General features: G+C 73.8%; 54 protein-coding genes (2 of these 54 running past the window's edge). 26 read left to right on the plus strand and 28 right to left on the minus strand.

Annotated features, from left to right (window positions below; all coding sequences use genetic code 11):
• Both ACIGAN_RS15160 and ACIGAN_RS15165 read right to left on the minus strand, forming a co-directional pair.
• Nucleotides 1-396 carry the 5' end (the start) of a VOC family protein gene (locus tag ACIGAN_RS15160; protein WP_399857692.1) on the minus strand. The gene continues 402 nt to the left of window position 1, outside the view, so only the first 396 of its 798 coding nucleotides appear in the window; it begins with the start codon at nt 394-396; its stop codon lies off the left edge, out of view.
• A gap of 186 nt (nt 397-582) precedes the next feature.
• Nucleotides 583-1467 carry an SDR family NAD(P)-dependent oxidoreductase gene (locus ACIGAN_RS15165; RefSeq protein ID WP_399857695.1) on the minus strand — a complete coding sequence of 295 codons (885 nt, stop codon included), beginning with the start codon at nt 1465-1467 and terminating at the stop codon, nt 583-585.
• 173 nt (nt 1468-1640) lie between these two features.
• Here ACIGAN_RS15165 and ACIGAN_RS15170 point away from each other — a divergent pair, with 173 nt between their 5' ends.
• Together ACIGAN_RS15170 and ACIGAN_RS15175 are read left to right on the plus strand one after the other, a co-directional pair.
• On the plus strand, nt 1641-2288 hold the full coding sequence (locus ACIGAN_RS15170; RefSeq protein WP_399857697.1) for a hypothetical protein: 648 nt from the start codon (nt 1641-1643) through the stop codon (nt 2286-2288).
• A 232-nt stretch (nt 2289-2520) separates the two neighbouring features.
• The gene (locus tag ACIGAN_RS15175) at nt 2521-3144 is read left to right on the plus strand and encodes a sigma-70 family RNA polymerase sigma factor (protein ID WP_399857700.1); all 624 of its coding nucleotides are present in this window, start codon (nt 2521-2523) and stop codon (nt 3142-3144) included.
• 716 nt (nt 3145-3860) lie between these two features.
• Here ACIGAN_RS15175 and ACIGAN_RS15180 read toward each other — a convergent pair.
• The 3 genes from ACIGAN_RS15180 to ACIGAN_RS15190 are packed head-to-tail and all read right to left on the minus strand — an operon-like array spanning nt 3861 to nt 6510.
• Nucleotides 3861-4742, minus strand: coding sequence for a metal ABC transporter permease (locus ACIGAN_RS15180; protein ID WP_399857702.1), 882 nt, complete (start codon nt 4740-4742; stop codon nt 3861-3863).
• A complete protein-coding gene (locus ACIGAN_RS15185) occupies nt 4739-5590 on the minus strand; it encodes a metal ABC transporter ATP-binding protein (protein WP_399857705.1) in 852 nt (283 codons plus the stop codon). Before ACIGAN_RS15185 ends, ACIGAN_RS15180 begins: the two co-directional genes overlap by 4 nt.
• Entirely contained in the window at nt 5587-6510 is a 924-nt protein-coding gene (locus tag ACIGAN_RS15190; protein WP_399857708.1) for a metal ABC transporter solute-binding protein, Zn/Mn family, read from the minus strand. The genes ACIGAN_RS15185 and ACIGAN_RS15190 overlap by 4 nt, the downstream gene beginning before the upstream one ends.
• Before the next feature lie 193 nt (nt 6511-6703).
• On the opposite strand from ACIGAN_RS15190, the gene ACIGAN_RS15195 reads away from it, so the two are divergent.
• The 3 genes from ACIGAN_RS15195 (at nt 6704) to ACIGAN_RS15205 (ending at nt 8815) form a co-directional block, all read left to right on the plus strand.
• Nucleotides 6704-7417, plus strand: a complete 714-nt coding sequence (locus tag ACIGAN_RS15195; RefSeq protein WP_399857711.1) for a transcriptional regulator — start codon at nt 6704-6706, stop codon at nt 7415-7417.
• The gene (locus ACIGAN_RS15200) at nt 7414-8394 is read left to right on the plus strand and encodes a pyridoxal-phosphate dependent enzyme (protein ID WP_399857714.1); all 981 of its coding nucleotides are present in this window, start codon (nt 7414-7416) and stop codon (nt 8392-8394) included. The genes ACIGAN_RS15195 and ACIGAN_RS15200 overlap by 4 nt, the downstream gene beginning before the upstream one ends.
• 61 nt (nt 8395-8455) lie before the next feature.
• Complete coding sequence (locus ACIGAN_RS15205; RefSeq protein WP_399857715.1) at nt 8456-8815, plus strand: cupin domain-containing protein; 360 nt, start codon at nt 8456-8458, stop codon at nt 8813-8815.
• 59 nt (nt 8816-8874) lie between these two features.
• Here ACIGAN_RS15205 and ACIGAN_RS15210 read toward each other — a convergent pair whose 3' ends face one another.
• From ACIGAN_RS15210 to ACIGAN_RS15225, 4 genes are all read right to left on the minus strand, one after another.
• The gene (locus tag ACIGAN_RS15210) at nt 8875-10242 is read right to left on the minus strand and encodes a vWA domain-containing protein (RefSeq protein WP_365743452.1); all 1368 of its coding nucleotides are present in this window, start codon (nt 10240-10242) and stop codon (nt 8875-8877) included.
• On the minus strand, nt 10239-11096 hold the full coding sequence (locus ACIGAN_RS15215) for an AAA family ATPase (protein ID WP_365098601.1): 858 nt from the start codon (nt 11094-11096) through the stop codon (nt 10239-10241). The genes ACIGAN_RS15210 and ACIGAN_RS15215 overlap by 4 nt, the downstream gene beginning before the upstream one ends.
• A gap of 148 nt (nt 11097-11244) precedes the next feature.
• A complete protein-coding gene (locus tag ACIGAN_RS15220; protein WP_399857718.1) occupies nt 11245-12558 on the minus strand; it encodes an FtsX-like permease family protein in 1314 nt (437 codons plus the stop codon).
• Nucleotides 12559-12561: 3 nt separating this feature from the next.
• Nucleotides 12562-13347: an ABC transporter ATP-binding protein gene (locus tag ACIGAN_RS15225; protein ID WP_399857721.1), complete on the minus strand. Its 786-nt coding sequence runs from the start codon at nt 13345-13347 to the stop codon at nt 12562-12564.
• A gap of 159 nt (nt 13348-13506) precedes the next feature.
• Here ACIGAN_RS15225 and ACIGAN_RS15230 point away from each other — a divergent pair, with 159 nt between their 5' ends.
• Nucleotides 13507-14301 (plus strand): SDR family NAD(P)-dependent oxidoreductase, encoded by a 795-nt coding sequence (locus ACIGAN_RS15230; RefSeq protein ID WP_365098570.1) that lies wholly within the window; start codon nt 13507-13509, stop codon nt 14299-14301.
• A gap of 7 nt (nt 14302-14308) precedes the next feature.
• On the opposite strand, the gene ACIGAN_RS15235 is transcribed toward ACIGAN_RS15230, so the two are convergent.
• The 6 genes from ACIGAN_RS15235 to rhaI form a co-directional block, all read right to left on the minus strand.
• On the minus strand, nt 14309-14944 hold the full coding sequence (locus ACIGAN_RS15235) for a lactate utilization protein C (RefSeq protein ID WP_399857724.1): 636 nt from the start codon (nt 14942-14944) through the stop codon (nt 14309-14311).
• On the minus strand, nt 14941-16419 hold the full coding sequence (locus tag ACIGAN_RS15240) for a lactate utilization protein B (RefSeq protein WP_399857727.1): 1479 nt from the start codon (nt 16417-16419) through the stop codon (nt 14941-14943). The genes ACIGAN_RS15235 and ACIGAN_RS15240 overlap by 4 nt, the downstream gene beginning before the upstream one ends.
• Nucleotides 16416-17171 (minus strand): (Fe-S)-binding protein, encoded by a 756-nt coding sequence (locus ACIGAN_RS15245; RefSeq protein WP_399857730.1) that lies wholly within the window; start codon nt 17169-17171, stop codon nt 16416-16418. Before ACIGAN_RS15245 ends, ACIGAN_RS15240 begins: the two co-directional genes overlap by 4 nt.
• A 69-nt stretch (nt 17172-17240) precedes the next feature.
• Nucleotides 17241-18689, minus strand: a complete 1449-nt coding sequence (locus ACIGAN_RS15250) for a rhamnulokinase family protein (RefSeq protein WP_399857732.1) — start codon at nt 18687-18689, stop codon at nt 17241-17243.
• On the minus strand, nt 18686-20725 hold the full coding sequence (locus ACIGAN_RS15255; RefSeq protein WP_399857734.1) for a bifunctional aldolase/short-chain dehydrogenase: 2040 nt from the start codon (nt 20723-20725) through the stop codon (nt 18686-18688). The genes ACIGAN_RS15250 and ACIGAN_RS15255 overlap by 4 nt, the downstream gene beginning before the upstream one ends.
• Before the next feature lie 111 nt (nt 20726-20836).
• Nucleotides 20837-21997 (minus strand): L-rhamnose isomerase, encoded by a 1161-nt coding sequence (gene rhaI, locus ACIGAN_RS15260; RefSeq protein ID WP_365098558.1) that lies wholly within the window; start codon nt 21995-21997, stop codon nt 20837-20839.
• Between the two features lie 284 nt (nt 21998-22281).
• On the opposite strand from rhaI, the gene ACIGAN_RS15265 reads away from it, so the two are divergent.
• The 10 genes from ACIGAN_RS15265 to ACIGAN_RS15310 all read left to right on the plus strand — a co-directional run bounded on the left by ACIGAN_RS15265 (nt 22282) and on the right by ACIGAN_RS15310 (nt 33000).
• Nucleotides 22282-23799: a sugar ABC transporter ATP-binding protein gene (locus ACIGAN_RS15265; RefSeq protein WP_365743467.1), complete on the plus strand. Its 1518-nt coding sequence runs from the start codon at nt 22282-22284 to the stop codon at nt 23797-23799.
• The gene (locus ACIGAN_RS15270; protein ID WP_399857736.1) at nt 23796-24836 is read left to right on the plus strand and encodes an ABC transporter permease; all 1041 of its coding nucleotides are present in this window, start codon (nt 23796-23798) and stop codon (nt 24834-24836) included. Before ACIGAN_RS15265 ends, ACIGAN_RS15270 begins: the two co-directional genes overlap by 4 nt.
• Nucleotides 24829-25842, plus strand: a complete 1014-nt coding sequence (locus ACIGAN_RS15275; protein WP_365098552.1) for an ABC transporter permease — start codon at nt 24829-24831, stop codon at nt 25840-25842. The genes ACIGAN_RS15270 and ACIGAN_RS15275 overlap by 8 nt, the downstream gene beginning before the upstream one ends.
• 29 nt (nt 25843-25871) lie before the next feature.
• A complete protein-coding gene (rhaS, locus tag ACIGAN_RS15280; protein ID WP_365743473.1) occupies nt 25872-26957 on the plus strand; it encodes a rhamnose ABC transporter substrate-binding protein in 1086 nt (361 codons plus the stop codon).
• Nucleotides 26958-26974: 17 nt separating this feature from the next.
• On the plus strand, nt 26975-27295 hold the full coding sequence (locus ACIGAN_RS15285) for an L-rhamnose mutarotase (protein WP_365098548.1): 321 nt from the start codon (nt 26975-26977) through the stop codon (nt 27293-27295).
• A gap of 16 nt (nt 27296-27311) precedes the next feature.
• Nucleotides 27312-28736 (plus strand): BNR repeat-containing protein, encoded by a 1425-nt coding sequence (locus tag ACIGAN_RS15290; RefSeq protein ID WP_399857741.1) that lies wholly within the window; start codon nt 27312-27314, stop codon nt 28734-28736.
• An 89-nt stretch (nt 28737-28825) separates the two neighbouring features.
• Nucleotides 28826-29851 (plus strand): LacI family DNA-binding transcriptional regulator, encoded by a 1026-nt coding sequence (locus ACIGAN_RS15295; RefSeq protein ID WP_365098544.1) that lies wholly within the window; start codon nt 28826-28828, stop codon nt 29849-29851.
• A 107-nt stretch (nt 29852-29958) separates the two neighbouring features.
• Nucleotides 29959-31260 (plus strand): alpha/beta fold hydrolase, encoded by a 1302-nt coding sequence (locus ACIGAN_RS15300; protein WP_399857914.1) that lies wholly within the window; start codon nt 29959-29961, stop codon nt 31258-31260.
• A gap of 28 nt (nt 31261-31288) precedes the next feature.
• Entirely contained in the window at nt 31289-32032 is a 744-nt protein-coding gene (locus ACIGAN_RS15305; RefSeq protein ID WP_365743477.1) for a PIG-L deacetylase family protein, read from the plus strand.
• A gap of 125 nt (nt 32033-32157) precedes the next feature.
• Nucleotides 32158-33000, plus strand: a complete 843-nt coding sequence (locus ACIGAN_RS15310; RefSeq protein ID WP_399857745.1) for a pentapeptide repeat-containing protein — start codon at nt 32158-32160, stop codon at nt 32998-33000.
• On the opposite strand, the gene ACIGAN_RS15315 is transcribed toward ACIGAN_RS15310, so the two are convergent.
• Nucleotides 32962-34458, minus strand: a complete 1497-nt coding sequence (locus tag ACIGAN_RS15315) for a cytochrome P450 (RefSeq protein ID WP_399857747.1) — start codon at nt 34456-34458, stop codon at nt 32962-32964. The genes ACIGAN_RS15310 and ACIGAN_RS15315 overlap by 39 nt on opposite strands.
• 109 nt (nt 34459-34567) lie before the next feature.
• Between ACIGAN_RS15315 and ACIGAN_RS15320 the strand changes: the two genes are divergently transcribed.
• The gene (locus tag ACIGAN_RS15320; protein WP_399857749.1) at nt 34568-35176 is read left to right on the plus strand and encodes a TetR/AcrR family transcriptional regulator; all 609 of its coding nucleotides are present in this window, start codon (nt 34568-34570) and stop codon (nt 35174-35176) included.
• Nucleotides 35177-35261: 85 nt separating this feature from the next.
• Nucleotides 35262-35990, plus strand: coding sequence for a DUF2470 domain-containing protein (locus ACIGAN_RS15325; protein ID WP_399857751.1), 729 nt, complete (start codon nt 35262-35264; stop codon nt 35988-35990).
• Here ACIGAN_RS15325 and ACIGAN_RS15330 read toward each other — a convergent pair.
• From ACIGAN_RS15330 to ACIGAN_RS15345, 4 genes are all read right to left on the minus strand, one after another.
• Nucleotides 35958-37148 carry a lactonase family protein gene (locus tag ACIGAN_RS15330; RefSeq protein WP_399857917.1) on the minus strand — a complete coding sequence of 397 codons (1191 nt, stop codon included), beginning with the start codon at nt 37146-37148 and terminating at the stop codon, nt 35958-35960. The two genes, ACIGAN_RS15325 and ACIGAN_RS15330, sit on opposite strands and share 33 nt — an antisense overlap.
• 111 nt (nt 37149-37259) lie before the next feature.
• Entirely contained in the window at nt 37260-38402 is a 1143-nt protein-coding gene (locus tag ACIGAN_RS15335; RefSeq protein WP_399857754.1) for a hypothetical protein, read from the minus strand.
• 43 nt (nt 38403-38445) lie between these two features.
• The gene (locus tag ACIGAN_RS15340; RefSeq protein WP_399857757.1) at nt 38446-39699 is read right to left on the minus strand and encodes an aromatic acid exporter family protein; all 1254 of its coding nucleotides are present in this window, start codon (nt 39697-39699) and stop codon (nt 38446-38448) included.
• A gap of 108 nt (nt 39700-39807) precedes the next feature.
• Nucleotides 39808-40302, minus strand: coding sequence for an FBP domain-containing protein (locus ACIGAN_RS15345; protein WP_399857760.1), 495 nt, complete (start codon nt 40300-40302; stop codon nt 39808-39810).
• Nucleotides 40303-40596: 294 nt separating this feature from the next.
• Between ACIGAN_RS15345 and ACIGAN_RS15350 the strand changes: the two genes are divergently transcribed.
• The 3 genes from ACIGAN_RS15350 (at nt 40597) to ACIGAN_RS15360 (ending at nt 43286) form a co-directional block, all read left to right on the plus strand.
• Nucleotides 40597-41559, plus strand: a complete 963-nt coding sequence (locus ACIGAN_RS15350; RefSeq protein WP_399857763.1) for a phosphotransferase family protein — start codon at nt 40597-40599, stop codon at nt 41557-41559.
• A gap of 110 nt (nt 41560-41669) precedes the next feature.
• Nucleotides 41670-42959 (plus strand): ROK family transcriptional regulator, encoded by a 1290-nt coding sequence (locus ACIGAN_RS15355; RefSeq protein ID WP_399857765.1) that lies wholly within the window; start codon nt 41670-41672, stop codon nt 42957-42959.
• Between the two features lie 60 nt (nt 42960-43019).
• A complete protein-coding gene (locus ACIGAN_RS15360) occupies nt 43020-43286 on the plus strand; it encodes a hypothetical protein (protein WP_365098523.1) in 267 nt (88 codons plus the stop codon).
• A gap of 175 nt (nt 43287-43461) precedes the next feature.
• On the opposite strand, the gene ACIGAN_RS15365 is transcribed toward ACIGAN_RS15360, so the two are convergent.
• The 4 genes from ACIGAN_RS15365 to ACIGAN_RS15380 all read right to left on the minus strand — a co-directional run bounded on the left by ACIGAN_RS15365 (nt 43462) and on the right by ACIGAN_RS15380 (nt 47849).
• On the minus strand, nt 43462-44490 hold the full coding sequence (locus ACIGAN_RS15365; RefSeq protein WP_399857768.1) for an SDR family oxidoreductase: 1029 nt from the start codon (nt 44488-44490) through the stop codon (nt 43462-43464).
• Nucleotides 44491-44792: 302 nt separating this feature from the next.
• Complete coding sequence (locus ACIGAN_RS15370) at nt 44793-46082, minus strand: FUSC family protein (RefSeq protein ID WP_365098519.1); 1290 nt, start codon at nt 46080-46082, stop codon at nt 44793-44795.
• A gap of 31 nt (nt 46083-46113) precedes the next feature.
• Nucleotides 46114-46782 carry an HAD family hydrolase gene (locus tag ACIGAN_RS15375; protein WP_365098517.1) on the minus strand — a complete coding sequence of 223 codons (669 nt, stop codon included), beginning with the start codon at nt 46780-46782 and terminating at the stop codon, nt 46114-46116.
• A 38-nt stretch (nt 46783-46820) separates the two neighbouring features.
• Nucleotides 46821-47849 (minus strand): PHP domain-containing protein, encoded by a 1029-nt coding sequence (locus ACIGAN_RS15380; protein WP_365098515.1) that lies wholly within the window; start codon nt 47847-47849, stop codon nt 46821-46823.
• 124 nt (nt 47850-47973) lie between these two features.
• Between ACIGAN_RS15380 and ACIGAN_RS15385 the strand changes: the two genes are divergently transcribed.
• Genes ACIGAN_RS15385 through ACIGAN_RS15395 form a run of 3 tightly spaced genes read left to right on the plus strand, consistent with a single transcriptional unit; the run spans nt 47974 to nt 50090 of the window.
• Nucleotides 47974-48783 carry an SDR family oxidoreductase gene (locus ACIGAN_RS15385; RefSeq protein WP_365098513.1) on the plus strand — a complete coding sequence of 270 codons (810 nt, stop codon included), beginning with the start codon at nt 47974-47976 and terminating at the stop codon, nt 48781-48783.
• Between the two features lie 10 nt (nt 48784-48793).
• Entirely contained in the window at nt 48794-49810 is a 1017-nt protein-coding gene (locus ACIGAN_RS15390; protein ID WP_399857773.1) for a DNA topoisomerase IB, read from the plus strand.
• Nucleotides 49811-49853: 43 nt separating this feature from the next.
• Entirely contained in the window at nt 49854-50090 is a 237-nt protein-coding gene (locus ACIGAN_RS15395) for a hypothetical protein (RefSeq protein WP_365743508.1), read from the plus strand.
• Between the two features lie 63 nt (nt 50091-50153).
• On the opposite strand, the gene ACIGAN_RS15400 is transcribed toward ACIGAN_RS15395, so the two are convergent.
• The 4 genes from ACIGAN_RS15400 to ACIGAN_RS15415 all read right to left on the minus strand — a co-directional run bounded on the left by ACIGAN_RS15400 (nt 50154) and on the right by ACIGAN_RS15415 (nt 53439).
• Nucleotides 50154-50699 (minus strand): VanZ family protein, encoded by a 546-nt coding sequence (locus tag ACIGAN_RS15400; protein ID WP_365743510.1) that lies wholly within the window; start codon nt 50697-50699, stop codon nt 50154-50156.
• Between the two features lie 145 nt (nt 50700-50844).
• Nucleotides 50845-51507 (minus strand): DUF4230 domain-containing protein, encoded by a 663-nt coding sequence (locus tag ACIGAN_RS15405; protein WP_365099921.1) that lies wholly within the window; start codon nt 51505-51507, stop codon nt 50845-50847.
• 105 nt (nt 51508-51612) lie between these two features.
• On the minus strand, nt 51613-51990 hold the full coding sequence (locus ACIGAN_RS15410; protein ID WP_365099924.1) for an anti-sigma factor antagonist: 378 nt from the start codon (nt 51988-51990) through the stop codon (nt 51613-51615).
• A 498-nt stretch (nt 51991-52488) separates the two neighbouring features.
• The gene (locus tag ACIGAN_RS15415; protein ID WP_365743514.1) at nt 52489-53439 is read right to left on the minus strand and encodes an NADP-dependent oxidoreductase; all 951 of its coding nucleotides are present in this window, start codon (nt 53437-53439) and stop codon (nt 52489-52491) included.
• A gap of 71 nt (nt 53440-53510) precedes the next feature.
• Between ACIGAN_RS15415 and ACIGAN_RS15420 the strand changes: the two genes are divergently transcribed.
• Nucleotides 53511-54455, plus strand: a complete 945-nt coding sequence (locus tag ACIGAN_RS15420; RefSeq protein WP_399857779.1) for a GlxA family transcriptional regulator — start codon at nt 53511-53513, stop codon at nt 54453-54455.
• Between the two features lie 246 nt (nt 54456-54701).
• Nucleotides 54702-54871 carry the beginning of an ATP-binding protein gene (locus ACIGAN_RS15425; RefSeq protein ID WP_399857781.1) on the plus strand. The gene runs 1567 nt beyond the window's last position, so 170 of the gene's 1737 nt are visible here — the first part of the coding sequence; its start codon is at nt 54702-54704; its stop codon lies off the right edge, out of view.

Below are 54871 nucleotides of genomic sequence, written 5' to 3' on the forward strand. Positions count from 1 at the left end.
CAGTTCCAGGCCCGTGCTCGTCCCCGGCTGCCAGACGGCGAACTGGCCGCCCAGCGGGTCGCTGAACTGCGCCATCCGGCCCCACTCGTCGAGGTCCCTCGGCGCCACCCGCACCGTGCCGCCCGCCTGTTGCACGGCCTGGGCCGCCGCGTCCGCGTCGGTGACCTGGTAGTAGAGCATCCAGGCCGAGCGGGCGCCCTCCTCGGTGAGTCTGCCGAGGCCGGCGACGATCTTGCCGTCCTTGCGGAACATGCCGCCTTCGAAGTCCTCGCTCTCGCCCATGGACTCGTACTCCCATCCGAGCACGGCGCCGTAGAAGGCCGCGGCGGCCCGGACGTCCGGAGCGCCGAGGTCGAGCCAGCAGGGGGAACCGGGGGCGTACTCCGTGGTGATCATGGCGATGCTTCCCTTTCGCAGGTCCTGTGCCCAGCCTGACACCGGGCACCGGCCCGCGCCCGTCGGCGCATCCGCCGCGCGGGCGGCCGTGACGGCGGGCGGCCGTGACGGCCGGGCAGCCGTGTCGGCCGGGCAGCCGTGACGGCCGGGTAGCCGGTGACGGCCCGGCGGCCGCGGGAGCCTCGCCTAGTGGACGGACAGGCCGCCGTCCACGAAGAGGGAGTGCCCGGTGATGTAGGCCGACGCCGGGCTCGCCAGGAACACGGCCGCGCCCGCGAAGTCCTCGGCCAGGCCGTTGCGTCCGATGAGCGTGCGCGCGGCGAGGCCGGCCACCGTCTCCGGGTCCGACGACAGCCGTGCGTTGAGCGGCGTCATGACGAAACCGGGCACCAGGACGTTGCAGGTGACACCCCGCGGCGACCACGCCTCGGCCTGGGAGCGGGTCAGCGCCTCCAGCCCGCCCTTGGACGCGCCGTAGGCACCGCTGTGCACGAACGCCCGGTGCGCCTGCTGCGAGCTGATGTTCAGGATCCGCCCGTACCCGCGCTCCGCCATGCCGGGGCCGAAGCGCTGTCCGAGCAGGAAGGGAGCCTCCAGGTTGACGGCCATCGTGGCGTCCCAGACGTCCTCGGTGAGCTCGTCCAGATGCGGACGGAGGTTGATCCCGGCGCAGTTGACGAGGATGTCGGGCTCACCGAACGCCTCGACCGCCCGCTCGGCGGCCGTCCGCACGCCTTCGCGCGTGCCGAGGTCCGCACTGACCGGGGCCGCGCGGCAGCCCTCGGCGGTCAGTTCCCCGACCGTCGCCTTCAGGGCCGACTCCGTGCGGGCCACGACCACGACGCTCGCCCCGGCGTGCGCGAGGGCGCCGGCGATGGCCCGGCCGATGCCGGAGCTGCCGCCGGTCACCACCGCGACCCGGCCCTCCAGGGAGAACAGTGAAGAGAGGTAGTCCCGCGCGGGCCGGCCGATCCGCCGTGCCTGATCCGCCTGATCTGCCTGATCCGCCTGGTCCACCTGATCTGCCTGGTCCGCTTGCCGTGCCTGCTCCGCCGCCGGGTTCGTCGTCATGCCGAGCACCCTAAGCGGCCCGGCCGGGGGGCCGGGAACGTCGAGAAGCCGGGACGTCCGCGGCCGGGACCGTGCTGTGACATGGTTCACACGGGGTCGGTTGAGTGCCCGGCCCCGTCGATGTCCGTACTCAGGGGTGTTCACGCGGGGCCGGAGTGCGAGGATGAGGCGCCATGACGGCTGGGTGGGGAGTGCGCGCGATGCGGGCCGCGGTGTTCGCGGCCGTCTGCGTCGTGCTCGCCGCCCTGGGCCACGTCATGATGTCCGGCGATCACGTACCCGTACCGGTCCTGCTGGCCGGCTGGGCCGTGACCGGGGCCGCGGGCTGGTGCCTGGCCGGACGTGAGCGCGGGCTCGGGCTCGTCGTCGCGATCGCCGTGGTGGTGCAGACGGCACTGCACTCGGCCTTCTCGCTGGCGCCCGGGACAGCGGCCCCGACTCCGGCGGCGCCCGGCACGAGTTCCCTGCACTCCCTGCCGGCGACCATGCCGATGCCCCTGCACACGGGCATGGGGCACGCGGGGCACATGGAGCACGCCGCCGGCGGTGACTCCTCCCTCGGCATGCTCGCCGCCCATCTGCTGGCCGCCCTGCTCTGCGGGCTGTGGCTGGGCCACGGGGAGCGCGCCGTCTTCCGGCTCCTGCGCGCCGTGGGCAGCCGGTTGGCCGCGCCGCTGCGGCTGCTGCTGCTCGCCCGGCCCGCGCCGCCGCCCCCGCCCGCGCGCGTACGGCGGCCGTCGTCCGACCGTGCCCCGCGCCTGCTTCTCCTCGTCCACGCGATCACCTCTCGCGGTCCGCCCGTGGGGACCGCTGCCGCCTGACGGCAGCCGGCACCACCGGGGCGGCTCCGCGCGCTCCGGTCACTCACGGCCGTACCGCGGGTACGCCGGTGCCCCGGGCGTCCTGCCTGCCCGGAGCGGGCGCGCCGCACGGGCACGGCCGTGTCCCCCCTCAGCTCACCGGACCGCGCGGCCCCGCGCGCACGCCCCGGCACCCGTGTGCCGCCGTGCCTGCCGTGCCCGTCCGCGGCCCGGAAGACCCGAAGGACCTCAGGTGATCACTCCTGCCCTGCCCCACGCGCACGCGAGAACGGCTTCCGCCGACGCGTCGATAACCGCCTGGGCGCTGGCCGCCCGCGGCGGCGACCCCGCGGCCGTCGACCGGTTCGTGCGCGCCCTGCACCGAGACGTCATCCGGTACGTCGCCCACCTGTGCGCCGACCCGCAGGCCGTGGACGACCTGGCGCAGGACACGTTCCTGCGGGCGCTCGGCAGCCTGCACCGGTTCGAGGGCCGCTCCTCGGCCCGCGTCTGGCTGCTGGCCATCGCCCGGCGCGCGGTCGCCGACAGCATCCGGTACACCGCCGCACGCCCCCGCCGGGCCGACCTGCCGGACTGGGAACCGGCGGCCGAACTCGCCCAGCCGCGCGGTCTGCCCGGCTTCGACGACGGTGTCGCGCTGCAGGAGCTGCTGGCCGCGCTGCCGGAGGAGCGGCGCGAGGCGTTCGTCCTCACGCAGCTGCTCGGGCTGCCGTACGCGGAAGCCGCCGCGGTGAGCGACTGCCCGGTCGGCACCGTCCGCTCCCGGGTGGCCCGCGCCCGGGCGACGCTCCTGGCCCAGCTCGCCGAGGCGGAGAAACCGGCGTCGCCCCCGGAGCCGACCCTGGCCGCGGCCTGACGGCCCGCCGTCCGCCGTCTGCGGTCCGCTGGGGCGAATCGATGGGTGGTGGCGTCGACGGCCGGGCCGCGCCGCCCGACCGGGCCGTCGGTCGGCGGGCCGTGCCCGGCTCGGTCGCGGACTGCCGTCTGCGGTCCGCTAAGCGAACTGACGGGTGGTGGCGTCGGCGGCCGGGCCGCGCGTCTGACCGACCGCCGGCCGGCAGGCGGGGCCCGACCTGGCCGCCGCCTGACAGCCCGCTCGTCGCGCACCGTTCGCTGTCCGCCCTCCGCCGTCTATCGCCCGCGGGGCGAACCGGTGGGCGAGGACAGCGACAACCAGGCCGCGCCGTCCGACCCGGCCGCCGCCCGGCAGGCCGCGCCCGGCCCGGCGGCGGCCTGACGGCCCGCCCGCCCGCCGTCCACCGCCCGCTGTCCGCCGTCCACCGCCCGCTCTCCGCCGCCTGCCGTCCGCCGCGACGAACCGATGGGCGGCGGCGCCGGTGTGCCGGGCCGCGCCGTCCGGCACCGGGCCGCCGCTCGGCACACCGCGTCCGGCCCGGCCGCCCGGCACACCGCGCCCAACCCGGCCACCACCGTGCCCCCCCGGCCGCCCTCCCCGGGGGGCACGCCCCGGGCCGGCCGCCCCCGGGGGGGGCCACGCCCCCGGCACGCCGCCCCCCGCACGCCGTCCCCAGCCGCCGCGCCGTGCCCAGTCGCCCCGCCCGCGGGGTCTCCTCACGCCGCGCCCGGTACCGCGTGCCGCGTCCCCCGGCGGCGCCCGCGGAAGCGGGCTGCGGCCCTGCACGTCGCGTAGAGCGTGAACGAGATCGTCGTGACATAGGGGCTGATCGGAAGGCTGCCGCCCAGGGCGAGGAGGATGCCGCCCTCGATCGACGCCACGGCGAACAGCACGCTCAGCACGGGCAGCAGGACGGGTGAGGCGGTGACCCGGGCCGCTGCCGCCGCCGGGGTGACGACCAGGGACAGCACCAGCAGCGCCCCCACGACTTGCACCGACAGCGCGACGGCGAGTCCGAGGACGAGCATGAACGCGAAGGACAGCCCCCGTACCGGCACCCCGCGCGCCTCGGCCACGTCCGGGTCCGTGCTCGCGAAGGCCAGCGGACGCCACAGGAACGCCAGCGCGACCAGCACCACCCCGGACGTGCCGAGCAGCCACGCCGTCCGCGGGGTGTCCACGGCGACGATCTGCCCGGTCAGCAACCCGAACTTGTCGGCCGCGCGGCCCCGGTACAGGGCCAGGCAGAGCACCCCGAGCCCCAGCCCGAACGGCATGATGATGCCGATCACCGAGTTCCGGTCCCGGGCCCGTGTCCCCAGCGCACCGATCGCCCCGGCCGCGAGCAGCGAACCCGCGATCGAGCCGGCCACGACGTTCACCCCCGCGAGCAGCGCGGCCGAGGCGCCCGCGAAGGACAGTTCACTGATGCCGTGCACCGCGAACGGCAGGTCCCGCATCAGCACGAACACCCCGGCCAGCCCGCCCACGAGCCCGAGCGCCGCACCCGCGACGAGGGAGTTGCGGACCAGGGCCAGCAGCGCGCCGTAGTCGGTGAAGTCGAAGATCCGGTGCCAGATCCCGCCCGCGAGCATCATGCGCGCACCCCGTCCGTCTCGTGCGGCCGTCCGGGATGGTGCGGCGGCGCGGCGGTCTCGTCGGGTGCTCCCGCGACCAGCACCCGGCCGCGCACCCGGACGACGTCGACCCGCGTGCCGTAGAGGCGGGACAGCGACGCGGACGTGAGCACCTCGTCGGGGGTGCCGACGCGATGGCGGCCGCGGGCCAGGTACAGCACCCGGTCGGCCAGACCCAGCACCGGGTTGATCTCGTGCGTCACGAACACCACCGCCGTGCCGTGGGAGCGGCGCCGGGCGTCGATCAGCGCGGTGACGGCCCGCTGGTGGTGCAGGTCGAGCGAGAGCAGCGGCTCGTCGCACAGCAGGATCCGCGGGTCGCTCGCCAGCGCCTGCCCGATGCGCACGCGCTGCCGTTCACCGCCGGAGAGCGTGCCGAGCGGCACGTCGGCGCAGTGCAGGGCGCCGACCGACGCCAGGATGTCCTCCACCTGCCGGCGGACCCCGGCGCGGCGCGGCCAGGGGCCGAAGCGGTGCCCGTCGATGCCGAACCGCACCAGGTCCCGGGCCCGCAGCGGAGCCTGCGCGGACAGCGCCGCCTGCTGCGGGACGTAGCCGAGGTGCCGGGCGGCCGCGCGCGCCGGACGGTCCAGGACGGTCAGCGTCCCGGCGGACAGCGGCTGACGGCCCAGCAGGGCTCGCACCAAGCTCGTCTTGCCCGCGCCGTTCGGGCCGAGCACGGCCAGGAACTCCCCGGGCCGCACGTCGAGATCGAGACCGCTCCACACCCGGCGGCCGCCGTAGGACACGGCCGCGCCGCGCAGCCGGACGACGGGCGCGGCGGCGTCCCGCCCCGGGGCCGCGGTCACCGGGCCAGCGCGCCGGCGAGCGCGCGGACGTTGGCCGTCATCCAGCCGAGGTAGTCCTCGCCCTTCGGCAAGGTTTCGGTCACCGGCACGACCGGGATGCCGGCCGCCCGGGCCGCCACCTCGGCCTCGGCGGTCTGCGGCCCGGAGGTCTGCTCGTTGCAGACGAGCGCCCTCACCTTCCGCTCGGTGAACAGGGCCAGGCTCTCGCGCAGGACGCGCGGGGCGACGTCGTCCCCCTCCTCGACGGCCTCGCTGAACGCCGGGGGAGTGCGGTCGACCAGACCGCTCGCGCCGGTCAGGTACAGCGGCACCGGCTCGGTGATCGCGATGCCCTCGCCGCCGTGCTCCTTCCTGATCCGTGCCTCGCCGGCCTCCAAGGGGGCGAGACCGGCCCTGAAGTCGGTGGCGTTGCGCGCGAAGGCGCGCGCGTGGCCGGGGTCGGCCGCGGCGAGGGCGGCGGCGATCCGGTCGGCGACCCTGGCGACGGTGGGGAAGTCGTACCAGACGTGCTCGTTGAGCCGGCCGCCCCGGGGAGCGGTCCGGCCGGACACCGCGACCGCGTCGACCAGGTGGGCGGAGTCGTTGTGGCCGGCCCGGAGCATGCGCCCGACGAAGTCGTCGTAGCCGCCGCCGTTCTCGATGACGACCTTCGCCCGGGACAGCGCCAACTGGTTCTGCGGGTCCGCCTCGTAGGAGTGCGGGTCCTGGCCGGGGTCGTTGATGATCGAGGTGACGTCGACCCGGTCGCCGCCGATGTGCCGGGCGATGTCGCCGTAGACGTTCGTCGAGGCCACCACCGCCACACGACCCGGCGCTGACGCGTCCGGCTGCCCTGCCCGCGGGCTGCCGCAGCCCGTGAGCAGGGCGGCCAGACACGCGCCGGTCAGCAGCGTCAGGCGACGGGACGGGGGCAGGGGCATGACTCCTCCAGGACAGATGTGCTCGGGGGTGATCGGCAGCCGATCGGCAGGCGTCACGCTAGACGGAAATGAATATCAAAGGCACTTAGCGGCCGAAGTCATGTGCAAGCCATTGCCGATCGTTGGGAAATGCTGGACGGTCTATCCAGAAGCTGGATTCCTGGTCTAGGGTGGGGGAGTGGAGAGGAGAGACATGGCCCCCGCACCGGACGCCGAACGGGACGCGATCCTCGCGGCGCTGACACCGGTGGTCCACGGCATCGCCGCGACCTTCGGCCCCGTCTGCGAGGTCGTGCTGCACGACTACCGCAACCCGGAGAACTCGGTCGTCGCCGTGGCCGGATCGGTGACCGGCCGGACGGTGGGCGGTGCGATGAGCGAGATCGGCATGGAGGTCCTGGCCCACGGCGACGAGGCGGCCGACCAGCTGAACTACCTCACCCGCGCCCGGAACGGGACGGTGGTCAAGTCCTCCACGATGGTGCTGCGCGACTCCGCGGGAGCCGTCTTCGGCGCCCTCTGCGTCAACGTGGACGTCAGTGCCGTCACCAAGGTGCGCGATCTGCTCGGCGCGCTCGCCGGAGCCGGCCCCGCCCTCGCCGGGACCGGCCCCGCCCCGGCCGAGCTGCCCGTCACGACCTTCGGCAACGACATCGACTCCGTGGTCGACGCCCTCGTCGACGCCCACCGGACCCGGCAGCGGGGCAGCTGGCCCGAACTGGACCGCGAGGAGCGCCTGGAGCTGTTCGGCGGGCTGGACGCGCGCGGTGTCTTCGCCGTGCGCGGCGCGGTCGAGCAGGTCGCCGCACGGCTCGGCATCTCCCGCGCCTCCGCCTACCACTACCTCGCCCGGGCCCGGGCGGCCCGCGCCCCGTCCCCTGACACGTCCCCCGGAGGACACTCGTGACGACCACCACCCCGCCGGTCACCGCCGACGACGTCCGGGACGCCGCGGCCCGGCTCGCGGGCGTCGCCCACCGCACCCCCGTGCTGCGCTCGCGCACCCTCGACGCCCTCGTCGGCGCCGAGGTCCACCTCAAGTGCGAGAACTTCCAGCGTGCCGGCGCCTTCAAGTTCCGCGGCGCCTACAACGCCGCCTGTCGCCTCGGCCCCGAGCAGCTGTCCCGGGGCATCGCCGCCTACTCCTCCGGCAACCACGCCCAGGCCGTCGCCCTGGCCGCCCGCGAGCTGGGCAGCACGGCCGTGATCGTCATGCCCGAGGACGCCCCGCCGTCCAAGCGCGCGGCCACCGCCGGCTACGGCGCCGAGATCGTCACCTACGACCGCTACACCGGCGACCGCGTCGCCCTCGCCGAGGCCCTGGCGGCCGAGCGGGGCCTCGCCCTCGTCCCGCCCTACGAGCACCCGCACGTCATGGCCGGGCAGGGCACCGCCGCGCTGGAACTCCTGGAGGAGGTGGGCGAGTTGGACGCGCTGCTGACGCCGGTCGGCGGTGGCGGGCTGATGGCCGGCAGCGCCACGATCGCCAAGGCCCTGCACCCGGGCATCCGGATGATCGGCGTCGAACCGGAGGCGGGGGACGACACCAAGCGCTCGCTGGAGGCGGGCCGGCGCGTCAGCATCCCGGTCCCGCGCACCATCGCCGACGGCCAGGCCCTGCACACGCCCGGCGAGCTGACCTTCTCCGTCAACCGGCGCCTCGTCGACGGGATCACGCTGGTCGGCGACGACGGGATCAGGGACGCGATGCGGTTCGCCTTCGAGCGTCTGAAGATCGTCGTCGAGCCGAGCGGCGCCACACCCCTGGCCGCCCTGCTCGCCGGCCGCGTGGACCCGCTGCCCCGGCGGATCGGCGTGATCGTCTCCGGCGGGAACGTCGACGCGGAACGCTTCGCGGCGCTGTGCGGGCCGGGCCCTGCCTGAATGGCGTCGCCCGTTCGCCGGACGGACGATAGAGGTAAACCCCTCACCGAGGAGGAGCGTCATGCTTGAGGTGAAGACGCTCGACAAGCCGGACGAACGGCGCGACTACCCCCGGGGTCACCTCGAAGCCGTCCACATGACCGGACTGGACTTCGCCGTGGCCACGTTCGAACCGGGCTGGCGCTGGTCCGAGTCGGTGGCCCCGATCGCCGGGACCGACAGCTGCCGGATCCACCACAACGGCTATGTCGTCTCGGGCCGTCTGCACATCCGCATGGACGACGGCGCGGAGACCGAGGTGGGACCCGGGGACGTGTTCGTCTGCGCGCCTGGACACGATGCCTGGGTCGTGGGCGACGAGCAGTGCGTGGTCCACGACTTCGCGGGCAGCATGGCCAAGGAGTACGCCAAGAAGGACTAGCGCCCCCGCCGGTACCCGCGGCTCGCCCCGCCCGGTACCCGCGGCTCGCCCCCGCCCGGTCACACCGGCAGCAGCCGCGCCACCAGCGCGCTCAGCTGCCGGGCGGTGCGGCACTCGTGCATCTCGACCAGCTCGGCGTAGGCGGGGGCGACCGAGTCGCCGGTACCCCAGCGGGAGCGCTGCTCCGGGTTCAGCCAGTAGACGCGGCGGGCGCGTTCGGCGATGTGCCGGACGGCCGGCAGGTTGGGGTCGCCGCCGTTCGTGCGGGCGTCGCCGAGCACGAACACGGTGGTGCGCGGACCGGCCGCGTCCGCGTGGCGCTCGGCGAACTCGCCCAGGGCCATGCCGTAGTCGCTGCTGCCGTGCCAGCCCGTGATCGCCGCCTCCGCCCGGATGCGGGCGCCCAGTCCTTCCGGATCGGCCCTGCCGTGCTCCAGCAGACCGGTCACCTCGTCGATCCGGTTGACGAAGGCGAACACGCGCACCTTGCCGAACTGGTCGTGCAGCGCCTGCACCAGCAGCATCGTGAAGTCCGAGAACCCGGACACCGAGCCCGACACGTCGCACAGCAGCACCAGCTCCGGCCGGGCCGGACGCCGCCGGCGCAGGACCGGCCGCATCGGCACCCCGCCCGTCGACAGCGAACCGCGCAGGGTGCGCCGCAAGTCGATGCTGCCCCGGGCGGCGCGGCGGCGCCGGGCCGCCAGCCGGGTCGCGAGCTTACGGGCGAGCGGCTGCACGGTCCTGCGCAGCTCGGCCAGCCGGTCCTTGCCCGCGAACAGGAAGTCGACCCGGTCGGCGGTCGGGGCGACCGCCCGCCGGGCGATCTCGTCCCGGCCGCGCCGCTCGGCGACCCGGCGGCGCGCCTCCGCCGCCACCAGCGCCCGGAAGACCTCGATGCGCCGCCGGACCTCGTCCTCCAGCAGCCGGTCCGTGAAGCCGGAACTCCCGCCCGCCGCGCGCACCTCGTCCCGGACCCGGGCCATCAGCGTCTGCGGACGCAGCCGTTCCAGCGTCTGGTACGAGGACCAGCCGTCCGACTCCGGCGAGGAGCCGTAGCCGCCGAAGCCGTCCACCGCCTCGATCGCCAGCCGGCCCAGCATCGCCCGGTCGTCGGCGGCCAGGGCGGCCGTCAGCCGGTCGCGCAGCTCCTGCCGTCCGGCCGGTTCCCGCCCGGGCGCGCCGACCCCGCGCGGGAAGTAGAGGTCGAAGACCGCGTCGAACACCTGGCGCTGCCCGGTGCCGTGCAGCAGGGTCGCCGCGAGTCCCTCGCGCAGCAACTCCCGGTCCGCCAGGCCGAGTTCCCCGACCGCCCGCGCGGCGTCCACCGTCTCGCCGGTGCCGATCCGCACCCCGTGCGCCCGCAGCGCCCCGACCAGGGACGTCAGCCGCTCGGCGACGCCCGCCGCCGTGGCCGCCGAGGTCACAGGGCGTCCAGGTCGAGCTTGGCCGATGCCTTCAGGACGTCGTCCTGGTGCTTGAGGAGCACCCCGAGGGTGGCCCGCACGACCGTCTCGTCCAGCGTGCCGGCACCGAGCGCGAGCAGGGTGCGCGCCCAGTCGATCGTCTCGGCGACCGACGGCACCTTGCGCAGGTCCATCGCCCGCAGCGCGCCCACGACCCGCACCACGGAACCCGCGAGCACCTCGTCGAGCCCCGGCACCTTCAGCCGTACGATCCGGCGCTCCAGCTCCTGGTCGGGGAAGCCGATGTGCAGGAAGAGACAGCGGCGGCGCAGCGCCTCGGACAGCTCCCGGCTGGCGTTGGAGGTGAGCACGACGAAGGGGCGGCGCGTGGCGGTGATCGTGCCGAGTTCGGGGACCGTGACCTGGAAGTCGCCGAGCACCTCCAGCAGCAGGCCCTCCACCTCGACGTCCGCCTTGTCGGTCTCGTCGATCAGCAGCACCTTCGGGTCGTCGCCCCGGATGGCCGTCAGCAGCGGCCGGGTGAGCAGGAACTCCTCGCTGAAGATGTCGGTGCGGGTCTCGTCCCACGTCTCGTCGCGCCCGGCGCTGATGCGCAGCAGTTGCTTGGCGTGGTTCCACTCGTACAGCGCGCGGGACTCGTCGACCCCCTCGTAGCACTGCAGCCGGACGAGACGCGCTCCGGTGACCTCGGCGACGGCCTTGGCGAGTTCCGTCTTGCCGACGCCGGCCGGGCCCTCCACGAGGAGCGGCTTGCCCAGCCGGTCGGCGAGGAACACGGTCGTGGCGACCGCCGGCGAGGCGAGGTAACCGGTCTCGGCCAGACGGGCGGAGACGTCGTCGACGGACGTGAACACCGGGGCCTCCAGGTCGGGTGGCGGGCGGGGTGGGGCGGTCGGGACAACCCACGGGACACCTATCTAAGCGCTTGTTCAGTGCTCCTGTCACGGGGTCGCGCCCGCCGGGGGCCGACCGCCCGGGCCCCCGGCAGCACCGCCCGCCGCGTCACGCCGCCGTCGCCACGGCCCGGACCGCCGGAGTGCGCAGCACCCGGCGCGCCGTCGCCAGGCCGGTGCCCACCGTCACCGCCGCCGCGACCGCCACCACCGCGAGCCACACGCCCAGCAGCGGACCGGGCAGCACCCCGTCGGTGCGCACGATCGTGAACGGCACGATCCCCGCCAGCGCCGCCAGCGTGCCGAAGCAGACCCCGGTCACCGTCAGGACCAGCCCCTCGGCCCTCACCATGCCCAGCACCTGCCCGGGAGTCGCCCCGGCGAGGCGCTGCTGCCCGAACTCCCGCTCGCGGTACGAGGTCGCCGCGTACAGGGAGTTGACGAGCATGACGCAGACGAAGACCACGATGATGCCGACGACCGTGAAGTTGAGCGTCTCCAGGGTCTTCGCGTCGACCGACTTCACCGCCCCCGAGGCCCTGACGGCGTCGCTCTCCACCGCCTGCATGGTCAGCGTCGCCGTCGCGACGGCCGTGAACAGGATCAGCGACATCAGGATCCCGGCGAGCTGCCCGGCCCGCTCGCGCAGGTTCCGCACCGCCAGCCACCCGCTCGCCCCACCGGGCGGCAGCCGGTCCAGCACCGCCGACAGCAGCCGCGGCGCCCGCAGCGCGCACCCGACGGAGAGCAGGATCGCCCCGTAGGCGGGCGCCGCCATCAGCGCGGCGTCCGTCGCCGAGAACGCGAACGTCGACGTGGCCGCCGCGGCCCCGGCCACCAGCGCCGCCCAGGCCAGGACCGTCCGTGCCCGGCCCCGCCGTTGGCGGCCGCCCGCCATGGCGCGCCGCACCGCCAGGAGCGCGGCGCCCGCCGCGGCCGCCAGTGTGATGCCGACGCCGGTCGCACCGGCCACCGTCCCGAAGGCGAAGCCGACGGACTCCGCGACCTGACCGCTGTCCTGGAACATCTCCAGCAGCGCCCGGCCGCCGAGCATCGCCGGGCCGATCGCCAGCGCGGCGCCCACCAGCGCCACCACCGCCGCCTCGCCCACGACCATCCGCTTCAGCTGCGCCGGAGTCGCCCCCGAGCAGCGCAGCAGCTCCAGCTCGGCGGCCCGCTGGCGCACGTTCACCGTCAGTGTCGAGGCGACCGCGAAGAACACCAGCAGCGTCCCGTAGCCGCCGACGACGCCCGCCGCCGTCGAGAGGGTCTCCGAGCTGACCGGGTCCACGCCCGGCTGCCCGGCCGTGTCGTGCATCGAGTGGAACGTCATGATGATCGCCGCGCCCAGGAAGGCGGACAGCAGCGTCGCGAGGAACCGCCCGGGCCGCTGCCGGACCGAGCGCATCGCCAGCACGAACATCGCTCACACCCCCGTCGGCACGTCGTCGCCCAGGTGCGCCAGCCGCTCGGCGACCGCGTCCACCGTCGGGGCGTCCAGCCGGCCCGCCAGCCGGCCGTCGGCGAGGAACAGCACCGTGTCGGCGTAGGAGGCGGCGACCGGGTCGTGCGTCACCATCACCACCGTGCGGCCGTGCACCCGGACCGACTGCCGCAGCAGCTCCAGCACGTCCCGCGCGCTGCGCGAGTCGAGGGCTCCCGTCGGTTCGTCCGCGAAGATCACCCGGGGCTCGGCGACCAGGGCCCGGGCGATCGCCACCCGCTGGCGCTGCCCGCCGGAGAGCTGGTCCGGCCGGTGCCCCAGCCGGTCGCCGAGCCCCAGGGACGTCAGCACCTCCCGCACCCGCCGCCGGTCCACACGCCGGCCGGCCAGCTTCAGCGGCAGCACCGTGTTCTGCGCGACGGTCAGCGTGTCCAGCAGGTTGTACTGCTGGAACACGAAGCCGATCCGGCCCCGCCGGAAGCGCGTCAGCTCGGCCTCGCCGCCGCCCGTCAGTTCGGTGCCGTCCACCCGGACGATCCCGCTGTCGGGCCGGTCCAGGCCCGCGGCGCACTGCAGCAGCGTCGACTTGCCGGAACCGGACGGCCCCATCACCGCCGTGAACGTGCCGTGCCCCAGCCCGAGCGTCACCCCGTCCAGGGCGGTCACGGCGCTGTCGGCGCTCCCGTACGTCTTGGTGACCTTGACCAGCCGCAGTGCCTCCGCGGCGGATTCCGGGTCCCGGTGCTGTCGTGGTCCGGTGCGGAACATTCCCTCGTCCCCCTTCGTGCGACACGCCCTGTGTCTCGCCGTCGACGCTACGGAGAGGCGGCCGTGACCACACTGGCCGCAGAACCCGTATCGCGGGGTGTACTCAGCGACACCCCCCGGGTACTCGATCAACTCCCGTACGGAAAGGGCTGACTCGGCATGCACATCGATCTCAAGGGCCGCACCGCTCTCGTCACCGGCTCCACGCAGGGCATCGGCGCCGCCATCGCCACGGGCCTGGCCCGGGCGGGTGCCCGGGTGGGCGTCAACGGCCGCTCGCCCGGACGGGTGGAGGAGGCCGTGGAGCGCCTGCGGGGCGAGGTCCCCGGCGCCGAGCTGGTGCCCGTCGCCGCCGACGTGACCGGCGACGAGGGCGCCCGGCAGGCGGTGGACGCGCTGGGGCAGGTGGACATCCTCGTCAACAACCTCGGCATCTTCGAGTCCGCCGACCCCCTGGAGATCAGCGACGCGGAGTGGCTGCGCTTCTTCGAGGTGAACGTGCTGTCCGCCGTGCGCCTCACCCGGCTCGTCCTGCCCGGCATGACGGAACGCGGCTGGGGCCGCGTGCAGAACATCGCCAGCGACTCGGCGGTCGTCATCCCCGCCGAGATGATCCACTACGGCATGTCCAAGACGGCCCTGCTCGCGGTGAGCCGGGGCTTCGCCAAGCAGGCGGCGGGCACCGGCGTCACGGTGAACTCCGTCATCGCCGGCCCGACCCACACGGGCGGCGTGGAGGACTTCGTCTACCAGCTCGTCGACCGCGACCTGCCCTGGGACGAGGCACAGCGCGTCTTCATGCGCCGGCACCGGCCGCAGTCGCTGCTGCAGCGGCTGATCGAGCCGGAGGAGATCGCCCACATGGTCGTCTACCTCGCCTCGGACCAGGCGTCGGCGACCACGGGCGGCGCCCTGCGCGTCGACGGCGGGTACGTCGACTCGATCCTGCCCTGACCGCCGGTCAGGCCCCGCTCAGCAGCACCACCTCCAGGGTGCGCGGGCCGTGCACCCCCTCGACCCGGTCCAGCTCGATGTCACTGGTCGCCGACGGCCCGGAGATCCAGGTCAACGGGCGCGCCGGGTCGAGGCGGGCGAGCCCCTGCGGCACGGACGACACGACCTGCTCCGGCACCCGGACCACACAGACGTGATGGTCCGGCACGAGCGTGATCCGGCGCCGCCCCTGGTCGGGCGAGCCGTCCAGCACGATCGTCCCGGTCTCCGCGATCGCCACCGCGCAGGCCGTCACGACACTGTCCACCCGGTCGAGTTCACCCGGCGTGCTCTCCGCCCGGTCCGCCACCCGCGGCACGCCGGTCGCCGCCAGCCATCGCTCGTCGAGCCCGGGCGGCACCAGCACGGAGGCCGATCCGCGCTTCTCCAGCAATGCCGCGATCAGGCCGGCCAGTCCGTCCTCGTCGGTGCGGTGCACGAGCGCCCGGTAGTCGGCCAGGTTCTCGGCGAGCAGTTCCACCGTCTCCGCGACGGTCCGCTCGCCGTGCTCGCGCAGGTAGTCCCGGGCGATCGGCGTCTTGTCGGCGGGCACGTCCGCCAGGGCGCGCCGCACCCGACCCAGGATCCGCTCCCTGCTGTTCACTTCGCCTCGTCCTTCCCGCCGCGTGTGCGCTGCCACCAGTCCCGGAACGGCTCGGCCGGCACCGGCGGCAGTTCCCGCGTCCGGCTCCACGCCCGGCCCGGGCCGGGCAGTGCACGGGGATGGAAGCGGCGGGTCCGGCTCGCGGCGCGCTGACCGGTGCGCAGCGCCCCCGGACGCGCCAGCGCCCAGCGGGCCGCCCGCATCGCGGCCCGCTCCGCGGCGTGCCCCTTCGCGGGCCGCAGCACCACCCGGTTGCCCTCCCGGGTGACCTCACCGCCCTGCACGACCCGCTCCCGCAGGTGCACCAGCACCTCGGGGATGTCGATGGCGACCGGGCAGACGTCGTAGCACGCCCCGCACAGCGACGACGCGTACGGCAGGGAGGCGTCGATCTCGCTCTGCGTGCCGCGCAGTTGGGGGCTGAGGATCGCGCCGATCGGGCCGGGGTAGACCGAGCCGTAGGCGTGGCCGCCGGCCCGCTCGTACACCGGGCACACGTTCAGGCACGCCGAGCAGCGGATGCAGCGCAGGGCCTGGCGGCCGACCTCGTCGGCGAGGGTGTCGGTGCGGCCGTTGTCCAGCAGCACCAGATGGAAGGTGCCCGGCCCGTCCCCGTCGGTCGTGCCGGTCCACGTCGACGTGTAGGGGTTCATGCGCTCGGCCGTCGAGGAGCGGGGGAGGGTCTGCAGGAACACCTCCAGGTCCCGCCAGGTCGGCACGATCTTCTCGATCCCGACGACGGAGATCAGCGTCTCGGGCAGGGTCAGGCACATCCGCCCGTTGCCCTCGGACTCCACGACCACCAGCGTGCCCGTCTCGGCGACCATGAAGTTGGCGCCGGAGATGCCGACCTTGGCCCGCAGGAACTTTTCCCGCAGGTGCAGCCGGGCCGCCTCGGCGAGTGCGGCGGGCGTGTCGGTCAGGCCCTCGGGGGCGGGGCGGCCCCACTCGCTCATCTCCCGGGCGAAGATGTCCCGGATCTCGCCCCGGTTGCGGTGGATGGCCGGCACCAGGATGTGCGAGGGCCGGTCCTGGCCCAACTGCACGATCAGCTCGGCGAGATCGGTCTCGTAGGCGCGGATGCCGGCGGCCTCCAGCGCCTCGTTCAGCCCGATCTCCTGCGTGGCCATCGACTTGACCTTGACGACCTCCGACTCGCCGGTCATCTTGACCAGTCGGGTGACGATCTCGTTGGCCTCGGCCGCGTCGGCGGCCCAGTGCACGACGCCGCCCGCGGCCGTGACCGACTCCTCCAACTGCACGAGGTAGCGGTCGAGATGGCGCAGGGTGTGGTCCTTGATGCGCTTGCCGGCCTCGCGCAGCTCGGCCCAGTCGGACACCTCCGCCACGGCCGTGGCCCGCTTGGCGCGGATGGTGTGCGTGGCGTGCCGCAGATTGCCGCGCAGGGTCGTGTCCGCCACGGCCTCCCGCGCGGCCTCCGGGAACGCCGGCATGCCGAGATACGTTCCGCTCATACGGCCGGTTCCTCCTCCGTGCTCGCCAGGATCTCCGCGATGTGCACCGGCCGCATGCCGGTGCGCAGCCGGGCCATCGTGCCGCCGATGTGCATCAGGCAGGAGTTGTCGGCCGCGCACAGCACCTCGGCGCCCGTCGACTCGGCGTTGCGCACCTTGTCCGCGCCCATCGCCGCCGAGACGTCGGAGTTCTTCAGCGCGAACGTGCCGCCGAAGCCGCAGCACTCCTCCGCGCCCGGCAGTTCCACCAGCTCCAGCCCCTTGACCGCCCGCAGCAGCCGCAGGGGCCGGTCGCCGAGCCCGAGCCCGCGCAGCCCGTGACACGTCGGGTGGTAGGTCACCGTGCGCGGGTAGTACGCCCCGACGTCCGTCACGCCCAGCACGTCCACCAGGAACTCCGTCAGCTCGTACGTCTTCGGCACCACCGGCGCCAGGGTGGCCGCGAGCGTGTCGCCGCGCCCTTCGGCCCGGGCCCGCTCGCCCATCCGCGGATACAGCTCCCGCACCATCGCCCCGCACGACCCGGAGGGCGTCACGATCGCCTCGTACCCGCCGAAGACAGCGGAGAAGTGCCGGGCGAGCGGCTCGGCCTCGTGGCGGTAGCCGGTGTTGTAGTGCGCCTGCCCGCAGCAGGTCTGCGCCATCGGGAAGTCGACCTCGACGCCCAGCCTGGTCAGCAGTTTCATCACGGCCCGCCCGGTGTCCGGATAGAGCGTGTCGTTGACGCAGGTCAGGAACAGGGCGACACGCATCGCGGCTCCTCGGGGTCGATCATCGGATGAAGCAGGGTAGTCCGGGCATACGGCCGGGGGGAGACTCCGTCAGGCCCCGGCGAGCCGGTCCTGCGCGGCGCGCCACCGCTCGGTGCCGCCACGTGGTTCGTACCGGCTGAGCGGCTGGGTCCGCGCCAGCAGGTCCCGCATGCCGGCGAGGTCCCCGACCAGCCCGTGCGCCCGCGCCTGCACGAGCACGTTGCCCAGGGCGGCCGCCTCGGTGGGGCCGGCCACCACCGGCAGCCCGCAGGCGTCGGCGGTCAGCTGGCACAGCAGCGCGTTGCGCGTGCCGCCGCCCACGATGTGCACCACGTCGACGGGGTGCCCGGCCAGCCGCTGCGCGTCCCGCACCGCCTTGCGGTGGGCGAGGGCGAGGGAGTCCAGGATGCAGCGCGTCACCTCGCCCGGAGTCGTGGGCACGGGCTGCCCGGAGGCCCGGCACGCCTCGGCGATCCGCTCCGGCATGCGGCCCGGGGCCAGGAACGCCGCGTCGCCCGCGTCCACGACCGACCGCAGCGCCTCGGCCTCGGCCGCCTCCCGCAGCAGCCCGCCCAGGTCCGGGTCGCCCCAGGCCCGCACGCACTCCTGCAGCAGCCACAGTCCCATGATGTTGCGCAGGTAGCGGACCGTGCCGTCCAGCCCCAGTTCGTTGGTGAAGTTGGCCGCCCGGCTCTCCTCGGTGAGCACCGGCGCGTCCAGCTCCAGACCGGCCAGCGACCAGGTCCCGGTGCAGATGTAGGCGAACCGCTCGCCCGTCGCGGGGACGGCGGCGACGGCCGACGCGGTGTCGTGCGACCCGACGGCCGTGACCGGCACGGGACCGGCCAGCCCGGTCTCCTCCAGCACCTCGGGCCGCAGCACCCCCGCCGGATCACCGGGCCGGCGCAGCGGCGCGAACAGCCCGAGGTCGATCCCGAGCCGTTGCGCGATCCCGTGCGCCCAGTCGCGGGTGCGCGGGTCGATCAGCTGGGTGGTCGAGGCGTTGGTCAGCTCCGTGCCCTGCTCGCCGGTGAGCCAGTACGTCAGCAGGTCCGGCATCAGCAGCAGCCGCTCCGCCCGGGCGAACTGGGCCGTGGCACGGGCCGCGGTCAGCTGGTAGAGGGTGTTGAAGGGCGCGTACTGCAGTCCGGTCGCGGCGTACAGCTCCCCGGCGGGCACGCTCGCCCACACCTTCTCGGCGACGCCGTCGGTCCGCGCGTCCCGGTAGTGCACGGGGTTGCCGAGCAGCGCCCCGTCCGCGTCCAGCAGTCCGTAGTCCACGGCCCAGCTGTCGATGCCGACGGAGTCGACCTGCCCGGCCGACCTGAGCCCCTCCAGGACTCCGGCGTACAGCGCGAGGACGTCCCACCGCAGCCCTTCGGGGACCCGCACGGGCCGGTTGGGGAAGCGGTGCGCCTCGGTGAGCCGCAGGCTGTCGGGGCCGACGCGGCCGACCATGACGCGCCCGCTGGACGCGCCGAGGTCGACCGCGGCGTACGCCTTCACGTCGGCGCTCACCGCAGGAAGGCGGCCGCGACGCCGGCGTCGACGGGGATGTGCAGACCGGTCGTGTGGGTGAGGTCCCCGCCGGTCAGCGCGAACACGGCGTTGGCCACGTGCTCGGGCAGCACCTCGCGCTTGAGGAGGGTCCGCTGGGCGTAGAACTCGCCCAGCTTCTCCTCCTCGACCCCGTACACGGCCGCGCGCTTCGCGCCCCAGCCGCCGGCGAAGATCCCCGAGCCGCGCACGACGCCGTCGGGGTTGATCCCGTTGACGCGGATCCCGTGCTCGCCCAGCTCGGCGGCGAGCAGCCGCACCTGGTGGGCCTGGTCGGCCTTGGTGGCCGAGTAGGCGATGTTGTTGGGCCCGGCGAACACGGCGTTCTTCGAGGCGATGTAGACGATGTCACCGCCCAGGCCCTGGGCGATCATCACCCGGGCCGCCTCCCGCGACACCAGGAACGAGCCGCGCGCCATGATGTCGTGCTGCAGGTCCCAGTCCTTCGCGGAGGTCTCCAGCAGCGGCTTGGAGATGGAGATGCCCGCGTTGTTGACCACGAGGTCCACCCCGCCGAAGGCCAGCACCGCCGCCCGAAAGGCCTCGGCGATCTGCTCCTCCGAGGTGACGTCGACCGTCACGGCGACGGCCTTGTCGGGCCCGCCCAGCTCCTCGGCGACGGCCTCGGCGTTCTGCGTGTTCAGGTCGGCGACGACCACGCACGCGCCCTCGGCGACGAGCCGGTGGGCGATGGCCTTGCCGATCCCGCTGCCGGCCCCGGTCACCAGCGCGACGCGCGTGGCGAGCGCCTTGGGCTTCGGCATCCGCTGGAGCTTGGCCTCTTCCAGCGCCCAGTACTCGATGCGGAACTTCTCGGACTCCTCGATGGGGGCGTAGGTGGAGACGGCCTCCGCGCCGCGCATCACGTTGACGGCGTTGACGTAGAACTTGCCCGCGACCCGGGCGGTCTGCTTGTCCTTGCCGAAGGAGAACATGCCGACGCCCGGGATCAGCACGATCGCCGGGTCGGCGCCGCGCATCGCGGGGGAGCCGGGCTCGGCGTGCCGCTCGTAGTAGGCGGCGTACTCCTCGCGGTACCGCGCGTGCAGCTCCTTCAGCCGGGCGATCGCCTCGTCGAGCGGGGCGGCCGGCGGCAGGTCCAGCACCAGCGGCCGGACCTTGGTGCGCAGGAAGTGGTCGGGGCAGGAGGTGCCGAGCGCGGCCAGCCGCGGGTGCTCGGCGCGGGCCAGGAAGTCGAGGACGACCTCGGAGTCGTCGAAGTGCCCCACCTGGGGACGGTCCTGGGAGGCGAGGGCCCGCACGTGCGGCGCGAGGGCGGCGGCCCGCTCCCGCCGCTCGGCGGCGGCCAGGGGGGTGTACCCGTCGAGCACCGGCCCGAAGGGCTCGGGCCTGCCGCGCTCGGCGAGGAACCGCTCGGCGGTGCGGATGATGTGCAGCGAGTTCCGCTCGCACTCCTCGGAGGTGTCGCCCCAGGCGGTGATGCCGTGCCCGCCGAGGACGCAGCCGACGGCCTGCGGGTTGGCCTTCTTCACGGCGGCGATGTCCAGCCCCAGCTGGAATCCGGGCCGCCGCCACGGCACCCACACGACCGTGTCCCCGAAGCACTCGGCGGTCAGCTTCTCCCCGTCGGCGGCGCAGGCCAGCGCGATCCCGGAGTCGGGGTGCAGATGATCGACGTGCGCGGCCTCGACCAGCCCGTGCATCGCGGTGTCGATGGAGGGGGCGGCCCCGCCCTTGCCGTGCAGGCAGTAGTCGAACGCGGCGACCATCTCGTCCTCGCGCTCGACCCCGGGGTACACGTCGACGAGCGCCCGCATCCGGTCCAGCCGCAGCACGGCCAGGCCCGCCTCGGTCAGCGTCCCGAGGTCCCCGCCGGACCCCTTGACCCACATCAGCTCGACGTCCCCGCCGGTGACGGGGTCGGTCGCGGTGCCCTTGGCGGAGGCGTTGCCGCCCGCGTAGTTGGTGTTCCGGGGGTCGGCCCCGAGCCGGTGCGACCGGGCGAGCAGAGCGTCAGCTTCGGGATGAACAGCCATGCCAGTTCCTTTTCGAATTAGGGGTGAAGTGTCGTCCTCGGGGGGCGCGGGGAACTGCGCGGTCAACCACACACGACCCGCACTCCGCAGATCACAGAACTCGGCAGACGCCTACGCGCCCCACCCGGCCTGCTGCCCACCCACCCGCTCGGCGACGATCTTCTCGGCCCACCCGGACCGCCGGTACGCGGCAAGCGGCTCGGGGTCCAGCCCCATCTCCTCGCGCACCTCCCGCAGCAGCGGCCGCACATCGGTGTTGTACGCGTCCATCAGCACGGCGTTCGCCTCCAGCACGTCCCCCGCCCGCTGCGCCGCGGCGAGCGCGTCCGCGTCGACCAGCAGGGCCTTCGCCGTGGCCTCCTGCACGTTCATCACCGACCGGATGATCGCCGGGATCTTCGCCTCGATGTTGTGGCACTGGTCGAGCATGAAGGCCACGTCGGGCGAGAACCCGCCGCCGCGCACCACCTCGTACATGATCCGGAACAGCTGGAAGGGGTCCGCGGCGCCCACCATGAGGTCGTCGTCCGCGTAGAACCGCGAGTTGAAGTCGAACCCGCCGAGCTTGCCCTCCCGCAGCAGGGTCGCCACGATGAACTCGATGTTGGTCCCGGGCGCGTGGTGCCCCGTGTCGACCACGACCTGGGCCTTCGGCCCCAGCTTGAGGCAGTGGGCGTAGGCGGTGCCCCAGTCCGGGACGTCCGTCGCGTAGAAGGCCGGCTCGAAGAACTTGTACTCCAGCAGCATCCGCTGCCCGTCCCCGAGCCGCTCGTAGACCTCGGCCAGCCCTTCGGCCAGCCGGTCCTGCCGGCTGCGGATGTCGTCCTGCCCGGGGTAGTTCGTGCCGTCGGCGAACCACAGCTTCAGATCCGTGGAGCCGGTCGCGTCCATGATGTCGACGCACTCCAGCAGATGGTCCACGGCCTTGCGCCGCACCGCCGCGTCCGGGTGGCAGATGCTGCCGAGTTTGTAGTCGTCGTCCTGGAAGGTGTTGGAGTTGATCGCCCCGAGCCGCACCCCGCGGTCCTCGGCGTGCTTCGCCAGCGCCGCGTAGTCGTCGACCCGGTCCCAGGGGATGTGCAGCGCCACCGTCGGCGCGACGCCCGTGAACGCGTGCACCTTCGCCGCGTCGTCCAGCTTCTCCTGCGGCGTGCGCGGCACACCCGCCTGCGCGAACACCTTGAACCGCGTGCCGGAGTTCCCGTACGCCCACGACGGCGTCTCGACGGCCTGTGTCTTGAGTGCGGCCTTCACCGCGGCGAGCTCGGTCACGTCAGAACTCCTGAGACCTCGGGTCGCGACGGCCACGCGTGACGACCACTGAATGAAACGATTCAGGACGCGAAGCTATGGGCCCCCCGAAGGGGTGTCAACCCCTCCGGCCAAGACGCTTTCCCGTGACCAGGGTGTGACCTTCTGGCGTCGAAACTTTTTCGACCGGAACCCATTGACGTGACATGCGCGGCCCGCCTAACGTCCCGGCAACCCAGTTGAAACCTTTCACGACGCCCACGACGCCGAGAGGCTCTCCCGCCGGCGTCGTCGAGGAGCCCCCAATGACCCACCCGTCCACCACGGGTCCGGCCCCGGTTCTGGCGCTGAGGGACGTCTCCAAGTCCTTCGGCGCGGTCCGCGCCCTGCGGGACGTCTCCCTGGAGCTGTTCCCCGGGGAGGTGCACGCTCTGGCCGGAGAGAACGGTGCCGGCAAGTCGACCCTCATCAAGACGCTCGCCGGAGTGCACCGGCCGGACACCGGCCAGGTGCTGCTCGACGGTGCGCCCGTCGCCTTCCACGGCCCCGGCGACGCCCGCGACGCCGGCATCGCCGTGATCTACCAGGAGCCCACGCTCTTTCCCGACCTGTCGATCGCCGAGAACATCTACATGGGCCGACGGCCGCGCCGCTCGCTCGGCCGCATCGACCACAAGGCCACCCGCAACGCGACCGCGGCGCTGATGGAGCGCCTCGGCGTCGACCTGGACCCCGACCGCCCGGCGCGCGGTCTGTCCATCGCCGACCAGCAGATCGTCGAGATCGCCAAGGCCCTCTCCTTCGACGCCCGCGTCCTGATCATGGACGAGCCGACCGCCGCCCTCACCGGCAGCGAGGTCGCCCGCCTCTTCGGGGTCGTGCGCACCCTGCGCGACCAGGGCGCCGCCGTGCTGTTCATCTCCCACCGGCTGGAGGAGATCTTCGAGATCTGCCGGCGGGTCACCACCCTGCGCGACGGCGCCTGGGTCGCCAGTGAGCCCCTGGAGGGCATGACCGAGGACGACCTGGTGCGCCGCATGGTCGGCCGCGACCTCGACGAGCTGTACCCCAAGCAGGAGGTCGAGCCGGGCGAGGTCGCCCTGAGCGTGCGCCGGCTCACCCGCGAGGGCGTCTTCACCGACGTCTCCTTCGAGGTGCGGCACGGCGAGATCGTCGGCCTCGCGGGCCTGGTCGGCGCGGGCCGCACCGAGGTCGCCCGGGCGATCTTCGGCATCGACCGCTGGGACGCCGGCGAGGTCGCCGTCCAGGGCAGGGCCCTGGTCAACGGCGCCCCGTCCACGGCCATGGCCGCCGGCCTCGCCCTGGTGCCCGAGGACCGCCGCGCCCAGGGCCTGGTGATGGACATGTCCATCGAGCGCAACATCGGTCTCACCGGGCTGCGCACCACCGTCAAGGCCGGGCTCATGGACCGCGGCGCCGAACGCAGCCGCTCCCTGGACTGGGCCGTCAGACTCCAGGTCAAGTACGCCCGGATCGCCGACACCGTCAACACGCTCTCCGGCGGCAACCAGCAGAAGGTCGTGCTCGCCAAGTGGCTCGCCACCGGCCCGAAGGTGCTGATCGTCGACGAGCCGACCCGCGGCATCGACGTCGGCACCAAGGCCGAGGTGCACCGGCTGCTGTCCCAGCTGGCCGCCGACGGCGTGGCCGTCCTGATGATCTCCTCCGACCTGCCCGAGATCCTCGGCATGGCCGACCGCGTGCTCGTGATGCACGAGGGCCGCCTCACCGCCGAGATCCCCCGCTCCGACGCCACCGAGGAGACCGTGATGGCCGCAGCCACCGGGAGGGCCGCCGCATGACGGTCGTGACCCCGCAGGAGGCCCCCGCGGCCGACGTGCCCCGGTCGAGCGGCACGCGCCTGGTCGACCGCGTCTTCAAGATGCGCGAACTGGCCATCCTGGCCGTCCTCCTGGTGATGATCGCCGTCACCCAGGCCGGCAACAGCGAGTTCCTGTCCGAGCAGGGCATCAAGGACCTGCTGCTGAACGCGACGATCCTGGTCCTGGTCGCCACCGGCCAGTCCCTCGTCGTCATCACCCGCAACGTCGACCTGTCCGTCGGTTCCACGCTCGGCATCAGCGCCTTCGCCGCCGGCACGTATCTCCAGGGCGGCGGCAACCCGGTGGTGGCGATCGCGCTGGCGGTCCTGCTCGGCATCGGCTTCGGACTGCTCAACGGACTGCTCGTCAGCCTCGGCCAGGTGCCCGCCCTGGTGGTCACCCTCGGCACGCTGTACATCATCCGCGGCATCGACTCCATCTGGGTCGGCTCCCGGCAGATCACCGCGGCCGACCTGCCGGGCGGCTTCGTCGACTTCGGCTCCGGCGGCATCTCTGCGGTGCCCTACCTGGCGCTGATCGCCCTGGCGGTCCTCGTCGCCACCGCCTACTACCTCAAGCACTTCGGCAGCGGCCGCGAGCTCTACGCCCTCGGCTCCAACCCGGAGGCCGCACGCCTCGCCGGCATCCCCGTGCACAAGCGGATCCTCGCCGCGTACACCTTCTGCGGCGCCCTCGCCGGACTCGCCGGCGCGATGTACCTCGCCCGGTTCGGCAACGTCGACTCCGGCACCGGCAACGGCTACGAACTGACCGTCGTCAGCGCGGTCGTGGTCGGCGGCGTCGTCTTCACCGGCGGCTCCGGCAGCGTCTACGGCGCGGCCCTCGGCGCGCTGCTGCTGACCTCCATCAACAGCGTGCTGCCCGCCCTCGGCGTCAGCTCCGTCTGGGTGCTCGCCATCAACGGCATCCTGCTCATCCTCGCCATCGCGGTCGACCGGATCGTCGCGCTGCGCGTGGCCTCGGCCCTGAAGAAGAGGAACGCCCGCCATGGCTGACATCTCCGCGAGCCGAGCGGTCCAGTGGTCCGCCCTGAAGAGGTGGGACTCCGCCGTCGGCGCACTCCTCGTCGTCGTCCTGCTGTTCTCCTTCGGCTTCGTCGACGGGTTCGGCAACGCGCTCAACCTGTCGTTCCTGATCGGCAACACGCTGCCCATCGCGCTGATCGCGCTGCCGATGACCCTGCTGGTCGTCTCCGGCGAGATCGACCTGTCGGTGGCGTCCACGGCCGGGCTGTCCGGCGCCGTGATGGGCGCCCTGTGGAACCAGGGCATGGCCATCGAGACGATCATCCCGATCTGCCTGCTGCTGGGCGTGGTGTGCGGGCTGGTCAACGGACTGCTGGTGACCCGGCTGGGCCTGCCGTCGCTGGCCGTCACGATCGGCACGCTGGCTGCCTACCGGGGCATCGCGCAGATCGTGCTCGGCTCCGACGCGGTGACCGACTTCCCCACGCAGTACCTGGACTTCGCGGCCGGCCGCATCGGGGACACCTTCGTCCCGTACGCCTTCCTGCCCTTCCTCGTCCTGCTCGCCATCGCCGTGGTCGCCCTGCACGCCACGCCGTTCGGGCGCTCGCTGTTCGCGATCGGGGCGAGCGAGGAGGCGGCCCGCTTCGCCGGGATCCGGGTCAGGCGGCAGAAGCTGATCCTGTTCACCCTGACCGGTCTCCTCGCCTCCCTGACCGGCGTCTTCTGGGCCCTGCACTACGCCAGCGCCCGCTACGACAACGCCACCGGCCTGGAACTGTCCGTCGTGGCGGCCGTGTTGCTCGGCGGGATCGACTTCGACGGCGGCAAGGGCACGCTGGGCGGCGCGATCGCCGGGGTGTTCCTGCTGGGGGCGCTGCAGAACGTGATGAGCCTCCAGGACGTCTCCGCCCAGTCGCAGATCGTCGTCACCGGCGTCCTGCTCGTTCTCTCCGTGCTCGGCCCCCGGGTCGTACGGCAGATCTCCACAGCGAGGGCGGGCCGCAGAGCCGCCGCCTCGACTCCCACCTCATGACCAGCCCCTCCTCGTAAAGGACGACAGCCATGCGCAAGACGACCCTCCGCCGCAGCTGCGCGGCGCTCGCCACCGCCACCTCCCTCGCCCTGGCGCTCACCGCCTGCGGCGGCGGCACCACCAAGAAGGACGTCGCGAACGAGGGCGGTTCCGCCGCCACCGCCGGCAAGGCCGACCCCGGCGCCGAACTGAAGAAGGGCCTGACGGTCGGCTTCCTGCCCAAGCAGGTCAACAACCCCTACTTCACCACCGCCGACAAGGGCGGCGAGAAGGCGCTGAAGGAGCTGGGCTCCAGCTACAAGGAGGTCGGGCCGTCCAGCGCGACCGACACCGCCGGGCAGGTCTCCTACGTCAACACGCTCACCCAGCAGCAGGTCGACGCGATGGCCGTGTCCGCGCAGGACCCCGGTGCCCTGTGCACCGCGCTCAAGCAGGCCATGAAGAACGGCATCAAGGTCGTCACCTACGACTCCGACACCACCCCCGACTGCCGCAACGCCTTCGTCTCGCAGGCCTCCGCCGAGGACCTGGGCCGTACCGAGGTGCAGTTGCTCGCCGAGCAGATCGACTACAAGGGCGAGATCGCGATCCTGTCCGCCGCGCAGACGGCGACGAACCAGAACATCTGGATCGACTTCATGAAGGACGAGCTGAAGAAGCCCGAGTACAAGAACATGAAGCTGGTGAAGGTCGCGTACGGCAACGACGACGCCCAGCAGTCCTTCCAGCAGACCCAGGGCCTGCTCCAGGAGTACCCGAACCTGAAGGGGATCATCTCCCCGACCACCGTCGGCATCAAGGCGGCCGCCCAGTACCTGTCGGGCTCCAAGTACAAGGGCAAGGTCAAGCTGACCGGCCTCGGCACCCCCAACGACATGCGCAAGTACGTCAAGAACGGCACCGTCGAGGCGTTCGAGCTGTGGAACCCGGCCAAGCTCGGCGAACTGGCCGCCCGGACCGCCGTCGCGCTGTCCTCGGGCCAGATCACCGGCAAGGAGGGCGAGACGTTCAAGGCCGGCGCCATGGGCGAGTACACCATCGGCAAGGACGGCGTGATCAGCCTCGGCAAGCCGACCGTGTTCGACGCGAAGAACATCGACCAGTTCAACTTCTAGATCCGGGAGGGTCGTTGATGCAGCGCGTGTGCTTCCTGCTGAAGGTCCGGGCGGACCGCCTCGACGAGTACCGCGAGCGGCACGCCGCCGTGTGGCCGGAGATGCTCCAGGCTCTGTCGCAGACCGGCTGGCACAACTACTCGCTCTTCCTGCGCGAGGACGGACTGCTCGTCGGCTACCTGGAGACCGAGGACTTCGCGGCCGCCCGGGCCGGCATGGAAGCCACCGCCGTCAACGCCCGCTGGCAGGCGGAGATGGCGCCGTTCTTCGAGACCCTGGACGGCGCCCGGCCCGACGAGGCCATGAAACCGCTCACGGAAGTCTTCCACCTCGCATGACGACGGAGTCCACGAGATGCACAGACGTACCCTGCTGGCCGCCGCCCTCGCGGGAACGGTGGTGACACCCGCCCTGGCCTCCGGCACCGCGCGGGCCGCGACCCCCGGCCCCTCGGTCACCCGGACCGGGACCACCACCCTCGACAGCCAGGCCCTCTTCTTCGTCTCCTACGACGGCCTGGTCAACAACAACGCGTTCCAGAAGAACGGCCTGCTGACCTACAAGGGCCACCAGTACGCCGCCTGGTACACCGCCGACCGCAACGCCGTCGTCGGCCGCCGCGCCCTCGGATCGACCACCTGGTCGACCGTGAAGGCCGGGCACACCCTGCGCTACGACGACTCCCACAACGTCATCTCCCTGGGCGTCTCCAAGACCGACGGCCGCCTGCACCTCAACATGGACTCCCACAGCGACGGCTTCACCTACGTCAAGTCCGTCGCCGGGCTGATGGACGACCCCGCCGGGCTGAGCTGGACCGCGAGCCGCTTCGGCGCACCGCAGTCCACCCTCGACGGCCTCGCCCCGACCTCGCAGTTCACCTACCCGCAGTTCGTCGCCACGCCGGAGGGCAGGCTCCAGCTCAGCTACCGCGCCGGTGTCTCCGGCAACGGCCGCAACGCGCTCGCCGAGTACGACGGCACCCGGTGGACCGCCCTGGGGGAGTGGTCGAGTTCCACCGGCACCTACACCAGCGAGCACGGCTCCTCCACCGCCCGCAACATGTACCTGCACGGCATCGACTACGACCGCTTCGGCCGGCTGCACTCCTTCTTCACCTGGCGCGAGCAGAACGGCGCCGTGATGTGCAGCGGCGGCGGCATCACCAACCACGACACCGGCTACGTCCACTCCGACGACCGCGGCCGCACCTGGCGCAACGCCGCCGGGACCGTCGTCGGCGTCACCGGCGGCGCCGACAAGGTCTCCGTGAACGACGCCGGGCTGGTCGTGGACCCGCTGAACCCGGACCACTCCCTGATGAACCAGGAGAGCCAGTTCACCGACTCGGCGGGCCGGCCGCACGCGATCATCTCCTACGTCCCGGGCCGCTTCGGCCAGTGCACGACGGACTACGTCGCGGACCGGACACGCAACGGCCGGGCCTTCCACCTCCGCCGCGACGCCTCCGGCACCTGGCGGAAGACCGAGATCCCGGTCCCGCTCAACTCGAGCCAGCGCACGAAGCTGATCCTCGACCGGTACGACAACGCCTACGCGATCCTCCCCTTCGGCCGGATCGCCGGCGCCTCCGCGGCCTCGGGGTACACCGACTGGAAGGTCCTCTTCGACGGCAGCGGCCTGAACGCCTTCGGCGAGGTCGTCGTCGACGAGACCCGGGTGGCCCAGGACGGGGTGCTGTCCTTCATGTACCAGGAGAAGTCCACCGGTACGACCCCCTCGCCGCTGCGCGTCGCCGACTTCCGGCTGCCCGCCTGACCACGACCGGTTCCCGGGGCGGCGTGCCGGTAATGTGAGGCCGCCCCGGGCCGCCGCCCCCCTCGTCTCCCTCTGGAGGTCCCTGCCCGATGGCCCAGTCGGTGGGTATCAAGGACGTCGCCCGCGCCGCCGGAGTCTCCGTCGGCACGGTGTCGAACGTGATCAACCGCCCGGACACGGTCGCCACCGAGACCCGGGCCCGCGTGCTGTCCGCGATAGACCGGCTCGGCTACGTCCGCAGCGAGTCCGCGCGCCAGCTGCGCGCCGGCCGCAGCCGCATCATGGGGCTGCTCGTCCTCGACATGGGCAACCCCTTCTTCGTCGACGTCGCGCGCGGCGCCGAGCGCGCCGCCCGCCAGGCCGGGCTCGGCGTGATGGTCTGCAACAGCGCCCAGAACCCGGGGGAGGAGGCCGAGTACCTGTCGCTCTTCGCCGAGCAGCGCGTGCGCGGCGTGCTGCTCACCCCGGCCGACGCCACCGGCCGCAACATCGAGGCGTTCCGCCGGCACGGCATCCCCTTCGTCCTGGTCGACCGGGTCGCCGAGGGCACCACCGAGTGCTCGGTCTCCGTCGACGACGTCGCGGGCGGCGCCCTCGCGGTACGCCACCTCGTCGACGCCGGGCACCGCTTTCTCGCCTACGTCAGCGGCCCGCCCGGCCTCAACCAGGTCCGCGACCGCCGCACCGGCGCCCTGGAGGCGCTCGCCGAGGCCGGGCTCGGCCCCGACGCGCTGCGCGAGCTGCCCACCGAACGGCTGGACGTCGCCGCGGGCCGGGACGCCGGTGCCCGCCTGCTCGGCCTCGCCGACCGGCCCACCGCCGTGTTCTGCGCCAACGACCTGCTCGCCCTGGGCGTGCTGCAGGCCATGTACGCGGCCGGGGTGCGCGTCCCCGAGGACCTGGCCATCGTCGGCTACGACGACATCGAGTTCGCGGCCGCCGCCGCCGTCCCGCTCACCTCCGTACGGCAGCCCGCCGTCACCATGGGCGCCCTGGCGGCCGAGCTGCTCCTGGAGGAGACCGAGGAGGAGGGCGCGGCCCGGCCGCACGAACACCGCCGGGTGGTGCTCCAGCCCGAACTCGTCGTCCGCCGCTCCAGCCTGGCCTCCCGCTGAGCCTGAACGGCCGTTCAGCAAGGTTTCATGATCGAAGGGCTGACCCCAGGACGATCCCTGTGATGAACTGGGACGCGGCCGCACAATCCTCCGTCCCGGGAGCCTCGTTGATCCTCAGCTACCGCCAGCCCGGAGTCGTCCTCACCGACCGGCGTTTCACGGTGCCCCTCGACCACGACCGGCCCGGGGGCGAGACGATCGAGTTGTACGCGCGTGAGGTCGTCGCCGGGGAGAAGGCCCACCAGGACCTGCCCTGGCTGCTGTACCTCCAGGGCGGGCCGGGCTTCGGCGCGGACCGGACCGTCGGCCGGCCCGGCTGGCTGGGCCGGGCGCTGAAGGAGTACCGCGTGCTCCTGCTCGACCAGCGCGGCACCGGCCACTCCACGCCCGCCAACCGGCAGACGCTCCCGCTGCGCGGCGGCCCCGCCGAGCAGGCCGAGTACCTCACCCGCTTCCGCGCCGACTCGATCGTCCGCGACTGCGAGGCCGTCCGCCCCCAGGTCACCGGCGGCGCGCCCTGGACCGTCCTCGGACAGAGCTTCGGCGGCTTCTGCACGACCACCTACCTCTCCCTGGCTCCCGAGGGCCTGGCCACGGCCCTGATCACCGGTGGGCTGCCCTCCCTGGACGCCCACGCCGACGACGTCTACCGGGCCGCCTACCCGCGGATCGAGCGCAAGGTCGCCGCCCACTACGCCCGTTACCCGCAGGACATCGAGCGGGCCCGCCGCATCGCCGACCACCTGCTCACCCACGACGTGGTCCTGCCGACCGGCTACCGGCTCACCGTCGAGGCCTTCCAGTCCCTCGGCATCCTCCTCGGCACCGGCGACGGCACCCACCGCCTCCACCACCTCCTGGAGGACGCCTTCGTCCGCACCCCGCAGGGCCTCACGCTCTCCGACGCCTTCCAGGAACAGGTCCAGGGCCTGCTCTCCTACGCCCGCCACCCGCTGTACGCCCTGATCCACGAGTCGGTCTACGGCCAGGACGCCCGGCCCACCGCCTGGTCGGCCGAGCGGGTCCGCGCCGAGTTCCCGCAGTTCGACGCGGCCAAGGCCCTCGCGGGCGACGAACCGCTGCTGTTCACCGGCGAATCGATTCACCCCTGGATGTTCGCGTGCGACCCGGCGCTGCGCCCGCTGCGCGAGACCGCGGACCTGCTCGCCGCCCGCACCGACTGGACACCCCTGTACGACCCCGCCCGCCTCGCGGCCAACGACGTACCGGTCGCCGCCGCCGTCTACCACGACGACATGTACGTCGACACCGCCCACTCCCTGCGCACCGCCCGCGCGATCCGCGGGCTGCGCACCTGGGTCACGGACGAGTTCGAGCACGACGGCGTGCGCACCGGCGGCCCCCGCGTCCTGGACCGGCTGCTGGCCCTCGCGCGTGACGAGGCGTGATGCCGGTGGCGCGGACTAGTCTGCCGACATGACCGAGCCGACGAGCACTCAACTCCAGCCCATGCCGGGCGACTGGCGGCGCGCCCTCGCGGTCGTGGCCCACCCCGACGACCTCGAGTACGGCTGCTCCGCCGCGATCGCGGCCTGGACCGACGAGGGCCGCGAGATCGCCTACGTCCTCGTCACACGCGGCGAGGCGGGCATCGACACGATTCCACCCGAGCAGTGCGGTCCGCTGCGCGAGCGGGAGCAGCGGGCGAGCGCGGCGGTGGTCGGCGTGAACGAGGTGGAGTTCCTCGACCACCGGGACGGCGTCATCGAGTACGGCACCGCCCTGCGCCGCGACATCGCCGCCGCCATCCGCCGGCACCGGCCCGAGCTGGTCATCACGCTCAACCACCGGGACACCTGGGGCGGCGTGGCCTGGAACACCCCGGACCACGTGGCCGTCGGCCGGGCCACGCTCGACGCGGCCGGTGACGCCGGCAACCGCTGGATCTTCCCGGAACTCACCGAGCAGGGCCTCGAACCCTGGGACGGCGTGCGCTGGGTGGCCGTCGCCGGTTCCAGCAGCCCCACCCACGCGGTGGACGCGACGCCGGGCATGGAGCGCGCGGTGCGCTCCCTGCTGGAACACCGCACGTACATCGAGGTGCTGACCGAGGAAGACCCCGAGACGTACGTCCGCGGCTTCCTGACCGAGCACGCCGAGGCCATGGGGGAGCGGTTCGGCGGCCGGCCGGCGGTCGCGTTCGAACTGTTCGGCAGATGACCTGAGCCGGCCGTGACGGGGAATACGGGGAAGACGGTGGACAGCGCGGCGGGCAGCGCGGAACGGGGCTCGCTCAGCGAGGCGGAGGACGCCGTGCGGCCGCGGGGCACGGCCGGTCGTTTCGTATGCTGAACGGCATGCGAGATCATCAAGCCGCGCGAGCGGACCTGCGCGGCGACTGCGCGCGCTGCTTCGGGCTGTGCTGCGTCGCCCTGCCCTTCGCCGCCTCGGCCGATTTCGCAGTCTCCAAGGACGCCGGCACACCCTGCCGCAACCTCCGGGACGACCACCGCTGCGGCATCCACACCGAGCTGCGGAAGAAAGGATTCACCGGCTGCACGGTCTACGACTGCTTCGGCGCGGGGCAGCGGGTCTCGCAGGTCACCTTCGGCGGGCAGGACTGGCGGACCGGGCCGCCGGAGCACGCCCGCCGCATGTTCGACGTGTTCCCGGTCGTCCGCCAGCTGCACGAGCTGCTGTGGTACCTGACCGAGGCGCTCGCCCTGCCCGCCGCCCGCTCCCTCCACGCCGAGCTGCGCACGGCGCTGGAGCGGACCGAGGAGCTGGCCGCCGGGACCCCCGGGGAACTCGCCGCGCTGGACGTGGCGGCCCACCGCCAGGACGTCAACGTCCTGCTGCTGAAGACCAGTGAGCTGGCCCGGGCCGGCACCCGGGGCCGCGGGAAGGACCGTCGCGGGGCGGACCTCGTCGGCGCCCGCCTCAGGGGCGCCGACCTGCGCGGCGCCACCCTGCGCGGAGCCTGTCTCATCGCCGCCGACCTCACCGGCGCGGACCTGCGCGGCGCCGACCTGATCGGCGCGGACCTGCGCGACACCGACCTCACCGACGCCGACCTGACCGGGGCGTTCTTCCTGACCCAGCCGCAGCTCGACGCCGCCCGGGGCAGCGCCGGAACCCGGCTGCCGGGCTCAGTCACCCGCCCCGGGCACTGGACGGCGCAGGTCTGACGCCGGCTCGCGCACCGGCGTCCGGCGCTCCGGGCGCAGCCGCAGGCCCTCCGGCATCAGCGTCAGCCGTTCCGTGACGCGCAGCCGGTAGGCCGGGTCGGGCCGCAGCTCGTAGCGGCGCAGCAGCAGGCCGAGCACCAGCGTCGCCTCGTGCAGGGCGAACTGGCGGCCGATGCAGGCCCGCGCTCCCGTTCCGAAGGGCTTGAAGGTGTGCGGGGCCCGGGACCGTACCGCGGGGGCCTCGAAGCGGTCGGGGTCGAACCGCTCGGCGTCCGCGCCCCACACCTCCGGGTCCCGGTGCAGCATCGGCGTCAGCACCAGCGCCCACGCGCCGCGCCGCATGGGGTGCTCCCCGGCCAGCACGGTGTCCTCCCTGGCCTCCCGGGCGAAGGCGGGCGCGGTGGGCCACAGCCGCAGCGACTCGTCCAGCACCCGGCGCACGTAGCGCAGCCGGGCCACCTGCTCGTAGGCCGGTTCCGCCGCGTCCGCCCAGACGCGGTCCACCTCGGCGCGGGCCCGGGCGGCGACCTCGGGATGACGCGAGAGGTAGTGCAGGGCGAAGGAGAGCGCCCCGGACGTCGTCTCGTGGCCGGCGACCAGGAAGGTGATCACCTGGCGGCGCACGTTCCGGTCCGCCAGCCGCTCCCCGGTCTCGGGGTGGGCCGTCCACAGCATCCGGTCGAGCAGGACCCCGTCCCCGCCGCCCGCGGCGCGCCGTGAGCGGACCAGCTTGTCGACCGTGCGGTTGAGGTAGGCGATGTCCGCCGCGTTGCGCCGGCTCGCCCCGCGCAGCAGCAGCGGGGCCAGCGGGAACGGCACGGCGTTGAGCCGCTGGGCGTACGTCAGGGTGCCGACCATCGCGGTCACGAAGGGGTGCGGCCGGGAGCGTTCGAACGAGCCGAAGTCATGGCCGAACCCGGTGCGCGCGATCGTCTCCAGCGTCAGCTTGGTCATGTCGCCCGGCACGTCCACCGTCCGCCCCGCCGACGCCGCCCGGTCCCAGTGCTCGGTCAGCCGCCGCGCCACGGACAGCATCATCGGGTGGTAGCCGGCCATGGCCTCGCGGCTGAACCCCGGCGCGAGGACGTCGTGCGCCAGCTGCCAGTTCGGCTCGTGGTTGTACGCCGTGAACAGCCCGTCCCCGGCGACCGGCCGCAGATTGGCGATGCCGAGCCCCACGTGCTTGGCGAACCGCGACTCGTCGGCGAGGTCGGCCGTGTGCCGGGCGCCCCAGACGAACACGAACTCCTTGCCGAACGCCTTGCGCCGGAACACCGGCCCCAGCCGCCGGGCGTGGCGGAGCGAGTCCTGCAGGGGAGTGCGCCGGTTCACGCCCACCACGTCACCGAGCAGCGGGATCCGGTGCGGCGGGTGCGGAATGCGCTCCAGCTCGGGCCAGCCCAGCTCGGCGCTGCGGAACCCCTTGGGCAGCCCGTCCCGTATCGGCGCCTCCGTCATGACGCGAACTCCCTTGTTCCAGCGGCGGCTTCACACGTGTTGTACGTGGGTTCAATAACGCGTTTCAGTCTGGTCCCGTTGTTGAACCGGCGTCAAGTAAAGTGCGGGCATGGCCGCGAACCAGGGCGGGCGCACACGCCGCCGGCTCAGCACCCAGGAGCGCCGGGAGCAGCTCCTGTCGGTCGGGGCGCGGCTGTTCTCGGACAACCCCTACGACGACGTGTGGATCGAGCAGGTCGCCGAGATCGCCGGGGTGTCCCGCGGGCTGCTCTACCACTACTTCCCGACCAAGCGGGACTTCTTCGCGGCGGTCGTCGAGCGCGAGAGCGAGCGGATGCTGCGCATGACGGCGGCGGTGCCCGGCGTCCCGGTGCGCGCGCAGCTCGCCGCCGGACTCGACACCTTCCTGGAGTACGTGCGGGCCCACGCCCACGGCTACCGGGCCTTCCACCGCGCCGACGCGGCCGGGGACCAGGCGGTGCGCCGCGTCTACCAGCGGGCCCTGGCCGCCCAGGAGCGGCAGATCCTCGCCGCCCTCGCCGCCGACCCGGAGTTCGGCCCGGCCTTCGAGACGCGGCCCGAGGTGCGGCTGGCGGTGCGCGGCTGGCTGGCGTTCACCACGTCCGTGTGCCTGGAGTGGCTGCGCGACGCGGAGTTGAGCCGCGATCAGGTGCGCGAGCTGTGCGCGCGCGCCCTGCTGGGCGTCCTCACGCCCTGAAAAGCCTCGCAAAGATCACGTGGCCTGGTTGGCTCACACCCCGATCTTCGGTAGGTTAGGCAAGGCTTACCTAAGGAGGTCTGGGATGGGTGACGACAGCCACAGCTGGACGGCGGCCCCCGCGGCCGCGGAGCGGGCGCGCTCGGTGCTCGCCGCCGCGTGGTCCTGCTCGGTGACCGCGGAGGGGACGCGCGAGGAGCTCGTCGGCGCGCACACGGTGACCGAGGACGGCCGGGTGACGGTGGCCGTGCCCGAGGACAGTGCCCTGCTCGGGGCCGCGATCTGCGCGCCCCGCGGCGAGCCGTCCGCCGTGCTGGAGTTCGCCGACGTCGCCCCCGTCCCGCTGCGCAGCCGGGTCCGCGCCCGGCTGTGGCTCGCCGGCTGGTTCGCCGTCGAGGAGGACCGCCTCGCCTTCACGCCCACGCGGGTGGTGCTGCGCCGGCCCTCGGGGGCCGTGGTCGTGGACCTCGAGGAGTTCGCCGCGGCCGAGCCCGACCCGCTCACCACGGCCGAGGCCCGGCTGCTGACCCACCTCGCCGACTGCCACCCCGAGGCGGTCGAGCGGCTGACCCGGCTCGTCGATCCCGACAGCCTGCACGGCGCGGTCCGCGTCCAGCCGCTCGCCGTCGACCGGCACGGGCTGACGCTGCGCATCGAACGCGCCCGCAGCCACGGCGACGTACGCCTGGCCTTCCACCGGCCCGCCGACGACGTCGCGCAGCTCACCGAGCGGATGCACGTGCTGCTCAGCCAGGCGGCCGCCGCCTCCTGCCCGCGGGCGCTACAGCGGCAGCGCACAGACGGCGACCGGTGAGGGGAACGGTTCTCCCGCGGGCCGCAGGGCGCCGCTGTCCCCGTCCACGTGGAAGACGGTGACGGTCGAGGACTTCTGGTTCGCCGCGAACAGCAGGGTGCCCTCCGGGGAGAAGGCGATCTGGCGCGGGAAGTCCCCCTCCACCGGCACGGTGTCCAGCAGCCTGAGCCGGGCCCCGTCCTGCTCGATCGCATAGCGCGCGAGGCTGTTGTGGCCGCGGTTGGCCAGATACGCGTGGCGGCCGTCCCCGGTCACCAGCAGCTGGGCGGGGTAGTTGGTGCCCGGGCCCGCGCCCGTGGGCTGCGCCTCGCCGACGCGCAGCGCGCCGGAGGCCGGGTCGTAGGAGCAGACGGAGACCGTGTCGCCCACCTCGTCGACGAGGTAGGCGTGCCGGCCGCCCGGGTGGAACGCGAGGTGCCGGGGACCGGCGCCCGGCCGGGTCCGCGCGCGGGCGACCTCGGTGAGCGTGCCGGCCTTCTCGTCCAGGCGGTACGTGTAGACGGTGTCCGTGCCCAGGTCGACGGCGAGCACATGGCGCCCGTCCGGACTCGTGACGAACTGGTGGGCGTGCGGCCCGTCCTGGCCCGGTCCGGGCGGCGGACTGGAGTGCCGGACCAGGTCGGTGCGCTCGCCCAGGGCCCCCGAGGCGTCGATGGGATGCACGGCCACACTGCCCGACCCGTAGTTCGCGCTGAGCAGCCAGCGGCCGCCCGGGTGCACCGACAGATGGCAGGGCGCCGCCCCGCCGGTGCCGCGGCTGCCCAGCACCTTGCGGTCGGACAGCCGCACGGCGGTCACGGCCCCGTCCGCGCGCTCGTCCACCGCGTAGAGCGTGCGCCGGTCCGGGTGCAGCGCCAGGTACGACGGGTCGCCGACGCCGGTGACGGTGCCCGCGCCGGTGATCCGGCCCGTCGCCGGGTTGTACGTCGCCAGGCCGATGCCCTTGCCGCCGCCCTCGGCGGACGTGTAGGTGCCGAGGTAGAGGGGCCGGGGTCCGGCGGGGCGGCGGGCCGCGCCGGACGGGCTCGTGCCCGTGGCGGGCGAGCCCGGGGGAGTCGTCGCGGGCGCGGGTGCGTCGTCGCAGGCCGGCAGTGCCACCGCGGCGGCCCCGCCGGCCAGTGCGCCGACGAACCGGCGCCTGCTCCAGCCACTGTCCATGTCGTCCCTCAAGGTCGTCAGCTCGTCCCCCTCGCGGACAGCCACCTTGACGTGGATCACCCGCCCGGTGCAACAACGGCACCTCGCGTCGCGCGCGACGTCCCCTTTCGCCTACCAGTCGCCGTCCTGCACGGGCTTGCCGGGCGCGTCCTCGAGCGGCCGCACCTGCCCGGGCGCGGGCTGCTGCCAGGGCTCGTGGTCGTCCCCGAGCCAGTCGCCGACAGGCTTGACGGCCCGGAGTTCGTCCGGGGCGCTCAGGTCCTCGGCGTCCTGGTCGTAGTAGTCGAACCAGGGCAGGCCCGCGCGGGTGTACGCGGCCCGGTCCACCGGGGAGGGCGGTGCCGCCTCACCGGTGATGCGGTGCCACTCCGGCGGGGTGACCAGGTGGACGAAGACCCGCCCGGCGGGCTGCCGGGACCAGTGCGCGAGCGGCCGGTCGTCCTCGTAGACCTCCTGCCGCATGGAGCCGCCGACGCCCAGGCCCATGGCGGCGGGCGCGCGGGACGGGCTCGCCGGGGCGGCACCGGCGACCGGGGCCGAGCCGGGTGCGGGCGGCGCCGCCATGGGCATCGGCATGCCGGAGCCGCCGGGCGCGGGCGGCGCGGCCATGGGCGGGGCCGCGCCGAAACCGCCGGACGCGGCCATGGGCCCGCCCGCCATCGGGCCGCCGTAGGCCGGCGGCGCGGCGAGCCGCGTCCGCTCCAGCCGCCGTCGCTCCGCCGCGCGCCACGTGGCCAGCTCCTCGTCGTTCAGCGGGAAGGACCGCAGCTGGACCCCGCCCCACACCTCCTCGCCCGTGACCTGGCCCTCCACCGTGGCGCCCAGCCCGAGCGGGACGGCCACGAACTGCCGCACCGTGCCCGTACCGGAGTTGATGCCGTCGAGCCAGGGCTGGCGGGGCAGCACCACGTAGTTCTGCGGGTCACGGCAGAGCCCGTCGCTCCAGGGCCGGCCCGAAACCGCGCACACCTTGCCGACGCCCACCTGCAGCGCGGCCGGTTCCGTGGTGCCCGCGAAGTTGAGCCACATCGCCTCGCGCAGGTACACCGGCAGCATCACGCCGCCGCGCGCCCGCATCGCCTCGGGCACCCGGTCCGCGTGATCCGCCACCCGCCGGACCGGGAACTCGCCCAGCCCCGGCGGCAGCGGATGCGTGCCCGTCTCCGGCAGGCGCAGGGTGCGGATGAACCGCACGGCCACACCGCCCGGCAGCCGCAGTGTGTTCCCGTCGATCCGCACGGTCGTGTCGGCCATCGGCCCGCCCCTCGCCTCGGAACCGGCCCCGCGCCGGCTTCCCTCAGCGAGAACGCCCGCCGAACCCCGCGCGGTTCCGCCACAGCTGCTCCTGCACGCCCAGCCGCTCCCGCAGCCGGGTCAGCCGCGGCATCCGCTCGCGCTGTTCCGCCGACACCCGGTCCAGCTCCTCGAACAGGCGCTTGGTGCGGTGCTCGGTGTCCAGCTCGTCCAGGATCCGGTTGACCTCCGTCAGCACGGCGCCGGGCAGCTGCCAGTTGTCCTTGTCGCGCTCGGCCTCCTCACGCAGCAGCACCGCGAGCTTGTCGCGGGTGGCCGCGGCGGAGCGCAGCTCGGCGGCGAGACGTTCCTCCGCGGACTCGGCGCTCGTGCTGAGGTGGGTCGTCACCAGCACCGCGAAACTGACCACGGCGTCGGCGATCTCGGACAGCAGCTGCTCCAGCACGGCGCCGGTCTCCGGCTCGAACAGCGGCTCGGGCTCGCGTTCCTTCGCGAGGTCGGTGAGCGTACGGGCGAGCACGCGCTGCACGACCGTGCAGATCTCCAGCGTGTCCAGCCCGGTGCGCAGCACCACCCGGTGCAGCAGCCCCTCCCGCACGCGCGGGTTGAGGCGCAGGCTGTCCTCGGCCTGCCGCAGGGCGGCGTCCACCTCGACGATGTCGTGGTCCAGGCGCCGCGCCTCGTGCAGCCGCTGGGCCGCGCGGTCCACGGGCGGCGCGCCGGCGGCCTCCTCGCCCGTGCGCAGCATCAGCTGGCGCAGCCGGCGGGCCAGGCCCACGATCGACTCGCCCGCCTCCTCCACCCACACCGGGGGAGCCAGCAGCAGATTGCAGCCGAGGCCCACGACGGCGCCGATCAGCGTCTCCACCACCCGGGCCCACGCCGTGTCGCCGACGGTGGTGACCCCGAGGACCAGCATGGCGCTGATCGCGACCTCGGGTACGTACTCCTCCACCCGGACCAGCCGTCCCACGGCCAGCGAGGCCACGAGCAGCAGCGCCAGGCTCCACCAGGTCAGGCCCACCAGCAGGCTGAACGCGATGGCGACGAGCACCCCGGTCACCACCGCGTTGACCCGCCGGAAGCCGTTGGTGAGCGTGGCGTACAGCGTCACCTGCACGACCAGCAGGGCGGTCAGGGGAGCGGTCAGCGGTGCCTTCTCGGGGCTCAGCCGGAGCGCGATGACGTAGGCGATCGTCGCCGCGAACGCCGACCGCAGTGTCTGGACGACCACCGGATCACGGCGCTTCCGCAGGATCTTCCCGGCCCGGACCGTCCACTCGCGTACCTCTCGCATCCTCGGGCTGTTCCCCTTCCTCCGGCTTCGAACGTGTCCATCAAGGACGTTAGTGCCGTCGGGTACCACGAGCGACCGAGGGAGATCACGACGAAGATCACACCAGGATCACGCCTGGAGCCGGTCGAGGAAGGCGGCGAGGTTGCCCCGGGTCCGCTCGATCTGCTCCTCCAGGGTGAGGCTCTCCTCGAAGCGGGCCCCGGACTCCGGCTCCTTCTTCCCGCGCAGGTACAGCGAGCAGGCGAGGTCGGTGCACATGTAGACGCCCACCGAGTTGCCCTCGCGGCCGGCCGCACCCGCCTTGGGCGCGGTCATGAGCGAGACACCGCCGCGCGGATGGGTGGTCAGGCACAGCGAACACATGCTGCGGTGCAGGAACCCGCGCTGCGCGGCCTGGAACCGCATCGTCACGCCCACCAGCCGCCCGTCCCGCTCGGTCACCAGATAGCTGCGGTCGGGCGCGCCCGGGTCGCGCCACCCGAGGAAGTCGAGATCGTCCCAAGGGCGCTCGTCGAGGTCCCGGGGCACGGTCAGCCGCTTGGCCTCTCCCTTGGAGCAGTTGATGAAGGACGTGCGGATGTCCCGCTCGGTGAGTGATCTCATGGGAGGGCTCCTGGTCGTCGTTCCGGAAACCTAGGGGTCCTAGGTTTCCGGCCCAGGGTAGGTGCCGCCGACGAGAGGGAGCCAATGGATTTCCCAGCCGCCGTGCGGGGACGGTTTCCCGATGACGCCCGCAGTGCGGGAGGCGTTCCGTACGCTGTTGCGCACGACGCAAGACCCACCGGACGCCGGCGAGACGGCCGCCGGGCCGTGGCTGAACGGTCCGATCGCGACGGGCGCCGCACCGAGGACGGGTACGGCGCCGGCCGGCCGTGGACGCGGGGGAGAGGGGACTCGGTGGTGGACTCCTGGGAGCGGGCCCGGCGCGTCCTGGAGGGTGCGGGCCTGGACCCCGGCCGCCTCGCCCGGCTCGCCCCGCTGACCGGCGGCACGTACAACACCGTCGAGGAACTGCGCCTGACCGACGGCAGCCGCTACGTGCTGAAGGTCCCGCCCGGCGCCGCCGTCCCGGGCCTGCGGCACGAGCGCGACCTGCTGCTGTCGGAGGCGGAGTTCTACCGCTCGGCCGCCCGCGCCGGGGTCACCGCGCCGCACCTGGTCTGCGGCGGCGACGGCTACCTGCTCATGACGGCCTGCCCGGGCGAGCCCTGGGACGGCACGCTCTCCGACGCGGAACACGCCGCCCTGCGGACCGAGCTGGGACGCCAGGTGGCCCGGCTGCACCGTGTGACGGGGCCGGGCTTCGGCTACCCCTCCGGTGCCCTCGGCCCGCTCGCGCCCGACTGGCGGACCGCGTTCACGGCGATGCTCGACGCCGTGCTCGACGACGCCCGGCGCTACGGGGCATGGCTGCCCCGGCCCGCCGACGCGGTGGCCCGCACCGCCGCGACCGCGTACGGCGCCCTCGACGAGGTCACCGTCCCGTGCCTGGTCCACTTCGACCTGTGGCGGGGCAACATCCTCGTCGACCGCTCGGCCGGGCGGACCCGCATCGGCGGCCTCGTCGACGGCGAGCGCATGTTCTGGGGCGATCCCCTGGCCGACTTCGTCTCCCTGGCGCTGCTGGGGGACATCCGGCGAGACGAGGCCTTCCTCGCGGGTTACCGGGAGGAAGGCGGCCGGGCGGAGTTCGACGGTCCAGCCCGCCTGCGCCTCGCCCTGTACCGCGCCTACCTGTACCTGATCATGCTCACCGAGACGGTCCCGCGCGGGGTCGGCGAGGAGCAGCGGCGACGCGTGCGGGAGAGCGTCGCCCCGGAACTCGTCGCGGCGCTGGAGGAGATCACGGAGGCCCGCTAGGCCGGGTCGGTTAGCTCACATCGTGAAATAAGGGTTGGAGGAATGTCGCGCCGCGCCGGGCCCCGACGGTATGTTGCAGGTCGGACCGGGGATGCGGAAGAGGGAGCCACATGGCGGGGCGGAACGGGCGCACGGTACGCGACCTCAGGCGGGCCAACCGCACGGCCGTGCTGCAACGGCTCTACTTCGACGGGCCGCTCAGCCGCTTCGAACTCGGCCCGGCGACCGGTCTGAGCTCGGGGTCGGTCAGCAACGTCGTCGCCGACCTGGTCGCCGACGGGCTGGTCGAGGAGGCCGGGAGCGTCGACTCCGACGGCGGCCGCCCCCGCACCCTGCTGCGTGTCGCACCCGGCAGCGGCCACATGATCGGCGTCGACGTCGGCGAGACCCGCGTCCGGGTCGAGCTGTTCGACCTCACCCTGACCGAACTGGCCCGCGCCGAGCGTCCGCTCACCCCGCAGCGGTACGAGGTCGAGGTCATCGTCGACCACGTCCGCCACGGCATCGCCGAGGTGCTCGACGCGGCCGGACTCGCCCCCGAGCGGCTCCTCGGGGTCGGCATCGGCGTCCCGGGCATCGTCGAACGCACCCCCGACCGCGGCGCGGTGGTGCACGGGCAGACCATCGGCTGGGACGCCGTCCCGCTGGAGGCCCTGCTGCGCACCGGCTCCCCGCTGCCGGACAGCGTGCCGTACGTCATCGACAACGGCGCCAAGACGCTGGGCCAGGCGGAGATGTGGTTCGGGGCGGGCCGCGGCGCCCGCAACGCCGTCGTGGTCCTCTTCGGCTCCGGCGTCGGCGCCAGCCTCGTCACCCCCGACGCCGACCAGGGCCGGGCGGTCGAATGGGGGCACCTGACCGTACGGGTGCGGGGCCGCCGCTGCCGGTGCGGGGCGTCCGGCTGCCTGGAGGCCTACGCGGGCGCCGAGTCGCTGCTCGCCCGCTGGCGCGAGGAGGGCGGCCGGGTCCCGGAGGACACCGACGAGGAGAGCGCCCTCACCGCGATGCTCGCCGCGGCCTATCCGTCCGGGGACGGCGAGCCCGACCCGGTCGCGCTGGCCGTCCTGGAGGAGACCGCCGAGTACCTGGGCGCGGGCCTGTCCGACCTGATCAACCTCTTCCAGCCCGAGCGCATCCTCATCGGCGGCTGGGCGGGCCTGGCGCTCGGCTCCCGCTTCCTGCCCGCCGTACGCCGCCACGCGCTGTCGTACGCGCTGCGCCATCCGGCCGGGAAGGTGACCGTCGACCTCGGCCGGCTCGGGCCGGACGCGGTCACGGTCGGCGCGGCGATCCTGCCGCTCGCCGACTTCTTCGCGCGCGGCGGACGGCGTCCCGACCCCGCGCCGGAGTCCCCGCTCCCGGCGTGGCGCACGGCGCTGCAGGAGCGGGCGCCGCGCTGAGGTTTCGCCGATCACGGCGGAGGTACTCGCGAGGCGCCCGACGACCGAAGGGAGTACGCCGTGACCGACCACCGCCTCGACGCACCCGGCGAGAACGGTGATCCCGTCCCGCGCGACATGCCGGACCAGCAGGCCGACGCCGGCGAGGACCCGTGGGAGGTCGCACCGCGCTTCACGGGTACCGGCAAGGACGACGAGGACCGGGCCGGTGACGAGCCGGCCGGCGACGTCCCCGACACCGACGAGGCGGGGACGGGCCGGCAAGGGGCACCGAGCTCGGGTACGGGACAGACCGAGGACCCGGTGCCGGACGAGCCCTCCGGCTGAGGCCGGAAGGGCACACACCGAGGGCCGCGGCCGACTGTGGGGGTCGGCCGCGGCCCTCGCCGTGCCCGCACCCCGACGACGTGCCCGAACCCCGACGGCGTCACGCGCCCAGGAAGGCGTCGGGCACCGCGTGTTGGCGAGCAGGGACCGCGCGGTGCCCGACGGTGTTGTGCTGTCAGCCCACCTTGCGGCCGCGCAGCGGTTCCGTCCGGGCTCCGCCGCCCTGCTGCAGGCCCTCGAAGAACTCGCGGAGCACCTCCGTCGCCGTGCGCTCCGGCTCCCAGCCCAGCTCGGTGCGGGCCCGGCCGGAGTCCATCAGGGGCAGCCGCAGCACCGCGTCGAACAGGTGCGGCGAGGCGGGCAGCAGGTGCAGCCCCCAGGCGGCCGCGATCGCCGACCGGGCCGCCGTGCGCGGCAGCCGCACCGGCCGCGCCCCGAGCATCTCGCCCAGCAGCCGCGCGTCGACCGCCGGATCGGCGGCCAGGTTGAAGGGCCCGCGCACGTCCCGGTGCACGGCCAGCCGGTAGGCCCGGGCCGCGTCGTCCGTGTGCAGAGCCTGCACCCGCAGCCCCGGAACGTCGGGCAGGAAGGGCAGCAGCTCCGGACGGGCCAGCGGGCCCGGCAGGAACCTGCCGCCGAAAATGCGGTGCTGCTCGCTCGCGGACTCCCACTTGAACAGGAACGCGGGACGCATCCGCACCACGCGCGTCCCGGGGTGATCCCGCTCGAACGTGTCCAGCGCCCGTTCCAGATAGGCCTTCTCCCGGCAGTACGCGGCGTCCGGCCAGCCGTGCGTCGGCCACGACTCGTCCACCGCCTCGTCCTTCGGACCGGGGGAGTACGCGCCGACCGACGAGGCGTGCACCAGTGCCGGCACCCCGGCCTCGGCCACCGCCTCGAACACCCGCATGCTGCCGAGCACATTGGTGCGCCAGGTCGCCGCCGGGTCGTGCGTCGGCTGGAACGCCCAGGCCAGATGGACGACCGCGTCGGCGCCCCGGAACCGCTCCACCAGCCCGGACCGCTCGGCGGCCAGGTCGACCGCGTCCCAGTCCGTCTTCGGCGGCGACCAGTCGGGGAGCCGCCGGGCCAGGCCCAGCACGGACCCGACGTCGGGATCCTCGGAGAGGAGACGCACCACGCTCGTGCCCACGTTGCCCGTGGCGCCCGTGACGACCACCCTCATGCCCGTTGCGCTGCTCACCTCTGGCTCCTCTCGGCCGTGTCGTTCCGCGAGAGACCACCGAGTACCCGGGTGGGCGCGATTGCACGTGGGCAGAAGGAAGCCCCGGCCGCGACGGGGGAATCACGGCCGGGGCGGCTCAGGCGTGGGCACGGACGGCGGTCGCCTCTCGGCGAGGGGCTCCACAGGGCTTCAGCCGAACGATCGTCCCTGTGGGCGAATGGTGAGGCCCGGGGACACTGTCCCGTCCGCACCCACGTGTGGTTCAACGGCGAACTACCTTCGGGTGTTCCGCGTGCGCCCGCTCCACCGCGTGAGGTGCGTCACTGCCCTTCACCGTCGGGCACGGCCTCCGGCATGGTCTCCGCCCAGAGGTTCTCCGCCTGCAGCAGCAGCGTGCCGAGCACCGCCGTGTGCGCGGCGCCCTCCCGGGCGTGCGCGCGCAGCTTGTCCTGCAGCTCCTCGTGCAGTTCCCGCAACGTCTTCTCGGTCTCCTCGTCCGGCCGGCCGCGCAGGCTGCCCTCGCGCAGGCTCTCCGCCTGGGCCCGGCAGGCGTCCCCGATCAGCTCCAGCATCCGCGCGTACGACCGCAGGGCCCGGCCCTCGGGCGGCGCGGGGGTGCGGTTGTCGTCCACGGACACCGCCAGGGCCCGGATCAGCGCGCCGACGTGCCCGGTGACACGGCCGAACCGCTCGTCCTCCGCCACCGGCGGCAGGGCGGTCCCGTGCGGCACGCGGTGCAGGGCGCGCAGGGGCGCGTAGGTCAGGCGCAGGCTCTCCTGGCTCCACCGGCGCGCCGAGTGCAGGGCCTCCAGCCGGCGCTCCAGCCCGGCCGAGGCGCCGAGCCAGCCGGTGGCGGTCTGCGCGTCCCAGTCGCCGTCGCGCAGGTCGGCGGCGACCGTGTGCAGCACGTCGCCGACCTCCCGGGCGAGCGCCGCCAGGTTCTCCCGTACGTCGCGCAGATGGATCGGCGGCAGGATCAGCGCGTTCACGGCGACGCCGATGACGGCGCCGAGCGCGGCCTGCCCCACCCGGTGCCCGACGCCGGACAGGCTCACGGTGCCCGCGGCGAGGGTGAACAGGGCGGTGGTCGCCGCGTAGATGCCCTGGTCGCCGAAGCGGGGCCAGTTCGCGAGCAGCATCAGCACCGGCACGGACAGGGCGAGCGCCCAGGTGGTGTCGCCGGTGACGGCCTGCGCGGCCGAGGCGAGCAGCGTGCCGACGCAGATCGCGCCGAACTGCCGGGCGCCCGTCACGAGCGAGCTGTAGACGGTGGCCTGCACCAGCACCAGCGCCACCCAGGGCGCCATCAGCGCCAGCGGGTCGTCCATCCAGACGCCGCCCACCAGCCAGGCGATCACGGCCGCGACCGCCGCCTTGAGCGACTGGACGACCAGATCCCGTTCCCGGCCCGGGCCCCGCCAGGCCGCCCGAATCGCGTCCCGGGCGGCCCGGGTCTCCCGCCGTACGGCGTCCACCGGCTGCACCGCACGGATCCCGTGCTCCAGGTTCCGTATCCGCCGCGGGGCCGTCACCGCCGCCGTCGTGTCCCGGTCCCTGCGTCGGCGGAGGGCACCCGCCCGCCGCCGTTCCCCACTCGTCACACGCGTCATGCGCATGCGGGTATCCGGCCGACCGCGGGTTTCACCCCCCGGGCCGGGCCAGCGGGCTGCTGTCGAGGGCCGACAGCAGGTGCTCCGGGTCGGCGTAGACCGCGTCCGCGCCGGCCTCCTCCAGGTCCGCGCGCGGGATGCCGCCGCACAGCACGCCCACACAGCGCACCCCGGCCCTGCTGCCCGCGCGCATGTCCCACACGGTGTCCCCGACGAACACCGCCCGCTCCGCAGGCACCCCGGCCAGTTCCAGGGCGTGCTCCACCGGCTCGGGCGCGGGCTTGCCGGCGTCGACGTCGTCGGCACTGGCCGTGGCGGTGATGGCGTCGTCCGCGTCGATCGCCCGGCGCAGCGCGCTCAGCTCGGCGCCGCCCGCCGAGGTCGCCAGCACCACCGCCCAGCCGTCGCCGTGCAGCCGCCGCAGCAGCTCACCGGCGCGCGGCAACGCCGGCAGCCGGTCGAAGTACTGCCCGTACAGCGCCTTGTGCCCGGCGCTGATCGCCGCGTCCTGGTCCTCGTCCCGGTCGTCGCCGAGCAGATGGGCGACGAGGTCGCCGCCCGGCAGGCCCACCGCCCGGTGGACGGCATGCATCGGCACCTGACGGCCCGCCTGCCGGAAGGCCTCCCACCAGGCGACGACATGCAGATGGTTGGTGTCGACCAGGGTGCCGTCGACGTCGAACACGGCCGCGCGTTCCATGGGTTCCGTTCCTTCCTCTCGGCCGCGCGAGTACCACGTCAGCCCGACGGCACGCGCCGCTCGCGGGTCCAGGCCAGCAGGTCGTCGAGGGACCACGTCGTCACCACCCGCTCGGGCGGCACCCCGCACTCCTCCGCCCGCGCGCAGCCGTTGATCTGCCAGTCCAGCTGCCCCGGCGCGTGCGCGTCGGTGTCGACGGAGAACAGCACCCCCGCCTCCACCGCTCGGCGCAGCAGCCGCCGCGGCGGGTCGAGCCGCTCCGGCCTGCTGTTGATCTCCAGGGCCGTGCCGGTCTCCGCGAGGGCCGCGAACACCTCGTCCGCGTCGAACTCCGACTCCGGCCGCCCCCGCCCGGTCAGCAGCCGGCCCGTGCAGTGCCCGAGCACGTCCGCGTGGGGATTGCGCACGGCGGCCACCATCCGCCGGGTCATCGAGCGGGCGTCCATGCGCAGCTTGGAGTGCACCGACACCACCACGACGTCGAGCCGCTCCAGCAGCTGTGGCTCCTGGTCGAGCGAGCCGTCCTCCAGGATGTCGCACTCGATGCCGGTGAGCAGTCGGAACGGCGCCCAGGTCTCGTTGAGTCCCGCCACCACGTCCAGCTGCTCGCGCAGCCGCTCGGGCGACAGGCCGCGGGCCACCGTCAGCCGCGGCGAGTGGTCGGTCAGCACCGCCCACTCGTGCCCGAGCGCCGCCGCGGCCCGGCCCATCTCCTCGATCGGGCTGCCGCCGTCGGACCAGTCGGAGTGCAGATGGCAGTCCCCGCGCAGGCGGGCCCGCAGCTCCTGTCCGCCCCGCACGGCCGGCGGCTCCTGCGCCTCGGCCTCCAGCTTCTCCAGATAGCCCGGCACCTGCCCCGCCAGCGCCTCCCGCGCCACCTGCGCGGTCTTCGGGCCGACCCCCTTGAGCCGCTCCAGCGAACCGTCCGCCGCCCGCCGGCGCACCTCGTCCCCGCCCAGCTCCCTGAGCACCCGGGACGCCGTACGGAAGGCGCGCACGCGGTACGTGGGTGCCAGGGACCGCTCCAGCAGGAAGGCGATCCGGTCCAGTGCCTCGACGGGGTCCATCGCCACCTCCACCTCAAGAGTTCCCCAGCGTCCGCCGGGCCGCACGGCCGAGCGGCCGGTTTGCCCCGTACCCACCCGGGTACTGCGATGCCTCGTCCCGCCCGCTCCGACGAGGAGGCCTGTGATGTCCGCCCCCACCGCGCCCCGCGACCAGGTCGCCGTGATCACCGGCGCCGACTCCGGCATCGGCCGGGCCACGGCCGTGCGCCTGGCCCGTGCCGGCCTGGACGTCGGCATCACCTGGCACAGCGACGAGAAGGGCGCGCAGGAGACGGCCGAGGAGGTCCGCTCGCACGGACGGCGGGCCGAGGTCGCCCGGATGGACCTCACCCGGCTGCCCGGCGCCGCCGACGCGGTCGACGAGCTGTGCGCACGCCTCGGCCGCCTCGACGTGCTGGTCAACAACGCCGGCACGGGCACCATGACGCCCTTTCTGGACCTGGAGCTGTCCACGGTGCGCGAGGTGCTCGACGTCGACCTCGTCGGGCCGTTCCTGTGCGGCCAGAAGGCGGCGCGGCACATGATCCGGCAGGGGGACGGCGGGCGGATCGTCAACGTGACCTCCGTGCACGAGCACCAGCCGCGCGTGGGCGCCGCCCCCTACTGCGCCGCCAAGGGCGGCCTCGGGCTGCTCACCCAGGTCATGGCCCTGGAACTCGCCGAGTACGGCATCACCGTCAACGCCGTGGCGCCCGGCGAGATCTCCACGCCCATGACCGGGCAGGAGGACACCGACCCGCACACCGAGAGCCGTCCCGGCGTGCCGCTGGGCCGGCCGGGCGACGCACGGGAGGTCGCCGCCGTCATCGCCTTCCTCGCCGGCCCCGACGCCTCGTACGTCACGGGAGCCTCCTGGAGCGTCGACGGCGGCATGCTGCGGATGGGACCGCAGGCCGGCTCCCACCTGGCGAGCCACGACTGGCGACGGCCGTGAGCGGGCCGCGGTGAGACTGCGCACCAGCTCCTGCGACGAGCCCGGATTCCGCCGCGTCCGCCACGGGCGCGGCTTCCGCTACCTGGACGCCGACGGCCGGGCGCTGACCGACCGCGAGCACCTCGCCCGGATCAAGGCCCTGGTCATCCCGCCCGCCTGGCGCGACGTGTGGATCTGCCGCCGTGCGAACGGCCACCTCCAGGCCGTCGGCACCGACGACGCCGGACGCCGGCAGTACCTGTACCACGAGGCGTTCCGCGCCAAGCGGGAGCAGGCCAAGCACGAGCACGTCCGCGAGGTCGCGCGCACGCTGCCGGAACTGCGCGCCCGCGTCGACTCCGACCTCGCCGGGCGCGGCCTGAGCCGGGCCCGCGTCACCGCCTGCGCGGTACGCCTGCTGGACCTCGGCTTCTTCCGCATCGGCAGCGACCGGCACACCCGCGACAACGGCACCTACGGCCTGACGACGATGCTGCGCGAGCACGTCACCTGCGGCCGGGGCGAGATCGCCTTCGCCTACCCGGCCAAGGGCGGCATCGACCTCGTCCGGGCCCTCGTCGACGACCAGGCACACGCGGTCGTACGGGCCCTGCTGCGCCGCCGCAAGCCGGGGGAGCGGCTGCTCGCGTACTGGGAGGGGCGGACCTGGCACGAGCTGCACGGCGCCGACCTGAACGAGGCGCTGCGCCGGCTGTCCGGCGTGGACATCACGGCCAAGGACTTCCGCACCTGGCACGCCACGGTCCTCGCCGCCGTGGCGCTCGCCGTCATCCCCGAGGCCGCCCGCGAGACGGCCGCGGCCCGGCGCCGGCAGGCCACGCGGGCCGTGCGCGAGGTCAGCCACTATCTCGGCAACACCCCGGCGGTGTGCCGCGCCTCCTACATCGACCCGCGCGTCTTCGAGCTGTTCGAGCAGGGGCGGACCATCGCACCCGCGCTCACGCGGCTGGGGGAGCACGGTGACTTCGGGCGTCCGGCCACCCAGGGGGCCGTCGAGGCGGCCGTGCTGGACCTGCTCGACCGCTGACGCACGACCCGCGCTCCGGCCGGTTCCGCTCTACGCTCGATGCATGACCGAAAGCGCGAGCCCGTACATGGCCCACCCGCGGATCATGGTGCTCGGGGTGCAGCCGGGCACACCGCCGTTCCGGATCGTGGAAATCGACGGCCAGGTGGTCGGAGAGGCCAAGGCCGTCACGGACGTCCTCGCGGCGGCGGCCGCGTTCGGCATCACGGTCCACGACCTGGACGACCCGGACGTGGTCCGCTGGGTGGGCGGCGACAAGTTCACGTGGGCGGTGCACTAGGCCGTCCGGCGCCCCGGGCAGCCCGGCGGTCCGGGCTGCCCGGGGCGCCGCACGGCCCGGGGGTCAGCTCTGTGCCGGTGTCTTCTCCGGGCGGGGCTTGCGGGCGTGTACCGCGCGGCTGAGGCGGCGGCCCAGGAGCAGGTAGCCGATCAGGGCGCCGGTCGTGTTGAGGATGACGTCGTCGATGTCGAAGGCGCGGCCCGTCACCAGGGCGCCCTGGGCGAACTCCACCAGCAGCATCACCACGGCCGTCAGCAGCAGCACGCGCAGGATGCCGCGGGTGCGGGGCGCGACCACGGGGACCAGGACGCCGAAGGGGACGCCCAGCAGGATGTTGCCGCCGATCTGCTTGACGGCGTCGCGCAGCGCGGGCTGGTCGAGGTAGGCCCTGAGCGAGTCGCCCGGCCGCAGGTTGGTGTGCGTCAGCGCCTCCGAGGCGGGCGAGGGCTGCAGGGTCAGCCGCGCCAGCACCACGGCGAAGGCGACCATGAACGCGAAGGCGCACAGCGTCGCCAGCAGCCGGACGGGCCACGGAAGCGGACGGCGCTCGCTCCGGGACCTCTCGCTACGGGACCCCGCGCCACGGAGTCGTGCGGCTGCACCGGCCATGTGTCCTCCAGTCGTCAACTTCCCTGCGTGCTACGGCGGTTACCCCCGGAAACGCCGGCGATGCCGCCGCTTCCGGTCCCGCTCACCGCATTCCCGCCTTCCCCCGGAGCACTCCCCGGAGCGCTCCGGGGGTTCGCGGGGCCCGTCAGCTTCCGTACGAGACGCGTACGTCCTTGAAGCCCAGGGAGCGCAGCAAGCCCTCGAGCATGCCGGTGGTGTTCGACTCGGCGCGCGCGGTCAGCTCGCTCTCCTTCGCCGCGTCGCCGATGTGCCGCACCGCCAGCTGCTGCACGGCCTGCTCGCCGTTGGGATTGTCCGAGAAGAGGTCGCCGAGCCGGTCGAACAGGCCGCGCTGCTTGGACACGGCGTAGGAGCGGTCGGGATCGAGAGCCGGCTTGCCGAGCCGGGCGTGGGGCAGCCGGAGCGTGGCGGCCGTGCGGTCCTCGTTGACCTGCACGTCGTTCTCGCCGACCTTGCCCAGGTCGACGTAGGCGTCGACGGTGCCCGCGCCGACGTACAGGGTGCGGGTGCCGCGGATCGCGTCCGGGAGGAACTTCGCGTCCTTCTCCAGGTCGACGACGACCTGGAAGTTGCCGGAGGCGGCGTCGTAACGGCTGATGTCCTGGATGGACTTCAGCAGCGCGGGGCCGGACCGGTCGTGGGTCTCGGTGCCGAACAGGTCCTTCAGGCCCGGGATCACGCTCAGCCGGAGCCCGGCGAAGAACACGGCGAGCACCACCACGAGCGCGGCCACCACCTTGGCCCAGCCGGGCATGCGCCTGGGGAGGCGCTTGACGGGAGTCGGCATGCGACGGCCCTCCTTCCTACACACCACATGCCCACCACGTCCCGGGCCAGACCGACGAGTTGAGGATTCGGCGACCCCGGCGCGGGCGCGCCGGGCGCACACCCGTCAGGGGCGGGGCGTGACCTGGGGCTGCTCCAGCGCCGCGCGCAGGGTCGGGTGCGGCGGCAGCAGCCGGGACAGGCCGGTGATCCGCAGCACGCGCAGGGTCAGCGGGTGGGAGCAGACCAGCAGCAGGGAGCCGTGCCGGTCGAGCACCCGGCTGCGGGCCCGGTACAGCAGCCGCAGGCCCGAGCAGTCGAAGAACTCGATCCGGCTGAGGTCGAGCACCACCCGGGCGGCGGGGCGGTCGGTCTCCCGGTCCAGGTGCGGGGCGATCTCCGTGGCCGCGGCGAGATCGATCTCGCCGCGGAACTCCAGCACCGTGTGCCCCCGTTCCTGGCGGACGCGCAGATGCCGGGTGAGCGGTGCAGGTTCCTGCCGCACGACGAGATCGCCTCCAGCCTGCTCCGTGCGTGGGGAGGGAGCGTCGGTCCTCACGACCGGTCCCCGCCCTGCAAGTTACCCTCCATCGAGTGAATCTGAGCATGTTCGATTGACATATGTCTTTGAATTACAGGCGAGTTGGCCGAGGTTCGCGCGGGGGCGCACGCGGTCGTGAGCGCGGGCGCGTCACGGGGCGCGAGTGACGTGCCAGGACAAGGCGTGCCAGGTCGTCACGAGAGCCGGACGGAAGCTCCTCGGCTCGGTGGGCCGTGCGGCTCAAGGCCGGGGGCGGGCGTGCCGCGCAGCAGTCGGCGGGCGGCCCCGGCCGAACGCGCGGGCTGAAGCCCGACCCGCCTGCCCGTCCGCTGCCCGGGCGGTCCCCGTTCGGCGGGCCCTCCCGTTCGGCGGGCCCTCCCGTTCGGCGGGCCCTCCCGTTCGGCGGGCCCTCCCGGGCCCTCCCGGGAGGGCCCGGGAGGGCCCGCCGTCGTGGTCGTTCGGTCAGTCGGTGACCAGCACCAGCTTCCCCGTCGTGCGGCCCGTGTCGCCCTGGGTGTGGGCCTCGGCCGCCGCCGCCAGCGGGAAGGTGCCCGCGATCGTGGCGCGGAGCGTGCCCGCCTCGGCGAGTCGTGCGATCGCCTCCATGCCCGTGCGGTCGGCGTCCACCAGCATGCGCAGCGCCCTGACCCCGAGCCGCTCGGCCTCCTCGTAGAACTCGTCCGAGCCGCCCGGCAGGATCGAGACCACCACGCCGCCGGGCCGCAGCACGCGCAGCGAGCGCAGGGACGTGTCGCCGCCGATCGTGTCCAGCACGACGTCGACGTCCTTCACCGCCTCCGCGAAGTCCGTCTCCCGGTAGTCCACCGTCTCGTCCGCACCGAGCTCGCGCAGGAAGTCGTGCTTGCCCGCGCTCGCCGTGCCGATCACGTACGCCCCGCGCTCCTTGGCGATCTGGACGGCCACGTGCCCGACCCCGCCCGCGGCGGCGTGGATCAGCACCCGCTGCCCGGGCCGCACGTCCGCGTGCTCGGTGAGCGCCTGCCACGCGGTCAGCGAGACCAGCGGCAGCGCACCCGCCTGGACGTGGTCGATCCCGGCCGGCTTGCGCGCCAGGGCCCGCACCGGCGCGATGACGTACTCGGCGTGCGAGCCGTGGCCGTACGGGTACGGCAGCATCCCGAAGACCTCGTCGCCCGGTGCGAACGCCGCCACTCCGATCCCGACGGCCTCCACCACGCCGGAGACGTCCCAGCCGAGGACGAACGGCGGCTCGCCCAGGAACCCGCCGGTCGCCCGGTGCTTCCAGTCGGTCGGATTGACCCCGGCGGCCCGCACCCGGACCAGTACCTGGTTCGCCCGCGGCACCGGCCGCTCGATCTCGACTTCCTTCAGGACCTCGGGACCGCCGAGGACGTCCTGGCTGACGGCTCGCATCGTGTTCTGTGTGCTCATGGTGATCCAGCGTGCCCGGTCGCCCCCCGTCCGCCAATGGCAAGATTGCCAACATTCGATAGAATCGTGCCATGCAACCCGAGCGCGTGGCCGTACTGGCCCTGGACGGCGTCTACCCCTTCGAGCTGGGCATCCCCAGCCGGATCCTCGGCGCCGCCGACGGCCGGTACGAGGTGCTGACCTGCTCGGTCGACGGCGGCCCGGTACGCACCAACGCCGACTTCGGCGTCACCGTGGAGCACGGCCCCGAGATCCTGGCCACGGCCCGCACGGTCGTGATCGCCCCGGTCGCGCCCGCCCACCTCACCGAGGAGGTGCCCGAGGCGGTCCTGGCCGCCCTCGCGCTGATCCGCCCCGGCGCGCGCATCGTCTCCATCTGCACCGGTGCCTTCGTCCTGGCCGCCGCCGGGTTCCTCGACGGGCGCCGGGCCACCACCCACTGGCAGGTCGCCGACCGGTTCCGGCAGATGTTCCCGCGCGTCGACCTCGACCCGGACGTCCTCTTCGTCGACGACCACCCGTTCCTCACCTCGGCCGGAGCCGCCTCCGGCGTGGACGTCTGCCTCCACCTCGTGCGCAAGGACCACGGCAGCGGGCTGGCCAACAGCGTCGCGCGCCGCTGTGTCGTCCCGCCGTTCCGCGACGGCGGCCAGGCCCAGTACATCGAGCAGCCCGTCCCCGAGGAGGGCGCCGCGAGCACCGCCGCCACCCGCGCCTGGGCCCTGGAACGCCTCGGCGAGCCGCTCACCCTGGCCGATCTCGCCGGTCACGCCCGGATGAGCCAGCGCACCTTCGCTCGCCGCTTCCACGACGAGGTGGGGCTCAGCCCCGGCCGCTGGCTCATCCAGCAGCGCGTCGTGCGGGCCCGGCACCTGCTGGAGTCCAGCGACCTGACGGTGGACCAGATCGCCGGCAGGGTCGGCTTCGCGACCGGAGCCTCCCTGCGCCAGCATCTGCACGCGGCGATCGGGGTCTCCCCGCAGGCCTACCGCCGTACCTTCCAGACCGCCCGCTGAACCCGGCGGCGGCCTTCCCAACTTTCCTGCTGCGCAAGGGTATGTGACGACCCGTCGCCTTTCCTCGGAGCGTGACGGAACCCTCACGTCCGGCGGGGGCCGAGGTTGATCCTTTCGGGTTCGGAACCGATAAGGTTCCGATCGGTGCTGCGAGTTCGCGATCGCGTCCGGTCGGCTCGCCGTGCGTACGCATGAGTGCCATCCACCCATTCCCCCCCGTTCGATCGTGTTGCTCGAAGGATGCAGATGGAACTCGCCACTCCGCCACCGGCGGCGCGGGCACCTGTCGCCCGGTACAGCTGGTGGCTGATGCCGCTGGGCCTGGGCGGCGGGACGGTCGCCGCCACGTTCATGGGCTCGGAGCGCGTGACCGTGGCCGTCGCCGGAGCCGCGGCGACGGCCGCCGGCACCGTGTG

It is taken from the genome of Streptomyces sp. NPDC085931, assembly GCF_044540565.1.
In the GTDB taxonomy this organism is placed as follows: domain Bacteria; phylum Actinomycetota; class Actinomycetes; order Streptomycetales; family Streptomycetaceae; genus Streptomyces.

Excerpts from the sequence above, each read along its gene's own strand:
- ACIGAN_RS15325 (WP_399857751.1), top strand. The coding sequence starts at position 35,262 with ATGGGTGACGACAGCCACAGCTGGACGGCGGCCCCCGCGGCCGCGGAG.
- ACIGAN_RS15295 (WP_365098544.1), top strand. The coding sequence starts at position 28,826 with ATGGCCCAGTCGGTGGGTATCAAGGACGTCGCCCGCGCCGCCGGAGTC.
- ACIGAN_RS15285 (WP_365098548.1), top strand. The coding sequence starts at position 26,975 with ATGCAGCGCGTGTGCTTCCTGCTGAAGGTCCGGGCGGACCGCCTCGAC.
- ACIGAN_RS15165 (WP_399857695.1), bottom strand. The coding sequence starts at position 1,467 with ATGACGACGAACCCGGCGGCGGAGCAGGCACGGCAAGCGGACCAGGCA.
- ACIGAN_RS15220 (WP_399857718.1), bottom strand. The coding sequence starts at position 12,558 with ATGTTCGTGCTGGCGATGCGCTCGGTCCGGCAGCGGCCCGGGCGGTTC.
- ACIGAN_RS15290 (WP_399857741.1), top strand. The coding sequence starts at position 27,312 with ATGCACAGACGTACCCTGCTGGCCGCCGCCCTCGCGGGAACGGTGGTG.
- ACIGAN_RS15395 (WP_365743508.1), top strand. The coding sequence starts at position 49,854 with ATGACCGAAAGCGCGAGCCCGTACATGGCCCACCCGCGGATCATGGTG.
- ACIGAN_RS15230 (WP_365098570.1), top strand. The coding sequence starts at position 13,507 with ATGCACATCGATCTCAAGGGCCGCACCGCTCTCGTCACCGGCTCCACG.
- ACIGAN_RS15370 (WP_365098519.1), bottom strand. The coding sequence starts at position 46,082 with ATGACGCGTGTGACGAGTGGGGAACGGCGGCGGGCGGGTGCCCTCCGC.
- rhaS (WP_365743473.1), top strand. The coding sequence starts at position 25,872 with ATGCGCAAGACGACCCTCCGCCGCAGCTGCGCGGCGCTCGCCACCGCC.
- ACIGAN_RS15380 (WP_365098515.1), bottom strand. The coding sequence starts at position 47,849 with ATGGACCCCGTCGAGGCACTGGACCGGATCGCCTTCCTGCTGGAGCGG.
- ACIGAN_RS15265 (WP_365743467.1), top strand. The coding sequence starts at position 22,282 with ATGACCCACCCGTCCACCACGGGTCCGGCCCCGGTTCTGGCGCTGAGG.
- ACIGAN_RS15335 (WP_399857754.1), bottom strand. The coding sequence starts at position 38,402 with ATGGCCGACACGACCGTGCGGATCGACGGGAACACACTGCGGCTGCCG.
- ACIGAN_RS15385 (WP_365098513.1), top strand. The coding sequence starts at position 47,974 with ATGTCCGCCCCCACCGCGCCCCGCGACCAGGTCGCCGTGATCACCGGC.
- ACIGAN_RS15305 (WP_365743477.1), top strand. The coding sequence starts at position 31,289 with ATGACCGAGCCGACGAGCACTCAACTCCAGCCCATGCCGGGCGACTGG.
- ACIGAN_RS15255 (WP_399857734.1), bottom strand. The coding sequence starts at position 20,725 with ATGGCTGTTCATCCCGAAGCTGACGCTCTGCTCGCCCGGTCGCACCGG.
- ACIGAN_RS15205 (WP_399857715.1), top strand. The coding sequence starts at position 8,456 with ATGCTTGAGGTGAAGACGCTCGACAAGCCGGACGAACGGCGCGACTAC.
- ACIGAN_RS15400 (WP_365743510.1), bottom strand. The coding sequence starts at position 50,699 with ATGGCCGGTGCAGCCGCACGACTCCGTGGCGCGGGGTCCCGTAGCGAG.
- ACIGAN_RS15225 (WP_399857721.1), bottom strand. The coding sequence starts at position 13,347 with ATGTTCCGCACCGGACCACGACAGCACCGGGACCCGGAATCCGCCGCG.
- ACIGAN_RS15420 (WP_399857779.1), top strand. The coding sequence starts at position 53,511 with ATGCAACCCGAGCGCGTGGCCGTACTGGCCCTGGACGGCGTCTACCCC.
- ACIGAN_RS15345 (WP_399857760.1), bottom strand. The coding sequence starts at position 40,302 with ATGAGATCACTCACCGAGCGGGACATCCGCACGTCCTTCATCAACTGC.
- ACIGAN_RS15315 (WP_399857747.1), bottom strand. The coding sequence starts at position 34,458 with ATGACGGAGGCGCCGATACGGGACGGGCTGCCCAAGGGGTTCCGCAGC.
- ACIGAN_RS15320 (WP_399857749.1), top strand. The coding sequence starts at position 34,568 with ATGGCCGCGAACCAGGGCGGGCGCACACGCCGCCGGCTCAGCACCCAG.
- ACIGAN_RS15170 (WP_399857697.1), top strand. The coding sequence starts at position 1,641 with ATGACGGCTGGGTGGGGAGTGCGCGCGATGCGGGCCGCGGTGTTCGCG.
- ACIGAN_RS15180 (WP_399857702.1), bottom strand. The coding sequence starts at position 4,742 with ATGATGCTCGCGGGCGGGATCTGGCACCGGATCTTCGACTTCACCGAC.
- ACIGAN_RS15275 (WP_365098552.1), top strand. The coding sequence starts at position 24,829 with ATGGCTGACATCTCCGCGAGCCGAGCGGTCCAGTGGTCCGCCCTGAAG.
- ACIGAN_RS15190 (WP_399857708.1), bottom strand. The coding sequence starts at position 6,510 with ATGCCCCTGCCCCCGTCCCGTCGCCTGACGCTGCTGACCGGCGCGTGT.
- ACIGAN_RS15355 (WP_399857765.1), top strand. The coding sequence starts at position 41,670 with ATGGCGGGGCGGAACGGGCGCACGGTACGCGACCTCAGGCGGGCCAAC.
- ACIGAN_RS15195 (WP_399857711.1), top strand. The coding sequence starts at position 6,704 with ATGGCCCCCGCACCGGACGCCGAACGGGACGCGATCCTCGCGGCGCTG.
- ACIGAN_RS15415 (WP_365743514.1), bottom strand. The coding sequence starts at position 53,439 with ATGAGCACACAGAACACGATGCGAGCCGTCAGCCAGGACGTCCTCGGC.
- ACIGAN_RS15375 (WP_365098517.1), bottom strand. The coding sequence starts at position 46,782 with ATGGAACGCGCGGCCGTGTTCGACGTCGACGGCACCCTGGTCGACACC.
- ACIGAN_RS15340 (WP_399857757.1), bottom strand. The coding sequence starts at position 39,699 with ATGCGAGAGGTACGCGAGTGGACGGTCCGGGCCGGGAAGATCCTGCGG.
- ACIGAN_RS15330 (WP_399857917.1), bottom strand. The coding sequence starts at position 37,148 with ATGGACAGTGGCTGGAGCAGGCGCCGGTTCGTCGGCGCACTGGCCGGC.
- ACIGAN_RS15405 (WP_365099921.1), bottom strand. The coding sequence starts at position 51,507 with ATGCCGACTCCCGTCAAGCGCCTCCCCAGGCGCATGCCCGGCTGGGCC.
- ACIGAN_RS15240 (WP_399857727.1), bottom strand. The coding sequence starts at position 16,419 with ATGAGCGGAACGTATCTCGGCATGCCGGCGTTCCCGGAGGCCGCGCGG.
- ACIGAN_RS15310 (WP_399857745.1), top strand. The coding sequence starts at position 32,158 with ATGCTGAACGGCATGCGAGATCATCAAGCCGCGCGAGCGGACCTGCGC.
- ACIGAN_RS15245 (WP_399857730.1), bottom strand. The coding sequence starts at position 17,171 with ATGCGTGTCGCCCTGTTCCTGACCTGCGTCAACGACACGCTCTATCCG.
- ACIGAN_RS15270 (WP_399857736.1), top strand. The coding sequence starts at position 23,796 with ATGACGGTCGTGACCCCGCAGGAGGCCCCCGCGGCCGACGTGCCCCGG.